General features: G+C 59.4%; 43 protein-coding genes and 1 pseudogene. 18 read left to right on the forward strand and 26 right to left on the reverse strand.

All coding sequences use genetic code 11. The features are described from left to right. Positions 1 to 76 precede the first annotated feature (76 nt). From EJA71_RS19180 to minC, 6 genes are all read right to left on the reverse strand, one after another. A complete protein-coding gene (locus EJA71_RS19180; RefSeq protein WP_122594945.1) occupies positions 77 to 1366 on the reverse strand; it encodes a M18 family aminopeptidase in 1290 nt (429 codons plus the stop codon). A 167-nt stretch (positions 1367 to 1533) separates the two neighbouring features. Beyond that, complete coding sequence (locus EJA71_RS19185; protein WP_158959208.1) at positions 1534 to 2634, reverse strand: hypothetical protein; 1101 nt, start codon at positions 2632 to 2634, stop codon at positions 1534 to 1536. 47 nt (positions 2635 to 2681) lie between these two features. Then, positions 2682 to 3317 carry an RluA family pseudouridine synthase gene (locus EJA71_RS19190; protein ID WP_007960625.1) on the reverse strand — a complete coding sequence of 212 codons (636 nt, stop codon included), beginning with the start codon at positions 3315 to 3317 and terminating at the stop codon, positions 2682 to 2684. Positions 3318 to 3487: 170 nt separating this feature from the next. After that, positions 3488 to 3742, reverse strand: coding sequence for a cell division topological specificity factor MinE (minE, locus tag EJA71_RS19195; protein ID WP_003223146.1), 255 nt, complete (start codon positions 3740 to 3742; stop codon positions 3488 to 3490). Beyond that, complete coding sequence (minD, locus tag EJA71_RS19200; protein WP_007913953.1) at positions 3742 to 4554, reverse strand: septum site-determining protein MinD; 813 nt, start codon at positions 4552 to 4554, stop codon at positions 3742 to 3744. Before minD ends, minE begins: the two co-directional genes overlap by 1 nt. Positions 4555 to 4723: 169 nt before the next feature. Then, on the reverse strand, positions 4724 to 5461 hold the full coding sequence (gene minC, locus EJA71_RS19205; RefSeq protein WP_064391243.1) for a septum site-determining protein MinC: 738 nt from the start codon (positions 5459 to 5461) through the stop codon (positions 4724 to 4726). Between the two features lie 117 nt (positions 5462 to 5578). Between minC and EJA71_RS19210 the strand changes: the two genes are divergently transcribed. Continuing rightward, the gene (locus EJA71_RS19210) at positions 5579 to 6511 is read left to right on the forward strand and encodes a lipid A biosynthesis lauroyl acyltransferase (RefSeq protein ID WP_158959209.1); all 933 of its coding nucleotides are present in this window, start codon (positions 5579 to 5581) and stop codon (positions 6509 to 6511) included. 35 nt (positions 6512 to 6546) lie between these two features. Continuing rightward, positions 6547 to 7719, forward strand: a complete 1173-nt coding sequence (locus EJA71_RS19215; protein WP_158959210.1) for a patatin-like phospholipase family protein — start codon at positions 6547 to 6549, stop codon at positions 7717 to 7719. A gap of 138 nt (positions 7720 to 7857) precedes the next feature. On the opposite strand, the gene EJA71_RS19220 is transcribed toward EJA71_RS19215, so the two are convergent. The 8 genes from EJA71_RS19220 to puuE form a co-directional block, all read right to left on the reverse strand. After that, on the reverse strand, positions 7858 to 8643 hold the full coding sequence (locus EJA71_RS19220; protein ID WP_158959211.1) for an outer membrane protein OmpK: 786 nt from the start codon (positions 8641 to 8643) through the stop codon (positions 7858 to 7860). Positions 8644 to 9016: 373 nt separating this feature from the next. Further along, on the reverse strand, positions 9017 to 9802 hold the full coding sequence (locus EJA71_RS19225) for an outer membrane protein OmpK (protein WP_064118622.1): 786 nt from the start codon (positions 9800 to 9802) through the stop codon (positions 9017 to 9019). Between the two features lie 176 nt (positions 9803 to 9978). After that, positions 9979 to 11337 (reverse strand): nucleobase:cation symporter-2 family protein, encoded by a 1359-nt coding sequence (locus tag EJA71_RS19230; RefSeq protein ID WP_158959212.1) that lies wholly within the window; start codon positions 11335 to 11337, stop codon positions 9979 to 9981. A 168-nt stretch (positions 11338 to 11505) separates the two neighbouring features. Then, entirely contained in the window at positions 11506 to 12822 is a 1317-nt protein-coding gene (locus EJA71_RS19235; RefSeq protein WP_158959213.1) for a urate hydroxylase PuuD, read from the reverse strand. Positions 12823 to 12873: 51 nt separating this feature from the next. Next, on the reverse strand, positions 12874 to 13377 hold the full coding sequence (locus EJA71_RS19240; RefSeq protein WP_024012211.1) for an ureidoglycolate lyase: 504 nt from the start codon (positions 13375 to 13377) through the stop codon (positions 12874 to 12876). A 141-nt stretch (positions 13378 to 13518) separates the two neighbouring features. Beyond that, positions 13519 to 14514 carry an allantoicase gene (gene alc / locus EJA71_RS19245; RefSeq protein ID WP_008080896.1) on the reverse strand — a complete coding sequence of 332 codons (996 nt, stop codon included), beginning with the start codon at positions 14512 to 14514 and terminating at the stop codon, positions 13519 to 13521. Positions 14515 to 14601: 87 nt separating this feature from the next. Next, positions 14602 to 15117 (reverse strand): 2-oxo-4-hydroxy-4-carboxy-5-ureidoimidazoline decarboxylase, encoded by a 516-nt coding sequence (uraD, locus tag EJA71_RS19250; RefSeq protein WP_108226900.1) that lies wholly within the window; start codon positions 15115 to 15117, stop codon positions 14602 to 14604. Next, positions 15114 to 16040, reverse strand: coding sequence for an allantoinase PuuE (gene puuE, locus EJA71_RS19255; protein WP_093441662.1), 927 nt, complete (start codon positions 16038 to 16040; stop codon positions 15114 to 15116). The genes uraD and puuE overlap by 4 nt, the downstream gene beginning before the upstream one ends. Positions 16041 to 16471: 431 nt before the next feature. Here puuE and uraH point away from each other — a divergent pair, with 431 nt between their 5' ends. Further along, positions 16472 to 16825, forward strand: coding sequence for a hydroxyisourate hydrolase (uraH, locus tag EJA71_RS19260; RefSeq protein WP_008080901.1), 354 nt, complete (start codon positions 16472 to 16474; stop codon positions 16823 to 16825). 127 nt (positions 16826 to 16952) lie between these two features. On the opposite strand, the gene EJA71_RS19265 is transcribed toward uraH, so the two are convergent. From EJA71_RS19265 to EJA71_RS19280, 4 genes are all read right to left on the reverse strand, one after another. Beyond that, positions 16953 to 19919, reverse strand: a complete 2967-nt coding sequence (locus EJA71_RS19265; RefSeq protein ID WP_158959214.1) for a hypothetical protein — start codon at positions 19917 to 19919, stop codon at positions 16953 to 16955. A gap of 185 nt (positions 19920 to 20104) precedes the next feature. Then, positions 20105 to 20734: a LysE family translocator gene (locus EJA71_RS19270; RefSeq protein WP_122594933.1), complete on the reverse strand. Its 630-nt coding sequence runs from the start codon at positions 20732 to 20734 to the stop codon at positions 20105 to 20107. An 88-nt stretch (positions 20735 to 20822) separates the two neighbouring features. Continuing rightward, complete coding sequence (locus EJA71_RS19275; RefSeq protein ID WP_008080905.1) at positions 20823 to 22172, reverse strand: NCS2 family permease; 1350 nt, start codon at positions 22170 to 22172, stop codon at positions 20823 to 20825. A gap of 313 nt (positions 22173 to 22485) precedes the next feature. Next, positions 22486 to 22917, reverse strand: coding sequence for a MarR family winged helix-turn-helix transcriptional regulator (locus tag EJA71_RS19280; protein ID WP_158959215.1), 432 nt, complete (start codon positions 22915 to 22917; stop codon positions 22486 to 22488). Positions 22918 to 22999: 82 nt separating this feature from the next. Between EJA71_RS19280 and EJA71_RS19285 the strand changes: the two genes are divergently transcribed. After that, positions 23000 to 24166 (forward strand): PLP-dependent aminotransferase family protein, encoded by a 1167-nt coding sequence (locus tag EJA71_RS19285; protein WP_158959216.1) that lies wholly within the window; start codon positions 23000 to 23002, stop codon positions 24164 to 24166. 166 nt (positions 24167 to 24332) lie between these two features. Here EJA71_RS19285 and EJA71_RS19290 read toward each other — a convergent pair whose 3' ends face one another. From EJA71_RS19290 to EJA71_RS19310, 5 genes are all read right to left on the reverse strand, one after another. After that, positions 24333 to 24704 (reverse strand): glutathione S-transferase N-terminal domain-containing protein, encoded by a 372-nt coding sequence (locus EJA71_RS19290; RefSeq protein WP_158959217.1) that lies wholly within the window; start codon positions 24702 to 24704, stop codon positions 24333 to 24335. A 104-nt stretch (positions 24705 to 24808) separates the two neighbouring features. After that, complete coding sequence (gene folE, locus EJA71_RS19295; protein ID WP_003442011.1) at positions 24809 to 25354, reverse strand: GTP cyclohydrolase I FolE; 546 nt, start codon at positions 25352 to 25354, stop codon at positions 24809 to 24811. 77 nt (positions 25355 to 25431) lie between these two features. Next, positions 25432 to 25989, reverse strand: a complete 558-nt coding sequence (locus EJA71_RS19300) for a Smr/MutS family protein (RefSeq protein ID WP_158959218.1) — start codon at positions 25987 to 25989, stop codon at positions 25432 to 25434. Positions 25990 to 26063: 74 nt separating this feature from the next. Then, positions 26064 to 26384 (reverse strand): hypothetical protein, encoded by a 321-nt coding sequence (locus EJA71_RS19305; RefSeq protein WP_007914024.1) that lies wholly within the window; start codon positions 26382 to 26384, stop codon positions 26064 to 26066. A gap of 130 nt (positions 26385 to 26514) precedes the next feature. Next, positions 26515 to 27105: a cysteine hydrolase family protein gene (locus tag EJA71_RS19310; protein ID WP_122594927.1), complete on the reverse strand. Its 591-nt coding sequence runs from the start codon at positions 27103 to 27105 to the stop codon at positions 26515 to 26517. A 239-nt stretch (positions 27106 to 27344) separates the two neighbouring features. Here EJA71_RS19310 and prmB point away from each other — a divergent pair, with 239 nt between their 5' ends. Continuing rightward, positions 27345 to 28253 carry a 50S ribosomal protein L3 N(5)-glutamine methyltransferase gene (gene prmB / locus EJA71_RS19315; RefSeq protein ID WP_158959219.1) on the forward strand — a complete coding sequence of 303 codons (909 nt, stop codon included), beginning with the start codon at positions 27345 to 27347 and terminating at the stop codon, positions 28251 to 28253. Between the two features lie 171 nt (positions 28254 to 28424). On the opposite strand, the gene EJA71_RS19320 is transcribed toward prmB, so the two are convergent. Together EJA71_RS19320 and EJA71_RS19325 are read right to left on the reverse strand one after the other, a co-directional pair. Further along, positions 28425 to 29216, reverse strand: a complete 792-nt coding sequence (locus EJA71_RS19320; protein WP_158959220.1) for a hypothetical protein — start codon at positions 29214 to 29216, stop codon at positions 28425 to 28427. A gap of 102 nt (positions 29217 to 29318) precedes the next feature. Continuing rightward, positions 29319 to 30269, reverse strand: coding sequence for an alpha/beta hydrolase (locus EJA71_RS19325; protein ID WP_158959221.1), 951 nt, complete (start codon positions 30267 to 30269; stop codon positions 29319 to 29321). Between the two features lie 130 nt (positions 30270 to 30399). Between EJA71_RS19325 and aroC the strand changes: the two genes are divergently transcribed. The 4 genes and pseudogenes from aroC to EJA71_RS19345 all read left to right on the forward strand — a co-directional run bounded on the left by aroC (position 30400) and on the right by EJA71_RS19345 (position 33508). Continuing rightward, complete coding sequence (gene aroC / locus EJA71_RS19330) at positions 30400 to 31491, forward strand: chorismate synthase (protein ID WP_158959222.1); 1092 nt, start codon at positions 30400 to 30402, stop codon at positions 31489 to 31491. Positions 31492 to 31525: 34 nt separating this feature from the next. Further along, positions 31526 to 32671 (forward strand): MFS transporter, encoded by a 1146-nt coding sequence (locus EJA71_RS19335; RefSeq protein WP_158959223.1) that lies wholly within the window; start codon positions 31526 to 31528, stop codon positions 32669 to 32671. After that, positions 32668 to 32760: pseudogene (locus EJA71_RS19340) on the forward strand (methylthioribulose-1-phosphate dehydratase); the annotation flags it as partial. The gene EJA71_RS19335 and the pseudogene EJA71_RS19340, both read left to right, overlap by 4 nt. A 202-nt stretch (positions 32761 to 32962) precedes the next feature. Continuing rightward, positions 32963 to 33508: an acireductone dioxygenase gene (locus EJA71_RS19345; protein WP_158959224.1), complete on the forward strand. Its 546-nt coding sequence runs from the start codon at positions 32963 to 32965 to the stop codon at positions 33506 to 33508. Positions 33509 to 33612: 104 nt separating this feature from the next. Here EJA71_RS19345 and EJA71_RS19350 read toward each other — a convergent pair whose 3' ends face one another. After that, the gene (locus EJA71_RS19350) at positions 33613 to 33891 is read right to left on the reverse strand and encodes a DUF3509 domain-containing protein (protein WP_053118700.1); all 279 of its coding nucleotides are present in this window, start codon (positions 33889 to 33891) and stop codon (positions 33613 to 33615) included. Positions 33892 to 34281: 390 nt separating this feature from the next. On the opposite strand from EJA71_RS19350, the gene EJA71_RS19355 reads away from it, so the two are divergent. The 9 genes from EJA71_RS19355 (at position 34282) to EJA71_RS19395 (ending at position 42388) form a co-directional block, all read left to right on the forward strand. Continuing rightward, complete coding sequence (locus tag EJA71_RS19355) at positions 34282 to 36120, forward strand: long-chain-acyl-CoA synthetase (RefSeq protein WP_158959225.1); 1839 nt, start codon at positions 34282 to 34284, stop codon at positions 36118 to 36120. 97 nt (positions 36121 to 36217) lie between these two features. Continuing rightward, complete coding sequence (locus tag EJA71_RS19360; RefSeq protein WP_158959226.1) at positions 36218 to 36736, forward strand: ankyrin repeat domain-containing protein; 519 nt, start codon at positions 36218 to 36220, stop codon at positions 36734 to 36736. Between the two features lie 165 nt (positions 36737 to 36901). Next, a complete protein-coding gene (locus EJA71_RS19365; RefSeq protein WP_158959227.1) occupies positions 36902 to 37432 on the forward strand; it encodes a hypothetical protein in 531 nt (176 codons plus the stop codon). 71 nt (positions 37433 to 37503) lie between these two features. Further along, positions 37504 to 37695, forward strand: coding sequence for a PLDc N-terminal domain-containing protein (locus EJA71_RS19370; protein ID WP_095139977.1), 192 nt, complete (start codon positions 37504 to 37506; stop codon positions 37693 to 37695). Between the two features lie 228 nt (positions 37696 to 37923). Further along, entirely contained in the window at positions 37924 to 38157 is a 234-nt protein-coding gene (locus tag EJA71_RS19375) for a hypothetical protein (protein WP_007914057.1), read from the forward strand. Between the two features lie 209 nt (positions 38158 to 38366). Beyond that, a complete protein-coding gene (locus EJA71_RS19380; RefSeq protein ID WP_007960698.1) occupies positions 38367 to 38714 on the forward strand; it encodes a ribonuclease E inhibitor RraB in 348 nt (115 codons plus the stop codon). A gap of 501 nt (positions 38715 to 39215) precedes the next feature. Beyond that, entirely contained in the window at positions 39216 to 40625 is a 1410-nt protein-coding gene (locus tag EJA71_RS19385) for a circularly permuted type 2 ATP-grasp protein (protein WP_158959228.1), read from the forward strand. Between the two features lie 12 nt (positions 40626 to 40637). After that, positions 40638 to 41588, forward strand: coding sequence for an alpha-E domain-containing protein (locus tag EJA71_RS19390; protein ID WP_016982907.1), 951 nt, complete (start codon positions 40638 to 40640; stop codon positions 41586 to 41588). Continuing rightward, positions 41585 to 42388 carry a transglutaminase family protein gene (locus EJA71_RS19395; RefSeq protein ID WP_158959229.1) on the forward strand — a complete coding sequence of 268 codons (804 nt, stop codon included), beginning with the start codon at positions 41585 to 41587 and terminating at the stop codon, positions 42386 to 42388. The genes EJA71_RS19390 and EJA71_RS19395 overlap by 4 nt, the downstream gene beginning before the upstream one ends. Positions 42389 to 42470 lie beyond the last annotated feature (82 nt).

A 42470-nucleotide genomic window follows, 5' to 3' on the forward strand; every position in this document is an offset into this window, starting at 1 on the left:
GGCTGCGATCTTTTGATCTTAAAAACAGGATCAAAAGATCGCAGCCTGCGGCAGCTCCAGGGTTACGGCAAAAGGGCTACGGCAATTCGCGGCAGGCGTAGAACGCGCTCAGCACTTTGACCAGGTGCGCCAGGTCGTGGCTACCGCACAGTTCGCGGATCGAGTGCATGGCGAAGGTCGGCAGACCGATATCCACCGTGCGCACGCCGAGGTGGCTGGCGGTGATCGGGCCGATGGTCGAGCCGCAACCCATGTCGCTGCGCACCACGAAGCTTTGCACCGGCACTTCTTCGGCCATGCACAGGTGACGGAAGAAGCCGGCGGTTTCGCTGTTGGTGGCGTAGCGCTGGTTGCTGTTGACCTTGATCACCGGGCCGGCGTTGAGTTTCGGGCCGTGGTTGGCGTCGTGCTTCTCGGCGTAGTTCGGGTGCACGCCGTGGGCGTTGTCGGCCGAGACCAGCAGGGATTTCTGGATGGTGCGAACGAACTCGTCACCTTCCGGCAGCAGGCGGCGCAGGGTCTGTTCGAGCATCGGGCCATCGGCACCACACGCCGAGCAGGAGCCGACTTCTTCGTGATCGTTGCAGACCAGCACGCAGGTTTCGTCGGTTTCGGCGGTGAGCAGCGCTTGCAGGCCGGCATAGCACGACAATAGGTTGTCGAGGCGCGCGCCGGCAATGAAGTCGCCGTTGAGGCCAATCACCGCAGCACTTTGCGTGTCGTAGAAACTCAGCTCGTAATCGAGCACGACGTCGGCGTTCAGGCCGTGTTCGCGGGCCAGTTGATCGGTGAGCACGGCGCGGAAATCGACGCGCTCGTCACCGGCGAATTGCGCGAGGATTGGCGGCAATTCGGTCTGCGCATTGATCGCCCAGCCCTGATTGGCTTCACGGTTGAGGTGAATGGCCAGGTTGGGAATGATCGCGATTGGCGCCTTGAAGTCGATCAACTGGCTCTCGACCTTGCCATCGCGGCGGAAGGTCACGCGACCGGCCAGCGACAGATCCCGGTCGAACCACGGCGCCAGCAGCGCGCCGCCGTAGACTTCGACGCCCAGTTGCCAGAAGCCTTGGCGCTGCAGTTCCGGCTGCGGCTTGACTCGCAGGCACGGGCTGTCGGTGTGGGCGCCGACCAAGCGAATGCCGTCGTGCAACGGCGAGTTGCGGCCCATTTTGATCGCGACGATGGAAGAGTCGTTACGGGTAACGTAATAGCGGCCGTTGGCCTCGGTGTGCCAGGGCTCACGCTCGTCGAGGCGCACGAAACCGGCAGCCTCCAGACGCTGAACGAGGCTGGCAGTGGCGTGGAACGGGGTAGGGGAGGCCTTGAGGAAGTCGATCAGGCCTTGGTTCAACTCTTCGCGCATAAGAAGCTCCAGACAGCAATGGGCGGGAGTTTAACGCATCGGTCGGGGAATTGAATCCGAACCGAAACCCTGTAGGCGCTGCGGCACGCTGCGATCTTTTGATTTTGATTGCAAAAAGCAGAATCAGAAGATCGCAGCGTGGCGCAGCTCCTACCGGGTACGGATTCTCAGCGAGTCGTCAGAACGCGTTTTTTCAGGTAGTTCATGATGATTTTTTCATCTTCGGGCTTGTCCGGGCGCGGCAGTTGTTTTGGCCAACGGCTCTGGTTGAGCAGCTTTTTCTGTCGGCTCTCGTCCCAGCGCAGAATTTCCCGCGAGGCGCATTCCCACCATTCGTGGCGGCAAGCGCTGTAGTACGGGCCTTCCGGCGCGGCACTGCCATACAGCAGATCGCGCCCGACCTTGCGCATCGCGCCGTTCTGGTTGCGCAGCTTCCATTTGATTTTCAGGCGTTGCCAGGCCGAGGGAAACGGTTTCACTCGCGGCACATTGCTGCACAGGTCGACCAGGCGTTGGCTGAAGACTTCGCCATGTTGCGAAAAGAAGTACGTCTGCATCGCATGGAAAAAGCGTTTTTCGGCGAAGTAGTGATAAACGTATCTACGCGCTTCAGCCACCGGCCGGTGGCGCATGGCGTACGACAGGGCAATCTGTTCGATGGTGTGGATCTCGAAACCGCCCATGGTCCATTCATCGATCAGGCGGATCGACTCCTCGAACAGCGCCGCGTCATTTTCGGTGACACCACACAAACCGCTGTTGTAGAGCTTGAAACCGTTGTCCGGCGTCACGCCATGGACGCTGAGGTCACGGCCGAGTTTCAGATAATCGCTGCGCTCGTGGACGTCCTTCCATTCGTACTCGAAGCGGTCCATCACCGAGCGGTTCGGCTCGATGAGGTCGAACAGACGATTCGGGTGGCTGGTGAACAGCGTGTCGGTGTCGACGAACAGGGTTTTTTCCGCCAGTTGCATGCCGGCGGCGATGGCGCAGGCTTTGCGCCGATGGTGATAGCCGTGCTTGCCTTGCCAGCGCGTCAGGGTCGCTTCGTCCAGCAGCACGGTGTCGACTGGCCAGCCAGCGTAATCCTGCGGGCGATCGGTGAGAATCCGGATCGCCGGGCGTTGGCCGTTTTGCGCCTGGGACAGCACCGTGAGGATGCTGAACTTGGCTTCGCGGCGGTAGACGTCCTGGTTGCCGTAAATCAGGTACAGCAACTGGTGACGGACTTTCTTGAGGGGTGTCGCCAGGGAATCGATACAACTCATCCGAAACAAAATCCTTTCCAACAACAGGACGGCCGCTCAGGCAATCCTTAAAACGGTGCCGGGCATTCGAAGCGCAAGCGTTCGCCTGTCTGCGGGTGGGTGAAGCTCAGCATGCTCGCGTGCAGGCACAGGCGAGGCCAGGCAGCGAGGGCTTGTTCGTGGGCATAAAGCCCGTCACCCAATAGCGGGTGACCGATCGACAGCATATGCACGCGTAACTGGTGCGAACGCCCGGTAATCGGTGTCAGTTCAACCCGGCACCAGTCGCCGCAACGTTCCAGCACGCGCCAGAAGGTCAGCGCATGTTTGCCGAATTCGTGATCGACCACGTGACGCGGTTTGGTCGGCGGATCGTAGCGCAGGGGCAGGTCGATGCTGCCGCTGTCCAGTTCCGGTTGACCCCAGGCCAGGGCAGTGTAGGCCTTCTCTGTTTCACGGTCGTGAAACTGGCGTGACAGTTCGCGGTGCGTGTCAGCGTCACGCGCGAGCAGAATGATGCCGGAGGTTTCCCAGTCCAGACGATGGACGATGCGCGCCTCCGGGTAGCCGTTTTCCTGCAGGCGGGTAATCAGGCAATCCTTGTTGTCGTCGGCGCGACCGGGCACCGAGAGCAGCAACGTCGGTTTGTCGACCACCAATACGGCGGCGTCCTGATGGATGATGCGGATGTTGGACAACGGCATTAAAACAGCCTCGTAACAAATGCCAACGGCGGCTCGGGACTGCTGATAACCCCTGTAGGAGCTGCCGAAGGCTGCGAACTTTTGACTTTGAGGATCAAAAGATCGCAGCCTTCGGCAGCTCCTACACGAGCATCAACAGCCCGAGCCGCCGTAGCGACTACCCAATCGACTCAGCGATCGGGCAGGGTGATGTTGAGTTCCAGAATCGAGCAACTGCCCTGGCTTTCCAGTGCAACATGTACGTCGTCGTTGCCGATGTTGACGTACTTGCGGATCACGTCGACCAGTTCCTTCTGCAAGGCTGGCAAGTAATCCGGCGTGCTGCGCTGGCCGCGCTCATGCGCCACGATGATCTGTAGACGCTCTTTCGCTACCGAGGCGGTACTTGGCTTTTTGTTGGCACGAAAGAAGTCAAAAAGGTTCATTACCTACCTCCAAACAGGCGCTCGAAGAATCCCTTCTTCTCGACATCGAGGAAACGGTGGGCTTTTTCTTTGCCCAGCAAGCGGTCGACGGTATCGCTGTAAGCCTGACCGGCATCGCTCTGGTCGTCGAGAATCACTGGTACGCCCTGGTTGGATGCCTTGAGCACCGCCTGGGATTCCGGGATCACGCCGAGCAGGGTTACCGAGAGGATTTCCTTGACGTCTTCAACGCCAAGCATCTCGCCTTTTTCCACACGCTCTGGATGGTAGCGAGTGATCAGCAGGTGTTCCTTGATCGGGTCTTCGCCACGTTCGGCGCGACGCGATTTGCTCGCCAGCAGGCCGAGCATGCGGTCCGAATCTCGTACCGAGGAGACTTCCGGGTTGGTCACGACGATCGCTTCGTCAGCGAAGTACATGGCCAGGTGTGCACCTTTCTCGATGCCTGCCGGGGAGTCGCAGACGACGAACTCGAATTGTTCCTTGAGCTCCATCAGGACTTTTTCCACGCCTTCGACAGTCAGCGCGTCTTTGTCGCGGGTCTGACTGGCGGCCAGTACGTAGAGGTTTTCCAGGCGCTTGTCTTTGATCAGTGCCTGTTGCAGGTTGGCTTCGCCGTTGACCACGTTGACGAAGTCATACACCACGCGGCGCTCGCAACCCATGATCAGGTCAAGGTTACGCAAGCCCACGTCGAAGTCGACGATCACTGTTTTGTGGCCGCGCAGAGCGAGGCCGGTACCGATAGCGGCGCTGGTGGTGGTCTTACCCACACCACCCTTGCCGGATGTAACCACGAGAATCTTGGCCAAGGTGTTTCACCCCTAAGGAAGAAGGACTTTTTAGCCCCTGAAAAACATCTCTTGAAAACTACTGCAGTCGGACAGCCTTGGCTGGAATTTGGCTTTGGGCCTTTTTCCTACTTCGTTTGAGCCGTTTTCGCTACGTTTTAGAGATGCTTGGAAAATGCGGCAGTATCCGTTAAAGCCGAATGATGTTCAACACGTCGCCCGACAGGCTGACCTGTACGCCCGAGCCCCACATTGGGTCGCGGCGCAAATCTTCGGAAACCTTGTAATGACCGGCGATGGAGATCAGTTCAGCGCTCAATTGCTGACAGAAAATCCGTGCCTTGGTATCACCCTTCACGCCGGCCAGCGCCCGACCACGCATCGGGCCGTATACATGGATGTTGCCATCGGCAAGAAGTTCCGCCCCCGGACTGACCGAGGACACCACCACCAAATCGCCACCCTGCGCGTATATCTGTTGGCCACCACGTACTGGCGTGGTGATGACGCGGGTCTGTTTGACGGTCGGCTCAGGCGGCTTTTCCGGCTTCTTCTTAACTTCGGCTTCGGCCATTTCCAGCGGTCGTTCGCGGGCGCCGGAGGGCGGCAACACGGGGATGTCGATAGCGATGGCGGCGGCGATGTCTTCGATGCGGCTGGCGCGAATCGCCAGGGTGCGCAGGCCATGTTGGCGGCACACGCGCATCAGGCCCGGCAGATCGACGGCGCCTTCGCCCGGCGGCAGTTTGTCCAGCGCCAGAACCAGCGGCGCGTTGCTGAAGAAATTCGGCGCCTGCGCAACTTTGGCGGCCAATTGCCGATCGAGGCTGTCGAGGTCGTTACGGGCCAGTTCCAGCACGGTAATGGCCAGCATGCTGCCCTTCAACTGGAACACGGGATCTTGGTCTAACGGTTCGGTTTTGCTCATGTCGGCATACAACGGCTTGTCACTAAAAGTGCCGAGACTTATAACGAGAACGCCCGCAGGCCGCAAGCCGGGTCGAACGATGTAGAATGCGCGGCCACTGTATTTACGGAAGCTTTAATGGATCGCCCGCGTTTTCGAAAAGCATTTCTTGCTCCACGCTTCTGGCCGCTCTGGTGCGGCTTGGGGCTTTTGTGGCTGATCGTGCAGCTGCCGTATCCGGCGTTGCTGACCATCGGTCGAGTTTTGGGTGCGTTGATGTATCGCTTCGCCGGCGACCGACGGCGCATCGCCAAGCGCAATCTGGAATTGTGCTTCCCGGAAAAATCCGCCGCCGAGCGTAAGCGCCTGCTCAAGGAAAATTTTGCCTCCACCGGCATCGCATTTTTTGAAATGGCGATGAGTTGGTGGTGGTCGCGCAAACGCCTGGCGAAACTGGCCCACGTCGAAGGTCTGGAGCATTTGCAAAAAGCCCGGCGTGAAGGCAAGGGTGTGATTTTGATGGCGGTGCATTTCACCACCCTGGAAATCGGCGCGGCGTTGCTCGGTCAGCAGCACACCATCGATGGCATGTACCGCGAACACAAAAATCCGTTGTTCGACTACATCCAGCGTCAGGGCCGTGAGCGACATAATCTTGATTCGCTGGCCGTGGAGCGTGACGACGTGCGCGGCATGCTCAAGTTGCTGCGTTCGGGACGGGCGATCTGGTATGCGCCAGATCAGGACTACGGCGCCAAGCAGAGTATCTTCGTGCCGCTGTTCGGCATTCAGGCCGCGACCGTGACCGCGACCACCAAATTTGCCCGCCTGGGTAAGGCGTTGGTGGTGCCGTTCACACAGGAGCGTCTGGCCGATGGCAGTGGTTATCGTCTGGTCGTACATCCGCCGCTGGAAGATTTCCCGGGCGAGACCGAGGAAGCCGACTGCATCCGCATCAATCAATGGGTCGAAGGCGTTTTGCGCGATTGCCCGGAGCAATACCTGTGGGCGCATCGGCGCTTCAAGAGCCGGCCACCGGGCGAGCCGAAGCTGTACGCCAAACGCAGTTGATTGATCCATCCCCTTAAGCACCATGGAGTGTTGCGATGAGCCCTGCTGAACCGGTCACAGGTTTGATTCTTTCCGGCGGCGGGGCTCGGGCGGCGTATCAGGTGGGCGTGCTGGCAGCGATTGCCGAGTTGCTGCCGTTGGGGGCGGACAATCCGTTCCCGGTGATCGTCGGCACTTCCGCTGGCGCGATCAATGCGGTCAGCCTCGCCAGCGGCGCCACGGATTTTCGCGCGGCCATCGAACGCCTCACATTATTCTGGCAAGGCTTTCGCAGCCACCGCGTGCTGCGCAGTGACTGGCCCGGCGTGATCCGTCAGGCCAGCCGTTTTGTCAGCCACAGCTTGCTCGGCCTCGGTCGGCATCTGCCGGTGGCACTGCTCAACAGTTCGCCGCTGCGCGAACTGCTCAATGAAAAACTGCACATGCCCGGCATCGCCGAGTCCATCGCGCGCAAGCAGTTGCACGCGGTGGCGGTGACCGCGTTCGGCTATGAGTCGGGGCAGGCGGTGACGTTCTATCAGGGCGGCGGCAGGATCGATTCGTGGCTGCGCCATCGGCGCATTGGTGTGCCGACAGCGTTGTCGGTGGATCACTTGCTGGCCAGTTCGGCGATTCCGCTGTTGTTCGCGCCGGTGAAAATCGGTGATGAATATTTCGGCGACGGCGCGGTGCGGCAATCGGCGCCAATCAGTCCGGCGCTGCATCTTGGCGCCAGCCGCGTGCTGGTGATCGGCGTCAGCGGCAACCCGCGCGGTTTCGATCCACAACAACCGCTGGAACGCACCTACACGGGGCAACAGCCGACGTTGGCGCAGATCGGCGGGCACATGCTCAACAGTACGTTCATTGACAGTCTGGAGAGCGACATCGAGTTGTTGCAGCGTCTCAACCAATTCAGCCATTTGATGCCCGCCGGTACGCCAACACGAGAACTGGGCGTGGCGCCGGTGGAGGTGCTGGTGATTTCGCCGAGTCAGCCGATCGATGAGATTGCGGCGCGGCATCGTCAGGAATTGCCGGCGGCGTTGCGCTTGTTCTTGCGTGGGCCGGGGGCGACCAAAACGAGCGGGGCAGGGGTGCTGAGTTACCTGTTGTTCGAGGCGGGGTATTGCAGCGAGTTGATCGATTTGGGGCGACGGGATGCATTGGCCAAGCGTGAAGAGTTGTGCCGGTTTTTGGGGATAACCGAGGCGGTGGCTCCCGCCTGAAATTGGCGGTGCGGCTAATCGCTGGCAAGCCAGCTCCCACAGGTTTTTGGGTGAACAAAATAATTGTGTGCGACACAAAACCCTGTGGGAGCTGGCTTGCCAGCGATGGCGTCTTCGCAGACGCCACTTACACCTGCATCAGAAGTGGAACTTCACCAGGAAGTTGGTCACGCTCTGATTGGTCTTGAAGGCACCGGTGTCGTCGATGCCGTACTTGTCTTTCCAGTAGTCGTATTCAACACCGACATACAACTGCTTCTCGCCGAAATTCAGCGCCTTGCCCAAGTCGTATTTGACCTGTGGGTTGAAGTGCAGGTTGGCGTGGTAATCGCCTTTGGAGTTGGAATCGTTGTCGGTCACCCAGTCCATGTAGCCGTCGATCAGGATGTTCGACTTGCCGACGGGGATGGTGTAGGACCAGACCGGGGTGATCTGCCAGACGTTGTCACCAGCACGCGGCCCTTCGGTGTGGCGCTGATAGAAGTTCAACTGGAAGTAGTCGAAGCCCGGGATGGCCAGGTCGAAGCCTGGGCCGATCAGATAGGACTCGGTGTCACCTTCGCCGAACTCGTAGGTCATCGCCAGCAGGACGTCTTTGATCGGGCCGAACTCGATCTTCTGGTCGAGCACCTTGCCCAGCGAGATGCGCGGGCTGAACTCACCGTAGTAGGTGTTCGGACCGTTGCTGAAGTCCTTGCCACCGTTGTAGAAGATCTTGTCGAAGAAGAAGAAGTTGTCGCCGTACGTCCACGCATCGGCGTGTTCGAAGGTGACGGTCTGCTGGATGCGCGGGTTGACCTGGAAGTCCTTGCCGTACAGATAGGTCAGGCTGTTGTTCTGCCATTGCAGCAGGCCATCGGCCATGGCCTGGCCCCCGGCCAACATCGATCCCGCAAGCATCAGGCTGGTGCACATACGTTTCATTCGGTTGCTCCCAAAGTAGGTGTTCCACGTTTATTTTTTTAAGATCGGCGCTCTGGTGTGGCGCCTTTTTTCATTGCTGCAAAAGTCATCCGATTGGTCAGCTTTCATGCTGTTAGCAAGAGCTGGGCCAAGGCTTTCGAAAAGCAAAAAAACGCCCGTTCGGCTGCTGAAAAACAGTCGATTGAGCGTGTTTTCGGGATGCCTCGGTACTGACCGGGGCCGGGATAAGTTGGCCCGTCGGTCAGGAATTAAATCCGGGCTTTTTTTTAGACCGAATTCAAGAGGCCGCGGAGAATACTGACTCCTCGGCCAGCTCTCAAGTGCCCCGCAACAGAGCACCGACGACAGGTATGGGGCACGGTTGCGGGCCATCTTAAAAGTGCACCTTCACCAGCAGGCTGGCGGTGTTCTGATTGGTGTCGAAGTTGTGCGTGTTTTCGACGCCGTATTTGTTTTTCCAGTAGCTGTATTCGGTGCCGACGTACAGCTGCTTCTGGCTCCAGCCCAAGGCTTTGCCCAGGTCGTATTTGATCTGAGGATTGATGTGCAGGTTGGCGTGATAGGTGCCACGCGAGTTCTCGTCATTGTCGACCACCCAGTCGAGGTAGCCGTCGATCAGCACATCGGAATTGCCGAGGGGAAAACTGTACGACCAGCCGGGGGTGATCTGCCAGACGCCGTCGCCGGGGCGCGGGCCTTCGGTCTGGCGGCGGAAGATGTTCAGGGTCACATAGTTGAAGCCGGGCACCTTGAGGTCGAAGCCAGGGCCGATCAGGTAGGCCTCACTGTCGCCTTCGCCGTACTCGTAGGTCATGGCGAGCAAGACGTCTTTGATCGGGCCGAATTCGAGTTTCTGGTCGAAGATCTTGCCGAACGAAAAACGCGGGGTGAATTCGCCGTAGAAGGCGTGCGGACCTTTGTTCGCATCTTCCTTGCCGTTGTAGAAAATCTTGTCGACGAACAGGAAGTTGTCGCCGTATTTCCACTTGTCGGCGTGCTCGAAGGTGAGCGTTTGCTGGATCGATGGGTTGATGGCGAAATTCTTGCCGTACAGATAGCTGAGGCTGTTGGTCTGCCACAGCAGGAGATCGCCGGCCATGGCCTGACTCGCGGCCAGCAGGCCACCGCTTAACAGCACATTTGTCTGTGTACGAATCATCTGTTGCTCCCTCTTGTTTTTATTGTTTGAGGCGCAGAGCTTTTTTTGCCCTTTGTAGGAGTGAGCCTGCTCGCGATCGCGGTGTGACATTCAACACATCTGTTGACTGAAAAAACGCTATCGTCGGAACGCCGCCCGGAGCAGGCTCACTCCTACAGGGGGATACCGGTGTTGCTTTAGTGCTGGTGTGCGTGGCAGTCGTTGATCGCCGCGCGCTCTTTGCCGCCGAGAATGTTGAACAGCAGGTTCAGCGTCAGCGCGCTGAGCGTTGCCATCGCGATGCCGCTGTGGGTAATCGGGCTCATCCACAGCGGCAAATGCGCGAAGAACTCAGGGCGCACCACCGGGATCAGGCCCATGCCGATGCTCACCGCGACCAGCAACTGGTTGCGACGGTCACCGATGTCGGCTTCTTGCAGAATCTTGATGCCGGTGGCCGCGACCATGCCGAACATCGCAATGGCTGCACCGCCCAAAACCGCTGGCGGAATCGAGGCAACGAGGAATGCGGCTTTCGGCAGCAGACTCAGGACGATCAGCAAACCACCGGCAACGATGGTCACCGAGCGGCAGCGCACGCCGGTCATCTGCACCAGGCCGATGTTCTGGGCGAACGAGGAATGGGTGAAGGTGTTGAAGAAACCGGCGACAAACGAGGCGCCGGCATCACACAGCAAGCCGCGACGCAGCATGCGCGGGCAGACTTCCTGGCCGGTGATTTTGCCCAGCGCGAGGAACATGCCGGTGGACTCAACGAAGATGATCACCACCACCAGGCACATCGACAGGATCGGCGCGAGCTCGAATTTCGGCATGCCGAAATGCAGCGGGGTAACGAATTGAATCCATGGCGCGTTGGCCATGCCACTCAGGTCGACCATGCCGATCGCGCCGCACAGGATGTAGCCGAAGCACATGCCGATCAGTACGGAAATGTTGACCCAGAAACCGCGCATGAAGCGGTGGATCAGCAGAATGGTGCCCAACACCAGCGCGGCGATGGCCAGATAAATCGGTGAGCCGAATTGTGCGGCGGCGGCACCGCCACCGGCCCAATTCACGGCCACGGGGAACAGCGACAAACCGATCGAGGTGATGACCGTGCCGGTCACCAGGGGCGGGAAGAAGCGTACGACCTTGGACATGAACGGCGCGATGATCATGCCGAAGAAACCGGCGGCGATCGTGGCACCGAAGATGCCTTGCAGGCCGATGCCGGGCATACCGGCCATGGCGACCATGCTGCCGACTGCGGCAAAACTGGCGCCCATCATCACCGGCATGCGAATGCCCATCGGACCAATGCCCATGGACTGCACGATGGTGGCGACACCGGCGACCAGCAGGTCGGCGTTGATCAGGAAGGCAATTTCTTCACGACTCAGGCCAGCGGCCTGTCCAATGATCAGCGGCACCGCGATGGCACCACCGTACATCAGCAGAACATGTTGCAAACCGACCAGGATCAGTTGCAAAAGGGGCAATCGCTGAATGGCGGGTGCGTCGGGGATGCGCGCTTTGGACAGCTCGGACATGCAACACCTCGGATCTTTTTATTCTTGTGATTAACAGCTGCCGGGTTGCTCACAGCTGTTTCTTTGCATCAGGTAAAAGCGTATTGCGGCGATTCGCAGGCAAGCCCGCTCCCACAGGTCAGGCAGTGACCTTTTTGGGAGCGGGCTTGCCCGCGAAGCGTTTGTTGCTTAGTTGGTCTGTGCTCCCTGGGCAATCCATGCACCGATCAGGTCACGTTCCTGCTGGGTCATCTGAGTGATGTTGCCCAGTGGCATGATCTGCGTGGTGATGGCTTGCGCCTGGATGCGCGCCGCGTTCTGGCGGATTTGCTCAGGAGTGTCGAACATCACACCCGCTGGTGCAGCGCTGAACAACGGGCTGGTCGGCTTGGCCGAGTGGCAAACTGCGCAGCGTTCTTGAATCACGGTATGCACTTTGTCAAAGCCGGGACCGGCGTTGGAGGCTTGTGCCGGCGCTGCTGCCGGTGCGTCTGCGGGTGCAGCAGGTGCCGCCGCTTCAGCCGGTTTCGCGCCGCCACCCAGTGCCGTCTCCGGCAGCGGTTGGTACTCGATTTTGGCTGGCGCCTTAGCCACTTCCGGAGCGGTCGACATCGGCGTTGGGCCGGTGACGTACGCCAGCGTGATCATGCCTACCGCTGCCACTGGCAGAGTCCAGGCAAACTTGTGGCTGTCGTGACGGGTGTTGAAGTAGTGACGCACCAACACCGCCAACACTGCAATCCCGGCCAGGATCAACCAGTTGTACTGGCTGCCATAGGTGCTCGGGAAGTGGTTGCTGATCATGATGAACAGCACCGGCAGGGTGAAGTAGTTGTTGTGACGCGAACGCAGCAAGCCTTTGGCCGGCAGCGCGGGATCCGGCGTGCGGTTCTCGGCAATCGCCGCGACCAGTGCCCGTTGTGCCGGCATGATGATGCGGAACACGTTACCGACCATGATCGTGCCGATGATCGCGCCAACGTGCAGGTACGCACCACGACCGCTGAACACTTTGCTGAAGCCATACGCCGCGCCGATGATCAGCACGAACAGAATGAAGCCGAGCAGAGCAGGGCGTTTGCCCAAGGCCGAGTCGCACAGGAAGGAGTAGATGAACCAGCCGAGGAACAGCGAGCCGATACCGATGGCCACGCCTTCAGGGCCGCTCAGGGTGCTGCCCGGAGCCAGCAGGTAGAGCGTTGGGTTGGAGTAGAACACCACGCACAGCAGCGCGATACCCGACATCCAGGTGAAGTAGGCTTCCCACTTGAACCAGTGCAGGTTGTCCGGCATCGCCGGCGGGGCCAGTTTGTATTTTTCGAGGTGATAGATACCGCCACCGTGGATCGCCCACAGGTCACCGGCCAGACCGGTTTTCGGGTTGACGCGGTTGAGGTTGTTCTCCAGCCAGACGAAGTAGAACGACGCGCCGATCCAGGCCACGCCAGTAATCATGTGAACCCAGCGCACGCTCAGGTTCAGCCATTCCAACAGATGTGCTTCCACAGTCTTTACCTCTCGCCTGTCACTCTTGTTGTCGAGTGATCAGACCTTCTCTTATTGGTGGGGGGCGAGGATCAAACGCTCATCCTCTTTGAAAAAATGCTCATCGCAGTTATTGCCTGTGCCACTGCGATCAACCACCAGGAAGTCATCCCGCTTTTCGATCGTCAGCACCGGATGGTGCCAAACGCCGCGATGGTAATTAATGCCCTGCCTGCCGTTGGTGACGAAGGCGCGGACCAAGCCTGATACAGGTTCATCGCCAACTGGCGCGACCACGATCAGAAAGGGGTTGCCGAGCAGCGGTATGAAAGCCTGGCTGCCCAGCGGATGGCGTTCCAGCATGCAAACGGTCAGCGGCATGTCCTGCGCGTCGGCGCGGAAGATGCTGATGATCGCGTTGTCCTCAGGCTGAGCGGTTTCGACCGTCGCCAGTTTATGGAAGCGCATGGTCGAACCGTTGTTGATCATGAAGTGATCGCTGCCGTCGGTTTCGATCACGTCACCGAAAGGGGCGAAGGCTTCTTTGGTCAGCGGTTCAATCGTTAGTGTGCGCATGCTGTTCTTCTTTTCGTTGAGTGATCGTTCCCACGCTCCGCGTGGGAATGCAGCCCGTGACGCTCCGCGTCACATCCAAAGCGGACGCAGAGCGTCCAGTGATGCGTTCCCACGCAGAGCGTGGGAACGATCATTGCGGTGTTATTTAGCGACCTTGCCCAGTACGCGCAGGCGGCTCACACCACCATCCGGGAACACGTTCAGGCGGATGTGGGTGATCGGGCCCAGCGCTTTGATCTGCTCGACGAAGGTGTGCTCGGCGTGCATTTCCAGCTTCTGGCTCGGCAGCAGATCGCGCCAGAACAGCGACTGGGTTTCGATCTGGCTGTCAGTGCCGCCCTTGACGAACGCGCCCTGGATCGAGCAAGTGTCCGGGTAGTTGCCTTTGAAGTGCAGGGTGTCGACGACGATCTTCTCGATCTCGCCCGGGTGACCCAGCGCGACGATGACCCAATCATTGCCTGGCGTGCGACGACGTGCAGTTTCCCAGCCGTCGCCCATGTTGATGCCACGGCCCGGGTTGAGAATGTTGCTCATGCGGCCGAAGTGTTCGTCGGAGCAGGCGAGGGCGCGGCCACCGTTGAGGGCTGCTGCCAGATCGACTTGCTCGTTGTCGCCAACCGCGGACCAGTCGCGGTGCGGCACACCGTACACACGCAGACGGGCAACACCGCCGTCCGGGTAGATGTTGAAACGCAGGTGGCTGAACGCTTGGTCGTTGCTGATTTCGTGGTAGTGGTGGCTGTTGCCCTGCAGCTCGACGGCCGACAGCACTTCAGTCCACTGGGTGTTTTCGTCCGGCTCGCCCGAGGCCAGGAAGCACGCTTCCAGAGAGGCCGATGGCGGGAAGTTGCCGGTGAAGAATGAAGTGTCGATGTCGACGCCTTTGATCGAGCCCGGTACGCCCAGACGGATCACTGCGCTGTCGAAACCTTCGAAGCGCTTGCGGCGCGATTCCCAGCCGTCCATCCACTTGCCGTTGTCATCGAACACGCCCTCCTTCCATACGGCCGGGGTCGGTTGGAACAGACGATTGGCGTCTGCGAACCAGTCATCGGTGACCGAGATGATTTTGGTGCCCAGACGGGCGTCGGCCAGGTTGACGAACTTCTCGAAAGGTACGGCGTAAGCTTTCATTCTTCTTGTCTGCCTTTAATAAGTTGGCTGGGGATGCTTGCAAGACCCTGGGTACTCTCCGCGTTTGATGTACTCGGGTCAGGCTTGCTAAAGAGTCAGTAAACGGAACAGGGCAATCTTGTTGATCTCCGCCAGCGCGCATTTGAACTCGGTATCTTCCGAGTTGTGAATGCGCGTTTCGAACGCCGCGAGGATCTGATGCCGGTTGCTGCCTTTTACCGCCATGATGAAGGGAAACTTGAACTTGGCTTTATAGGCGTCGTTCAGCTCGGTGAAGCGCTGGAACTCTTCGGCCGTGCATTGGTGAATACCGGCGCCAGCCTGCTCATTGGTGCTGGCTTCGGTCAATTGGCCCTGGACGGCAGCTTTGCCGGCCAGGTCCGGGTGAGCGTTGATCAGTGCCAGTTGACTGGCGTGATCGGCGCTCAACAGGATGTCGCTCATGCGCTGGTGCAGTGTTTCGATCTCGTCGATCGAAGCGTCCGCGCCCAGGTCGTAGGCCTTCTCGGCCACCCATGGCGAATGTTCGTAGATGTCGGCGAAGGCTTTGACGAAAGCGTCGCGGCTCAGGGTCGATGGTTGCAGTGTTTGAAAGCGGCTCATTTGGCGGCCTCTTGGTACGGGTGGGTTTCGTGCCAGTGACGCGCGATGTCGACGCGACGGCTGAACCACACCTGTTCATGACTTTTGGCGTATTCGATAAAGCGTTTGAGCGAAGCGAGGCGACCCGGACGGCCGATCAGGCGGCAGTGCAGACCAATCGAGAGCATCTTCGGCGCTTCGGCACCTTCGGCGTAGAGCACGTCGAACGCGTCTTTGAGGTATTCGAAGAAGTCGTCACCCTTGTTGAAACCCTGCACTTGGGTGAAGCGCATGTCGTTGGTGTCGAGGGTGTACGGGATCACCAGATGCGGCTTGCCGGTCGGGTTGTTCGGTTCCCAGTAGGGCAGGTCGTCGTCGTAGGTGTCGCAGTCGTAGAGGAAACCACCTTCTTCCATGACCAGGCGACGGGTGTTCGGGCCGGTGCGGCCGGTGTACCAGCCCAGTGGGCGCTCGCCGGTGATTTCGGTGAGGACGCGGATCGCTTCGAGCATGTGCTCGCGTTCCTGCGCTTCGTCCATGTACTGATAGTCGATCCAGCGGTAGCCGTGGCTGCAGATCTCGTGGCCGGCATCGACCATCGCGCGGATCACATCCGGGTGGCGCTGAGCGGCCATGGCGACGGCGAAGATGGTCAGCGGAATGTCGAATTCCTTGAACAGCTTCAGGATCCGCCAGACGCCGGCACGGCTGCCATACTCGTAAAGCGATTCCATGCTCATGTTGCGCGCGCCTTGCAGCGGCTGAGCGGCAACCATCTCGGACAGGAAGGCTTCGGATTCTTTGTCGCCGTGCAGAATGTTGCGCTCGCCGCCTTCTTCGTAATTGAGTACGAAGGACAGGGCGATGCGGGCATTGCCCGGCCAGTGTGGGTGAGGAGGGTTACTGCCGTAACCGATCAGGTCGCGTGGGTAGTCAGCGCTCACTGCAGTCTTCCTTCTTATTCGTTGACAGATTTTGTGGCGGCCTGACGGTGAGGTTGCAGGCTGGTGTCACAGCGATGGGCTGATTGTATACAACTTCAATCGCAATTTGTAAGCCTGAATTTTCGCATTTTTCACCGGCTGTCATCTTTTACGGGTATTGGCTTCAGCCTGCAAGAAACCTGCCTGACCAGTCAGCTAATGGATTGAAGGTTCACTGATCAGGCGCTTTGCTGGCTGATCGGCAGTAAAGGCCCGGATGGCGGGGGTGACGTAAAAAATGTCGTTTTTATTGTGTACAATTTTTTTGAAAAGTGTCTTAATCAATCGCTCGCCGCAGCTTTTCGTGCTCCGAATCGGTGCGGTCTCCTTTTTATCTGACTTCGGGAGGCGCGAGGTCTGACTGCTTCCACGCAGGCAGGCGCGCAGAATCAATGGGACGTTTGACAACACACGTTTTGGACGCTGCACACGGTTGCCCGGGCAGTTCGATCAAGGTCGAGCTGTACCGCGTTGAAGGTTCGCAACTGGAATTGGTCGCCAGTGCCGTCACCAACAGCGATGGCCGGGTCGATGCACCCCTGCTGCAAGGCGATGATTATCGAACCGGCGTTTATCAGGTTCAGTTCCACGCAGGCGATTACTACCGCGCCCGTGGCGTGCAGTTGCCGGAACCGGCATTTCTGGACGTGGTTGTGCTGCGCTTCGGCATCTCTGCCGAACAGGATCACTACCACGTGCCATTGCTGATTTCGCCGTACAGCTATTCCACGTACCGGGGCAGCTGACCCCCAAGCAGCTGCCCCCACCGGGAAGCGACTGCGCATATAGCTTCTTTGGTCTTTCGCCCGCTCACACTGCGGGCTTTTTTTTGTGCGCAGTTTCGCTGTTGTGGTGAGGCTCAGACTGCGTTGATCAGATCATGGGAATGTCGTCCCTGACTATAAACACCGTTTCCATGCCTGCCGTTTGCTGGATCCCGCCTTTTAGCCAGACCACTTTGCCACCGGCATCGGCCTCCAGCAGCACTTGCGAGGCCTGCGTGCCAATCCGGTCAATCAGTGTGCTCGCCGTTCGCGGATCAGGCGTCAGGGGCAGGGGAATGAAATTATCGCGGGTGCGATACAGGCTCAGAAAAAATACCCGGTCGTGTCCGTCGCGCGTGAACACCAGCGCCGGCCAGGCGTTCCCCCCGTTGGGTAGCAACACGCGGTAACCCGTGCGTCTGAGCATGTCCGCCATGTACACCTTAAGGTTCAGACCGCCCGGGTGAGCGAGGAAATAGTCGTAATCGTCGCGGTAATAATTCACCTCCAGATCGATACGCATCAGATCACCGCTCGCCGGCTCCGGCACTACCAGTTTGCGCAGGGTCTGGCCGCTGGCCGGGGTAATGGGAAGGGTGGGCAGCATCAACAGCGGTTCGGCCAGTTCCGCTCGTGGCGCCGGGTTGCCGACCCGCCAGTCGTTGAAAGTTTGCCGCAGCGCGGTCAATCCGGCACCCGTGGTGGTGGTGGAGCCGTTGGCCAGTTTGAACTGATGTTTCGCCACATTGTGCAAGGTGAGCGAGGAAAACGTCGGGAAATATTCGGCGACCGAGGCTTTCATGGGTTTTTCGAATGCCATGAAGGGGTCGATCTTCCAGACGTTCTCCGGCGGAACACGGATCGCACCGCGCGGTTGATGCTGCTTGTCGATGTGCAGCAATGTTTCCAGTGAGTCGAAACTGCGTGCCGGATGGGCCGGATCGTCGATGTAGACAATCATGTCGTCAGTGGCCCGCGGCAGCAGCGTGTGTCGTTCGCCGTCGATGGAAACAGCCAGCGGTGGTGCCGCCTCCACCGGGATGTCCCGATTGGCCAGGCTGGCTTGCGTTGGCCGGGCGGCTTGCGAGGGATACGAACGAGTGTGCGGTAGAGGTGGTTGGCCAGTGCTGCCCGGCGTTCTTGCTGCCTTGAGCTCAGGGGCGGAAACCCGGTAGATGAAAAAGTCCGTATGCCTGGCTTCGGTGAGGTGAACGCCACCGACGAGCCAGCTCAGAGTGTTGCTTTCATGGGCCGAGATCACTACCTGACAGGTTTCCTCGCCGAGGTAGCTGCGCATGCCGGACGAATAGAGGTCGTTGGGAAAGTCGTAGGCCAACGTGCGCGAAGAGGTGTCGCGCAGCGCCATGAAATAGGTTTGGCCCGCGCGTTTCAGCACCAGTGTGGCCCCGGCGCTCTGGAACGAAGGAAGGAAGACCTCGTAACCGCTGCGGATGAGCAGCGTTCGATAAAGCTGGCGGATACGCATTCGATTGGTGCGGTCGTGGAAGGTGTTCCAGTCCTCCTGACGCAATTTGAAATCAACCCGGTGCGCTGGCTGCCCATGGTCGATGAGCGGCAAGTACAGCTTGTACCATCCCGACACTTCACGCACTTCAAAAACCGGTAGCAGTTGCAGAGGATCGCTAAATCCGTGGAGCGAGGAGTCTGCGGCGGTGTCCGCAGTGCTTGCACCGCGCCATCGGGCCAATGTGTTCGATATGCGCAGCAAGCCCGGACTGGTCATGACATTGTCTGGGAGGGCCTGTGCGAACAGACCCCGGGCCAGCGTCCGTGCGGTGACTTCGCTAAAACTTTTGAAGGTGTCGGCGATGGATTGCGAGAGCGGTTTATTGAACAGTGGGCCGCTGACGGTCCATTGCGTGGTCGGCACATCCGTGGAGTTCGAGGCGGGGCTTGTCACATGCGACACGGCGCGAACCGGCTGCCGCCAGGGTTGGGCAATGAGCATGCCTTCAAAAGCATCGAAGCCTTCTGGAAAGGAGAAGGGCCGGATCACGGCCTCGGTCAGCGATGCGCCCGGCAGGGTTCGGTAGTGCAGGTCGCCAATGCGCACTGACCCGGAGGTGACGGGTTCGGATTCTCCCCAGGTGCGCCACAGATCCGGGTTGTGTCGAGGCCTTTTGCCGGTGGGTTTCGGGGTCGTAGCCGAACGGCCGGGCTGCTCAAGGCGTACGCGTTTGCTCGCACTGGACTCCGTGGCGGTGGGGGCGGGTCTTTTTCCGGATGCGGTCGGAGCGAATTTTTGCTGCCAGAGCGAAGTCGTTCCGATTCGTTCGAGCATGGGGCCATTGACCTTCGGGTTCTGCGCGCTGACGGCTTGAACGTCGCCATTTTTGTGGCGCGTCACCATCACGGCGCCGCCGTCCTTGATGCGTACATATTTTCTGTTGGCGCTACCCCGGACATTCCACGAGGTGCCTCTGGCGTCAGGTTCGGTGAGGAAGGATTGCTGGAATACAGAAATCTCGAGCTTCTTCAGTGGCACAGTCGTGGCGGCCGAAACGGGGACGTTCCAGTCATCACCGACCGGCGGTGTGGGATCGGAGCGCGTCTGCCACTGTGACGTGCCTTCGATGCGTGCCAGCACCAGCCGATCCTGATGGGGCGATTGGCTCGCCAGGACAAACTGACCTTGACTGTCGGTGCTGATTCCCGTCATGCCGAGGCCTTGCACATCAGCGTAAAGGCTCCCGCCGGAATCGATGAAAAGACCGGAGTCACCGATAGGCATGCGATCACTGGCACCGTCTGGGCTGACGATCACCAGATCGGGTGGGAGATTCGGCGAATCAAGGCTCTGCAGGTCGACGACAATCACTTCCCCGGGGTTGGCCGGCTGAGTGTCGAGCGTTGGTGCTCCGGCCTGGACAGGTTCGAGGGGGCGCTGGGCGTCGGGTGGATGAGCACCGGGTAAATCCGTGCGCGGCATGATGGGCGCGGTTTCCGGTGCAAGCCTGGGTGGCACGATATTGACGGTATCCGGGGTCGCGGGCGCGCCGCTGCCAGACGTCGTAGTGGAGTGGGTGCCAGGCACCGCCTTCGGGGGTTTGTACACAGTAACTCTCCGATCGTTGATCGCTTGATGGGGCGTTCGGCGAGTGGATCGCCGGTTGATGGCCCGAAATGCTAGCGACGTGTCAGCGGCGGAGAGGCATACATATATATTGCGTGGTTACAGGGTGTTGCGAGGGACTTCGGGGGGGTGCCATCGCCAGGATCAGTGGCGATGGCAACGGCGTATCAGTGGCTGCTCAATAGCGAAACACCGCCAGCGGTGCCGAACAGTGCGGCGCTGATGCGGTTGAACCAGCTCTGGCCCTTGCCGCTGCGCAGATAACGCGCGGCACCATGGGCGCCGAGGCCATAGGTCAATTTGCACAGCAGGTCGAGCACGGTCCAGGTCGCAATCATGATCAGTAGCTGGGGCAGGAACGGCTGCTCGGCGCTGAGGAACTGCGGCAAAAACGCGGCGAAGAACAGAATGTCTTTCGGATTGCTCGCGCCCAATACGAACGCTCGGCCAAACAGGGCACGGAAGCGTGGTACCGCGGCCGCCTGAGGCACTTCGGCGCCGGTCGATGGCTGGCGCGATTGCTGCCAGCTCTGCCAGGCGAGGTAGAACAAGTACAGGGCGCCGACGATTTTCAACGCGCTGAACAATTGCTCCGAGGCCAGCAGCAAGGCACCCAACCCCAAGGCTGAGGCACTGAGCAGACAGATCGAGGCGGTCACGCCACCAAGAAATGCCGGGTAAGAGCGGCGCAAACCGTAATTCAGACTGTTGCTGATCATCAGCAACGACAGTGGCCCCGGAATCAGGATCACCACCAGTGCAGCACCGCTGAACAGCAGCCAGGTTTCCAGACTCATCACTTTCCTCCTTTTTGTTGTATTGAAAAATGCACAAAAGCCCCACCCGTGAGGGTGAGGCTGTTTTGAAGCCTGAACCGCGTAGCGCTTACAAGAAGATGAACTTGGCGATAAAGATCGCGCAGAGCACCCACAGGCTGACGGAAATTTCTTTGTACTTGCCAGTGCCGGCCTTCAGCGCCACGTAAGTGATGAAGCCCAGTGCGATGCCGTCGGCGACCGAAAAGGTCAGTGGCATCATGATGGCGGTGACGATGGCCGGGATCGCATCAGTGGCTTCGTCCCATTCGATGTGGGCCATGCCGCCCATCATCAGCATCGCAACGTAGATCAGCGCACCGGCGGTGGCGTAAGCCGGAATCATGCCGGCCAGCGGTGCGAAAAACATTGCCGCTATAAATAGCACACCTACGGTCACTGCGGTAAGACCAGTCCGACCACCAGCGGCCACGCCGGCAGCACTTTCTACATAGCTTGTGACGGGCGGAACACCGACCACAGCGCCGAAGACACTGGACGCGCTATCCGCTTTCATCGCGCGGGAGAGGTTTTCGATACGGCCGTCAGCGTTGACCAGATTGGCGCGTTGAGCGACACCCATCAGGGTGCCGGCGGTGTCGAACATGTGCACGAAGAGGAACGCCAGGACCACGCTGATCATGCTGACGTTGAACACGCCGGCAACGTTCATCGCCATGAAGGTCGGGGCCAGGCTCGGCGGCGTCGACATGATCCCTTCGTAATGCACGATGCCCAGGCCCCAACCGGCCAGGGTTACGGTGATGATGCTGATGAGGATCGCGCCGAACACGCGGTGGTAGCTGAGGATCGCAATCATCAGGAAGCAGATGGCGGCGAGCAGTGGACCGGGTTCACGCAGCGAGCCGAGTTTGATCAGCGTCGCCGGGCTGTCGACAACGATGCCGGCGGTTTTCAGACCGATCAGGCCGAGGAACAAGCCGACACCGGCGCCCATCGCAAAGCGCAGACTGACCGGAATACTGTTGAGCAGCCACTCACGAATGCGCGAGAAGGTCAGGATCATGAACAACACACCGGAAACAAACACCGCACCGAGCGCGGTTTCCCAGTTGTAGCCCATGGTGCCAACTACGGTGTAGGTGAAGAACGCGTTGAGGCCCATGCCCGGTGCCAGACCCACCGGCCAGTTGGCGTACAGGCCCATCAACAGGCAGCCCAGCGCGGCGGCGATACAAGTGGCGACGAAGGCTGCACCGTGATCAATCCCGGCATCGGCCATGATGTTCGGGTTGACGAAGATGATGTAAGCCATGGTGATGAAGGTTGTCAGACCGGCAATCAGCTCGGTCTTCACCGTGGTGCCATGCAAGCTGAGTTTAAACAAGCGCTCCAGCAGGCCAGTGCGTAATGGCGGCGAGAGATCCAGCGTCGATGCTTCGGATTTGCGGCTTTCCACAGCGAGTACTCCTCAAGAGTTTTATTGTTATTTCCAGGGCCGGACCCATGAGGGGTGGCAGCGGCCCTTTGAGGCACTTGCGAATTTGTTGACCATGCGGTCAGGAACTCGCACGCTGTGGATTATGCTTTTGTGTACAAATAAAGCAAATATTGTTTTTGATTTTGTTTACGAAAGTTCCGTCGATAGGGATATATCGCCCTTCAGGGCCCCATCGCTGGCAAGCCAGCTCCCACATTGATCTGTGGCGTACACAAACCATGTGGGAGCTGGCTTGCCAGCGATGAGGCCTGAACGGTCAATCGAGAGCTGCCTAGCTATTCCCCAACGCCAGATTCACCGCCAACCAGCCATTCACCGCCGCCTCTCCAGCCTCGGCAAACACCCGCTCGAGCAGTTTCACCTGCTCACGCCGCAGCGCCTGCTCAAACTTCGCGCCTTCTGCCGTCAATTCCAGCAGGCGCTTCCGCTTGTCAGCCTCCGATGCCACGCTGTCGACCAAGTGCATTTCCTGCAACTGCCGCAACGGCATGTTCAACGCCTGCTTGCTCACCCCGAGCAACCCCAGCAATTCCTTCACACTCAAATTCGGATACCGCGCGATGAAAAACACAATGCGTTGATGCACCCGCGAGAGGCCGCGGCGTTCGAGCATTTCGTCAGCCTTGGCGGTGAACGCCTGATAGCCGAAGAAAAACGCTTCCATCGCCTGTTGCTGACTGGATGGGTTTTTAAGGTCAAGCATGTTGACGTACTCGCTCAAGCTGTCGTAATTTCAGTCAACCAGTTTGACTCATTTTTCATACGCCTCGCTACCGGTGACCACCATGGCTTTTTCCGAACGTGTCTCGCGCCTTAAAAGTTCTCTGATCCGTGAAATCCTTGCTGCCGCCCAGCGGCCAGAGGTGATGTCGTTCGCCGGCGGCTTGCCCGCCGAAGCCATGCTGCCGAAAGTCGAGTGGGCAGATATGCCGCTGTCGCTCGGTCAATACGGCATGAGTGAAGGCGAACCGGCGTTGCGTGAAGCGTTGGCGGCACAGGCGAGGGCGCTTGGCCTGGACTGTCAGGCGAGTCAGGTGCTGGTGGTCAGCGGCTCCCAGCAAACCCTCGATCTGGCGGCCAAGCTGTACATCGACAAAGGCACGGAAATCCTGCTCGAAGCGCCGACCTATCTCGCCGCCCTGCAAATCTTCCAGCTGTTTGGCGCCGATTGCCTGACCGTAGCGCAGGAGTCCGATGGCCCGAACCTGGCGCAGTTGCGCAATCGTCTGGAACAGCATCGCCCGGCGTTCATCTACCTGATCCCGACGTTCCAGAACCCGTCAGCCGTGCGCTACAGCGAAGCCAAGCGTGCCGCCGTAGCCGCGTTGCTTGACGAGTTTGGCGTGACCCTGATCGAAGACGAGCCCTACCGCGAACTGACTTTCGATGGCGGCAGCGCCAAACCGATTGCCGGGCGCCTGAAGAAATCCAGCTGGATCTACACCGGCACGGTGTCGAAAACCCTGCTGCCGGGTTTGCGCGTCGGTTACTTGATAGCCAGCCCAGACCTGTTTCCGCATCTGCTCAAACTCAAGCAATCAGCGGATCTGCACACCAACCGCATCGGCCAGTGGCAGGCGCTGCAATGGATCGGTACGGAGAAATATCAGCAGCACTTGAGTGAGTTACGTGGATTTTATCGGCAGCGGCGCGATGCGTTTCAGGCCGCACTGGAAACTCACTTTGCTGATCTGGCGGATTGGAACATGCCACAGGGCGGGCTGTTTTTCTGGCTGACGTTGAAGCAGCCGCTGGATACGCGAACGTTGCTCAACGAGGCGTTGGCCAATGACGTGGCGTTTATGCCGGGCGAACCGTTCTTTCCAGAGCCGGATAACCATCACGGGCATTTGCGCCTGAATTTCAGCCACATCGACCCGGCGCGACTGGATGAAGGGTTGAAGCGATTGGCGGCGGTGATGCGGCAGGCGCAGATAGATAAAGCGGCCTGAAAACAAATAAACCGGCTCATGGGCCGGTTTATTTTTGTCTGGAATTTGCTGTGTCTGTGCGGGCCTCATCGCTGGCAAGCCAGCTCCCACAGGTTTTGTGAACGCCACAGATCACTGTGGGAGCTGGCTTGCCAGCGATGGGGCCATCAGCAACTCCGCCCAACCATCAGACTGCAGCAAAGCGCTTATCCAGATAATCAATAATCACCTTGGACTCATACATCCAGGTCGTCTGCCCATTCTCTTCAATGCGCAGGCAAGGCACCTTGATCCGGCCGCCCTGTTCCAGCAACGCCTGACGATCCTGCTCGTTGTTCTTCGCATCCTTCAGCGCCACCGGCACGTTCAAACGACGCAAGGTGCGGCGGGTTTTCACGCAGAACGGGCAGGCGTTGAACTGATACAACGTCAGATCCTTCGCTGCCGCATCCACTTGGGCCTGAGCAGCGGCGGGGCGTTTTTTCTTGCCCGGACGGGTGATGAAGTCGATGAAGATAACCAGTTGGCCGAGGCCGACACGAAGCGCTTTGACGAACACGTTGAAAGCCTCACGGTGCAGATTGAGAAAGGCGCGCAGCTTACCCGATTTTTCACGGACGAAAAAAAACCGGCGATGAATGCCGGTTTTCTTCGTGCTGCAAATTACTTGATCAGGCTGAGAAACTCGCTGCGGGTCGCGGCGTTTTCACGGAACTCGCCGAGCATCACCGAGGTGATCATCGACGAATTCTGCTTCTCGACACCGCGCATCATCATGCACATGTGCTTGGCCTCGATCACCACGGCAACGCCCAGCGCGCCGGTGACTTGCATCACTGCATCGGCGATCTGACGGCTGAGGTTTTCCTGAATTTGCAGGCGGCGGGCATACATGTCGACGATCCGCGCGACCTTCGACAGGCCCAGCACTTTGCCGCTCGGGATGTACGCAACGTGCGCCTTGCCGATGAACGGCAGCAGGTGGTGTTCGCACAACGAGTACAACTCGATGTCCTTGACCAGCACCATTTCGCTGTTGTCGGAGCTGAACAGGGCACCGTTGGTGACCTCTTCGAGCGTCTGTTCATAACCGCGGCAGAGGTACTGCATGGCTTTGGCGGCACGCTTTGGCGTGTCGAGCAGGCCCTCGCGGGAGACGTCCTCGCCCAGTTGGCCGAGAATCGCGGTGTAATTCTGTTCCAGGGACATGAAACTACCTGTGGGGATTTTCGCAAAGGGCAAGGGTACGGTGGCGGACACGACCCTGCAAGTTTGGTGTAACGCGATTATTCGTCGCGGCCTTCCATCATGGTGCGTTTGAGCATTACGTAAACCGCGCCGGCACCGCCGTGTTTGGCTTGGCACGAGCAGAAACCGAGTACCTGCGCATGCTGACGCAGCCAGGTGTTGACGTGGCTTTTGATCATCGGCCGTTTGCCGTCCAGACGCACGGCCTTGCCGTGGGTGACGCGCACGCAGCGGATTTCGAATTTGGTCGCCTCAGCGAGAAACGCCCAAAGGGTTTCGCGGGCCTTCTCGACACTCATGCCGTGCAGGTCGAGGCTGCCTTCGAACGGAATCTGACCGACCTTGAGCTTGCGCATCTGACTTTCCTGCACGCCGTCACGCGACCACATCAACTCGTCTTCCGGGCCGACGTCGATCACGAACTGATCGGACAGACCGTCAACGGTGGTGGCATTTGTGCGCACGGTGGCGGACTGGCGCAGCTTGGCGATCTGTGCGCGGTCAGCCTTGGGTTTGCCGGTGTCGGCGCGGTCGTGCTTGATCGGCTTGACGCCTTGGATCGCACTTTTGAACAGGGAAAAATCGTCGTCTTGCATGTCAGCCTCCGCGAAGGGCGGCCAGTTTACCCAAGTCGAAACAAAACGGCCCGGCAAAAAGCCAGGCCGGTGATTCAGTCGTGTTTTTTCATCAGGTGCGGGGACATGTTGAGTTCCCGCGATTGCCGTGCGCGACGGCGGCAGCGGCGCCACAGGGCAACACCGAAATACAGAAACAGCAAACCGACCGCCAGAATGATCGCCGAGCCCATCGGCGTGGCGTTCAAGTCACCGAGCGCTGGTGGGCGCCCGAGCAGGCTGGCCGCCCCGGCCATCGCCAGCAGCACACCGAACGTCGCCAGAATGGCGGCGATCGCTGCGCCAAATCGAAAACGCCAGTTGCTTTGGCCTTTGGGCCGCAAGCGGCGTGCGTCAAATCCATCGGATAACTTCATTCCGACCTTCCTCAATGGGTATCGGCCCTTCGACCGGGAGTTGACCGGGTTGTTCCTGAGGCTATGGCATTTGCGGCAAATGAAAGGATTTTGCGGATGAGCGGCGCGCTGAGCCGCTCATCAGAGCGGATCAGATCAGGTCTTGCGTCAAGGCGAGGGTGGCGAAGTTGTCGGCCATGATCGCCATTTCCGCTTCCTGCACGACTTCGGCGCTGAGCACGCGGCCCTTGAATGGCAAGTCGCGGGTGGCGCAGGCGTCTTCCACCAGAGTACAACGGAAACCGAGGTTCTTCGCCGCGCGCACCGTGGTGCTGACGCTGGAGTGGCTCATGAAACCGCAGACGATCAAATCCAGCGAGCCAAGGTTTTGGAGACGATCGAGCAACTCGGTGCCATGAAAGGCACTCGGCAGCAATTTGCCGATGATGGTTTCGTCACCCTGCGGCTCGAGCCCCGGGATGAATTCGCCGCGCTCGCCCTGCGGGTCGAACAGGCCACCGACGGTGCCGAGATGACGCACGTGCACGATCGGCCGACCGGCTGCACGGGCTGCGGCAACCACTTGTTTGATGTTCGCGACGGCCGCGTCCATGCCGCTCAGGGCCAGCGGGCCACTGAGATATTCTTTCTGGGCATCGATGATGACCACGGTGGCATGGCTCAGTGTGGCCGCTGCGTAACCGCGACCGCTGAGTTGAAACATCGTTTTTGGAACGGACATTCTGGGGCTCCTTGGGGTGGGGCTTTTGCGACATTGTCCTCTGGCTGAGCGGTTCTGTGAATCGCTACCATCGTAGGCACCGTCGTTACTGGCCTGCAGCCTTGTCAAGTTACACGTTCTGTTCAATGGCTGGGGCAAAAAACAGAAAACTCCTACCGTCGCCCGGATAATTTTCCTGCGTCGTCGTCGCGCGTTTTGGCTGGTAGAATCGCCAGTCGTTTTTTCAGGAGTTCTGCCCCGTGATCACTTCCCGACTTCGTACCCTGCGCGACCACATCCGTTGGGCCGTCAGCCGCTTCCATGGGGAGGATCTGTTTTTCGGCCATGGCACCGACAATGCCTGGGATGAAGCGCGGCAGCTCGTGCTGGGAGCGTTGCACCTGCCATGGGAAATCGCCGACAGCTATCTCGACTGCGCGCTGGAAGATGACGAACTGGTCAACCTGCAACGCCTGCTCAAGCGCCGTATCGAAGAACGCATTCCCACCGCTTACCTGTTGGGCGAGGCGTGGTTTTGCGGGATGTCGTTCATCGTCGATGATCGCGTGCTGATCCCGCGTTCGCCGATTGGTGAACTGATCGAAAACCACTTCGCGCCGTGGATCGGCACTGAGCCTGCACGCATCCTCGACCTCTGCACCGGTTCCGGTTGCATCGGTATTGCCTGCGCCTACGAGTTCGAGAACGCTGAAGTGGTGCTGGCCGACTTGTCGTTCGAAGCGCTGGAAGTGGCCAATCAGAACATCGAGCGCCATGGCGTCGATGAGCGTGTGTACACCGTGCAGGGCGACGGTTTCGATGGCTTACCGGGTCAGCGTTTCGACCTGATCGTGTCGAACCCGCCTTATGTGGATGCAGAAGATTTCGCTGACATGCCGGACGAATATCAGCACGAACCGGAGCTGGGTCTGGCCTGTGGCGATGATGGTTTGAACCTGGTGCGACGCATGCTCGCCGAAGCGGCGGATCATCTGACCGAGAAGGGCTTGCTGATCGTCGAGGTGGGCAACAGCCAGGTGCACGTTGAAGCGCTGTACCCGGAAGTCGATTTCGCCTGGCTCGACTTCGAGCGTGGCGGGCATGGCGTGTTCATGCTGACGGCGGAGCAGTGCCGCGATCATCAGGCCTTGTTCGCTTCCCGCGTCTAATCGGCCGATCGTTCCCACGCTCTGCGTGGGAACGCCTCAATGGACGCTCCGCGTCCGCTGTTGGGACGCGGAGCGTCCCGGGCTGCGTTCCCACGCGGAGCGTGGGGAACGATCAAACAGGGTGTACACCAATCCCAATGTAGGAGCTGCCGAAGGCTGCGATCTTTCGATCTACCGGTGCGTAGCAATCCAGATCAACAACCCCGCCTGAAACACCGCAAACGCCACCAGACAAGTAATGGTAAAGCGCAGCCCCGCGTCCTCACGCTTGAACTTGCTGACCTTGTCTTCCTGCTTCTTCAGCTTCACTTCCTGCTCAGCCAGATTCTGCTCAGCCTGCTGCAGCATCTGCGCCGCTTCGAGAATCTCGACGATTTGCAGCTTTTCGCTGTTCCAGTCGCCCAGCAAATCCCCGACCTGTACCGCTTTCACGCTGCCCTTCAAATGCTGCGCATCGGCGTACACCACATCAAACCCGTGCACGCGCAAAAAGTGATCACGACGCAGACGGGTGTCTTCGTTCAACGCGTCCTTGTTGTTCAAGTCCATGCCGTCGACGGTGTAGGTCGGCCAACGCTTTTTCGCCCAATTGATGCCTTGCGCGGCCATGTAGCGGCCGATGCCACGGTTCATCGGTTCGATCTGCAAGCCGCTGTCGGGGCCGAAGTGCACACGCTTGGTTGCGTGATCAACCCACACATCCAACTGATTCTGCTCTTTGCGTACGCGCTGGCCCGGCAGTTTGATCGCCATGCGCATCAGGCTTTTTTCTTTGCTGTTGCGCTCGGCGTAACCGAATTCAACGAAGCGCAATGGCCGCCCACCGGTGTTGCGGTCGGTTTGCAGCGGGGCCAGGCGGAGCATCTTGTGGTGCTCGACGTGGACATCCGCCCACGGCAGCTCGACCGCTGGCGGTGCGTCTTTTTCAGCGGTGGTGTCGGGTGAAGTCTGGGTATCAGTCATAACGGCGAGATCCTGTCCAAGCCCTGCTTGTCGCCAGCCATTGCGCTGGCGACAAAGGCTTATCGGCCGTTTCTTTCAGGACTAGAGGGTAAACGGCGCTTATCAGGTGCGAAGTCCGTCAATAAACTCGATGATTTTCGCGCCGAGCTCTGCGGCCAGTGGCAAATTCGGATCCTTATAGGAAGCCAATTGCCGCTTCATGTCGTTGTGCACGATGCGCATGACGTGGTTCATGCCTTCGATCACCACCAGTTCGGCGTCCGGCTTGGCGGCTTTGAGCAGCTTCGCGTCCTCGGTGCCGACCTGAATGTCGTTGCTGCCCTGAACAATCAGCGCTGGCATCTTCAGTTGCGCGAACGCCTTGGCCGGATCCTGACGGAACAGCGAAATCAGATACGGCTGCACGCTCGGGCGGAAAATCACCTGCAACGGCTGCGGCACGTTGTCATCGGTGTGGCCGGCCTTGAGGCTGTCGAGCAGTTCGTTGCTGCGCAGCATCAGCGGCGGCGGCAGGCTGCGCGCCAGTTGTTCACGCAAGACCTGATCGATTGGCCGGGCCGTGCCGGACAGGGAAATCACCGCCGCCGCATCGACCTGTGGCGCGGCTAGCGTGGCAATCATCGCGCCTTCGCTGTGGCCCAGCAGAATCAACTTGCCGAAACGCGGATCAGCCTTGAGCTTGCGTGCCCAGGCCTGCGCATCGGCGACATAGGCTTCGACCGACAGATTGCGCTCATCCGGCGTCGCCGCCAGGCTCGCGGCCACGCCGCGCTTGTCGTAGCGCACGCTGGCGATGTTGTGTTTGGCCAGCACCCATGCCAGCCGTTTCAAGCTGTCGTTGCGCCCACCGTCGGGGTTGTTTCCGTCACGATCCGTAGGACCCGAGCCAGAAATGATCAGGACAACCGGCACAGGACTGTCAGACTTTGGCAGCAACAGCGAGCCGAAAAGCTCACCGGTGCCGGTATCCAAAGTGATCGGACGTTGTAGGACCGTCGCTTGGGCAAAGCCCGTAAACAGGGTAAGACTCAAGATCAAAACTCGCAGCATCATCACGCCATCATTGGTCAAGGTGCCGGTTGGACTCGCCAGCACCACTAAGGTTCGAGGATGAACTACTCGGTTAGCCTGCGTATACTGGCGCGCATCACGAATTTGGGTTTGATTTCACGGAGCGTCCTGCATGTCCGGCAATACCTACGGCAAGTTGTTCACTGTCACCACCGCTGGCGAAAGCCATGGTCCGGCGTTGGTCGCCATTGTCGACGGCTGCCCGCCGGGCCTGGAGATCTCCCTCGAAGACCTGCAGCGCGACCTCGATCGCCGCAAGCCCGGCACCAGCCGCCACACCACTCAGCGTCAGGAAGCCGACGAAGTCGAAATCCTTTCCGGGGTGTTCGAAGGGCGCACCACCGGTTGCTCGATCGGCCTGCTGATTCGCAACACCGACCAGAAGTCCAAGGACTACTCGGCGATCAAGGATCTGTTTCGCCCGGCCCACGCCGACTACACCTATCACCATAAATACGGCGAGCGCGATTACCGTGGCGGTGGCCGTAGCTCGGCGCGCGAAACGGCGATGCGCGTTGCTGCCGGTGCGATTGCCAAGAAATACCTGGCCAGCCAAGGCATCGTCATCCGTGGCTACATGAGCCAGCTGGGCCCGATCGAAATCCCGTTCAAGACCTGGGATTCGGTGGAAGACAACGCCTTCTTCAGCCCGGATCCGGACAAAGTTCCGGAGCTGGAAGCCTACATGGACCAGTTGCGTCGCGACCAAGACTCGGTCGGCGCAAAAATCACCGTCGTAGCCGAGGGCGTGATGCCGGGCCTGGGCGAGCCGATTTTCGACCGTCTCGACGCCGAACTGGCCCACGCGCTGATGAGCATCAACGCGGTCAAAGGCGTGGAAATCGGCGCCGGTTTCGCCTGTGTTGCCCAACGCGGCACCGAGCACCGCGATGAACTGACCCCGGAAGGTTTCCTCAGCAACAATGCGGGCGGCATTCTCGGCGGTATCTCCTCCGGTCAGCCAATCGTTGCTCATCTGGCATTGAAACCGACGTCGAGCATCACCACGCCGGGCCGTTCGATCGACGTCCATGGCAACCCTGTGGACGTGATCACCAAGGGCCGTCACGATCCGTGCGTCGGCATTCGCGCCACACCGATTGCCGAAGCGATGATGGCCATCGTGCTGATGGATCACCTGCTGCGCCACCGTGGCCAGAACGCCGATGTGCGTGTGAACACGCCGGTGCTGGGTCAGCTTTGATGGCAGGCTCTAAAGCCGTCGCGGCATAACTGGCGTGGCGGCGCTCCCTTACTGGCGGCTGTCCAGTTTCTATCTGTTCTATTTCGCCTTGCTCGGGTCGACAGCGCCGTTTCTGGCGCTGTACTTCGATCACCTCGGCTTCAGTCCTGCGCGGATCGGCGAACTGGTCGCCATCCCGATGCTGATGCGCTGCGTGGCGCCGAACATCTGGGGCTGGCTTGGCGATTACACCGGTAGGCGCCTGGCCATCGTGCGCTTTGGCGCGGTGTGCACGTTGCTGACCTTTTCGCTGATCTTCGTTAGCAAGACCTACGCCTGGCTGGCGATGGTCATGGCGCTGCACGCGTTCTTCTGGCACGCCGTTCTGCCGCAGTTCGAAGTCATCACCTTGGCGCATTTGCAGGGGCAGACCTCGCGGTACAGCCAGATCCGCCTGTGGGGCTCAATCGGTTTCATCATCACTGTGGTCGCGCTCGGCAGATTGTTCGAATGGCTAAGCCTCGATATCTACCCGGCGGCGCTGGTGCTGATCATGGCCGGCATCGTCCTCAGCAGTCTGTGGGTGCCGAACGCGCAACCGCCGCAAGGCAATCGAACGAACGGCGAGGGTTTCCTCAAGCAACTGCGCAATCCCGGCGTGCTGGCGTTTTACGGTTGCGTGGCACTGATGCAAATGAGCCACGGCCCGTATTACACCTTCCTGACCCTGCACCTTGAACGACTCGGCTACACCCGCGGCACCATCGGCATGCTTTGGGCCGTGGGCGTGGTCGCCGAAGTGTTGATGTTCATGGCAATGAGCCGGATTCTGGCGCGGTTTTCCCTGCGCCGGGTGCTGCTGGCAAGTTTTCTGCTGGCGGCGCTGCGCTGGTTGCTGCTAGGTTCGTTCGCCGAGTTTCTCTGGGTGTTGTTGTTCGCGCAGATTCTGCACGCCGCCACTTTCGGCAGCTTTCATGCCGCTGCCATCGCGTTCGTGCAACGTAGCTTCGGCGCGCGCCAGCAAGGCCAGGGCCAGGCGTTATACGCCGCACTGGCCGGCACCGGCGGTGCGCTCGGCGCGTTGTATTCCGGTTACAGCTGGAATGCCCTCGGCGCGACATTGACCTTTAGTATTGCCAGTCTCGCGGCGGTCGCTGCTGCCGTTATCATTGCCACACGTATGCAAGAGGACACGCCATGAGCCTTACGCGTGAACAACTCGTCCAGCCAATCGTCGACGCCGGGCATTTTCTTTACGGTCGCGGCTGGTCGCCGGCCACCAGCAGTAACTAATCGACGCGCCTGTCGCCGAGCGAAGCGCTGCGGCAGATCGAGGCTTTTGAATTTCTGTTTGAATGCGAGTTGAAAAGCCGCAGCGTCATGAACCGTCAAGGCTGACTTCACCAGAACCAGCCCATTCGCCTGATCAAATGCTGTGCCTGACCGGTCTGCAAGAACCGGACGGCAAGGCCGATACCGAGGAATAGCCCCAATGAGCAGCTTGTCCGTCTATCACGTTTCCACCCCCGACATTCCGAACAAGGTGCTGACCCATTTCGAAGACATCGCCTCGACTCTGGCCGAGCAGGGCGTGCGTTTCGACCGCTGGCAGGCCGCAGCGAAGATCCAGCCGGGCGCGCCACAGGAAGAAGTGATCAGTGCCTATAAAGAGCAGATCGACAAACTGAAGACCGAGCGCGGTTACATCACCGTCGACGTCATCAGTGTGAACAGCGAACACCCGCAAAAAACCGAATTGCGCGCCAGGTTCCTCGAAGAACATCGCCATGGCGAAGACGAAGTACGGTTTTTCGTCGCCGGTCGTGGGCTATTTACCCTGCACATCGACGATTACGTCTACGCGGTACTGTGCGAGAAGAACGACCTTATCTCCGTACCGGCTGGCACCAAGCATTGGTTCGACATGGGTGAACACCCGCATTTCATTGCGATTCGTCTATTCAACAATTCGGAAGGCTGGGTTGCCAACTTCACCGGCGAAGACATCGCAGGTCGCTTCCCGCGTCTGGAGGACTGAGGCGGAGTGAGCAACCTTTCTCCCACAGGGATTGGCGTCAGGCACAAAAAAACAGGCCGTGAAGCGGAAGCTCCACGGCCTGTTTTGTTTAAAGCGGTTTAGCGTTACAGCGAATGATACGTCGGCAGGGCAAAACGTTGCTGGCTTTGCAGCATGCCGATCTGCGGCAATTCACTGGCTTGTTCAGCCAGGTCACGGCGGATTGCACTGATCGCCCACGACAGTTGGTCGCCAGCATGCAGTTGTTGATAAGTCAGTGCGCGTTTAAACACTTTGCCGTCGCTGCTGCGCAGAGTCAGCAGGATCCCGCCATCGGGACGTGGCGCAGTGGTGACGTCGAAGTTGGAGAACAGGGAGGTAAATTTTTCTTGGATCAGGCTCATGTCTTTCAGCTCCGTATGCACTTGAATGGCAAGCATGCAGAGGAGGTTGCAGCGATTGTGCCAGCATTTCGAAATAAAAATATCCTTATAAATCAATGAGTTGAAAGCTACGGAAATTTAAGGTGTCGTGCAATCTGCATGAATGGCCATCGTGCATCCTGCATTTTGAGGGATCGTGATCGATCCTGCGGAACCAATCGATCTGTTGAGGATCGCTGCGAGCGCCTTCAGGTCGGCGGATACAAAACATTGCAAAAACCGCGTGTACAGCCCGAGAAGCGCTGACGTATTTTCGATCTCGACCTGCGCTCGGATGTGTCGGTTGCTTCAAGCCAAAGCCCGAAAAATAAAAACATCGACCTGCACGCCAAGGTCGAACGGGGAGCTTCCATGCGTCACGCGCCAAGCGACACGATTACCTGGAGCATGATGCTCCGCAAACTGCCGATGATTGCCAAAGCCATCCCTCGGGTGGTCAGGGGCATGAAGGTGGCCAATGTCACGGATCCGACTCAAAGCTGTGGCCTTGGCTTTACATTCGAGCAAGCGACGCTGCGCAATCCCGACGGGCCGGCGTTATTGCACGGTGACGTGGCGCTGACCTATTCGCAGGTCAACCAATGGGCGAACCGCATCGCCCACTATCTGAACGGGCAGGGCATCGGCAAGGGCGATGTGGTCGCCGTGTTCATCGAAAACCGCCCGGAATTGCTGGTGACCATTCTGGCGCTGGCCAAGGTCGGTGCGGTCAGCGCGCTGCTCAATACCTCACAGACCCGCGACACATTGATCCACAGTGTGAATCTGGTGGCGCCGGTGGCGATTGTCGTTGGCGAAGAGCTGGTTCCGGCTTATGCGGCGATTCGCGACCAAGTGGCGATCACGGCACCGCGCACCTGGTTTGTCGCCGACCAGGATACCTACAGCTATCCGGGCATTGCGCCCGACGGCTACGTCAATCTGATCAGCGCCAGTGCCGACGCTGCCAGTGACAATCCGCCGAGCAGTCAGCAGGTGTTTTTCGACGATCCGTGTTTCTACATCTACACCTCGGGCACCACCGGTCTGCCTAAAGCCGGGGTATTCAAGCACGGCCGCTGGATGCGCAGTTCCGCCAGTTTCGGCATGATCGCCCTCAACATGGGCCCCGATGACATCGTCTACTGCACCTTGCCGCTGTACCACGCCACCGGACTGTGCGTGTGTTGGGGCTCGGCGGTTAACGGCGCTTCGGGCTTCGCGATCCGGCGCAAGTTCAGCGCCAGCCAGTTCTGGAACGACGTGCGCCGCTATCGCGCGACCACCATCGGCTACGTCGGCGAGTTGTGCCGGTATCTGGTCGATCAACCGTCCAGCGCCGACGACAACCGCCATGACGTGCGCAAAATGATTGGCAATGGCTTGCGCCCCGGTGCCTGGGCGCAGTTCAAGACGCGCTTTGCGGTGGATCACATCTGTGAGCTGTACGCGGCGAGCGACGGCAATATCGGCTTCACCAACATTCTCAACTTCGATAACACCATCGGCTTCTCGCTGATGGCCTGGGAACTGGTCGCTTACGATCACGCCAGTGGCGAACCGCTGCGCAGTGAAGACGGCTTCATGCGCAAGGTTTGCAAGGGCGAGCAGGGACTGTTGCTGGCGCGGATCGACGAGAAAGCGCCGCTGGATGGCTACACCGATCCGCAGAAAACCGCCAAGGTTGTCCTTCACGACGTGTTTAGCAAAGGCGACCGTTTCTTCAACACCGGTGATCTGTTGCGCAACATCGGTTTCGGTCATGCGCAATTTGTTGATCGCCTGGGCGATACCTACCGCTGGAAAGGCGAGAACGTCTCCACCACGGAAGTGGAAAACCTGCTGCTGCAACACCCGCTCATTTCCGAGGCCGTGGCGTACGGTGTAGAAGTGCGCAACACCAACGGGCGCGCCGGCATGGCGGCAATCACGCCGGCGGAATCGCTGGCCACCCTGGATTTTGCCGAGTTATTGAGTTTCGCTCGTCAGCGCATGCCGGCTTACGCGGTACCGCTGTTCTTGCGGGTCAAGGTGAAGATGGAAACCACCGGCACCTTCAAATATCAGAAAATCCGCCTGAAAAACGAAGGCTTCGACCCCGGCCAGACAGGGGGAGATCCGATCTTCGCTTGGCTGCCGGGCAGCGAAACCTACGTGCAGGTTACCGATGAAGTCCTGGCCGACATTCATCAAGGCAAATACCGCTATTGATTCAGGCTATGGCTCGGCTTGAGAAAAAGGGGGTGACAGCGTCCGTTGCGCTCGGGAAACTGTCGGCTTTCCGATTGACCGAAAGTGGAGTTGCCCCATGTCCGACCAAAGCCGCCAGATGACCCCTGAAGAAGCTGCCGAATTCGCCGAGCAGGTTTTCAACAAGGCTCGCGACGGTGATGCCGAGATGCTTGATCGCTTGGTCACGGCCGGTTTGCCGGTCAACCTGAAAAACAGCAAGGGCGACACGTTGCTGATGCTGGCCAGCTACTACGGCCACGTCGATGCGGTGAACGTGCTGCTTAAACACAAGGCTGACCCGGAAATGCGCAACGGCAACGGCCAGAGCCCCATTGCCGGCGCGGCGTTCAAGGGCGATCTGGCGGTGGTCAAGGCGCTGGTCGAGGCGGGCGCCGAGATCGAAGGTTCGTCGTTTGATGGCCGGACTGCGCTGATGATGGCGGCGATGTTTAACCGTGTTGAAATCGTTGATTACCTGATCAGCAAAGGCGCCAACGCGCAAGCCAAGGACGCCAATGGCGTGACCGCACTGGATGCGGCGCGGACCATGGGTGCGGTCGATACCACCGCTCAACTGGAAAAGCTGTTGGGTTGATTAAGATCAAAAGATCGCAGCCTGCGGCAGCTCCTACAGGTAAAGCGTTCGTCCGCGATATGGGCGGCAAACGCAATCATTGTAGGAGCTGCCGCAGGCTGCGATCTTTTGCTTTGTGCGCTATCCTCCGCGCCCTCAAAATTCAACTCCACAGGATCCGCCCTCATGAAAGCCGCACTCGTCGAACTCATCAGCAAAATCAGCTCGGGCTGCATGGGCGAGGACGAGATCCTGAAAGTGGCCGACGAAGCGGCGCAGGCCTACGCCGATGCCGGCGCCTTTCTGGCAGCCAACCCGGATATCAACTACGACGACACCTTCCCGATCCCACTGGGCGAGTGGGTGGTGGTCGGCAGCTTGCCGGAAACCGTGCTGTTCCAGGCCGACACCTACGTTGACCTGTTCGCCCAGATCGTGGCCTCGTTCGGTCCGACCGTCGACTTCAACCTCAAGCCCAAGCAATTGGCCAAGACCGAAGCGCTGACTGCGCTCAATCGCATCCAGGTGCAGATGAGCAGCCTGAACAAGGAAAACGGCGGCTACACGCTGATGAACTTCAGCCAGTTGCTCGACGACGAGCTGCAGATGGTGCTGGTTTACGGCAACGACGTTCCTCGCGTGCTGGAACTGTGCGCCGAAGTCGGCATCGCCGCCGCGCCGTCTCTGGAAGCCTTGAAGATCGCCGTTCACGTCTGAACGCAATAAAAGGGAACCCTGCGCGCGACCGTCTATCCTAAAAGTGCATGCCACTATTCTGGAGCGACACCATGGGTTCCACGTTCAACGGTCTGATCGGTCTGATCATCCTCGCCCTCGACATCTGGGCCATCATCAATGTGTTGAAAAGCGGCGCGACCACCGGGATGAAAATCGTCTGGGTGCTGCTGATCATCCTTCTGCCAGTGCTGGGCCTGATTATTTGGGCAATCGCCGGACCGCGAGGCAATGTGCGGGTCTGAACCCAGTCTTCAACGCCAACACAATGTGTGGGAGCTGGCTTGCCAGCGATAGGATCAGCGCGGTGGCTCTAACCAGCCGAGTAGACCCTATCGCTGGCAGCCAGCGCCCACGTGCAGAAGATGTCGTTTTTTTCATGTTCGCCCGCTGTAATCCTTTTGAACCAACTTTCGGCGTGCACAGTCGAGATAGTGGTAAGCCCATTTGCGGGTTTGATCGAGGAGGCACCGATGCAAAAGTGGAAAGTCACTTTCGTGGACGATCATGGTGAAATTGTCGATGAGGTGTTCGAGCGCGCGGAATGCCCCAGCGACGATGAGGCCGCTCGATTGATCAAGGCACGGCTTCTGCCCGTCGCCGCCGAACTGGACCTGAACGATCTGGAAGGGCGCACCGCCGATGCCGGGGTGAAAAGCCTGAAAACCCAGAACAGCATCGAAATCCGCAGCATCACTCCAATCTGACATTCTTCTTGTCACCTTCCGCACCAGGCCTTGGCAGCAGCTCTATCTTGGGGCTACTCTGCAAGTGAGATCAGCGAATGGATCGCTAAGGTCTGGTCTTGTCAGCTACATGCTTGTTCCCGCGTGCAACCACGTTGCCGTAGTACTTAGGCCTGAGGCCCGGGGCGGGAATACGGAAAGTCTATCCATCTATGCGAGGGGGACGATTCATGAGCACAGCCTATCAAGAAGACATCAGCAGCAATGTTCTGCGCCGCATGAAAGAAGGCGGTTTCGATTTTTCCCGATTCCATCCCATCGAGTTCTACGCCATTTTCCCGGACGAGGAGCGGGCGCGCAGGGCGGCAGGCAAATTTCGCGGTGAATCCATCAATGCCCAGGTCAGTGCGCGCGACGACGGCGCCTGGTCGCTGGAATTGAGCAAAGTGATGTACGCGACCTATGACGATATTGGCGACTTCGAGCAGGGCTTTTCCGCCGTGGTCGAACCGCTGGGCGGCATCATCGAAGGCTGGGGCGTCAAGCAGGAGGTGCGTAACCGCCACCGTTTGAACTGATCTCCGGTTTTTTCAGAGTCTAAAGATCGCAGCCTTCGGCAGCTCCTACAGGTGATCGGTGTAGGAGCTGCCGGAGGCTGCGATCTTTTGCTTTTGCTTTCAAAACATTTCAAACAGGCAAAAAAAAGCCACCGGAGAGGGTGGCTAAAAGGGAAGACTGATAAGGACAGGAAACCAGTCAAGGTTACGGCTGGGCGGGCTGCGCAGGCAGTCCAGGTCAGTTGAGCTGAACGCTTGCCGGCGCTGTGGCCGAGCAAATGTTGCAGCGAATGCGCGGATTATCCGCAGCTGTCGACGGGCAGTGAAATCAACTCTGACTATGCTGGTGATAGGCGATGCAGTGCGTCGCAATGAAGCGGGGGCAATCGGCTTGGGGCATTTGCCGCACAGGAATGGTGCGGTGTCTGCGGCGTCAATATCCAACCGATTGAAATCAAAGCGTTTATGCCGATGGCACGGGCCTTGCGAAGGCCTGTATGTCCGGGTGACAAGGAGTACGGCATGATCCGCACCTATTTTGATGAGATGTACGATGCCGGCGGCCAGGTTCGCCCGCATTATCGGGAGTTTGCCCGTTGGCTGGCCGAGACGCCTGACGAACTTCTCGCCCAACGGCGCCGCGAGGCCGATCTGCTGTTTCACCGAGCCGGGATCACGTTCACGCTGTACGGCGATGAGCAGGGCACCGAGCGGCTGATTCCTTTCGACACCATTCCGCGCAGCATTCCCGCCAGTGAATGGCGGATCGTCGAGCGCGGCTGCATCCAGCGGGTCAAGGCGTTGAACATGTTTCTCGCCGACCTTTATCACGAGCAGCGCATCATCAAGGCCGGGATCATTCCCGCCGAACAGGTGCTGGCCAACGAGCAATACCAGTTGGCGATGCAAGGCCTGGATTTGCACCGTGATATCTATTCGCACATCTCCGGCGTCGATCTGGTGCGCGACGGCGACGGCACCTATTACGTGCTCGAAGACAACCTGCGTACGCCGAGCGGCGTCAGTTACATGCTCGAAGACCGCAAGATGATGATGCGTCTGTTCCCGGAGCTGTTCGCCGCGCAGCGCATCGCACCGATCGACCACTATCCGAACCTGCTGCTCGACACCCTGAAAAGCTCTAGCCCGATCGACGACCCGAGCGTGGTGGTGCTGACGCCGGGGCGCTTCAACAGCGCGTTCTTCGAACATGCGTTCCTGGCCCGGGAGATGGGCGTGGAGCTGGTCGAGGGTGCGGATCTGTTCGTACGTGACGACAAAGTCTTCATGCGCACCACCGACGGCCCGAAAGCGGTGGACGTGATCTACCGTCGTCTCGACGACGCGTTCCTAGATCCTCTGGCGTTTAATCCGGACTCGATGCTCGGCGTGCCGGGGCTGTTGTCATCCTATCGTTCGGGCAACGTGGTGCTGGCCAACGCCATCGGCACCGGCGTGGCGGACGACAAATCGGTGTACCCGTTTGTCACCGACATGATCAGGTTTTACCTCGACGAAGAGCCGATTCTGAAAAACGTGCCGACCTGGCAGTGCCGCAACCCGTCTGAACTTTCCCATGTGCTGGCCAATCTTCCAGATCTGGTGGTCAAGGAAACCCAAGGCTCCGGTGGTTACGGAATGCTGGTCGGACCGGCGTCGACGAAGGCGGAAATCGACGCCTTCCGCGAGCGCATCAAAGCCAAGCCCCACGCGTACATCGCGCAGCCGACATTGTCGCTGTCAACCTGTCCGACCTTTGTCGAAAGCGGCATCGCGCCGCGCCATATCGACTTGCGCCCGTTTGTCTTGTCCGGTCGCGAAACCCGGGTGGTGCCTGGCGGTTTGACCCGTGTTGCGCTGCGCGAAGGCTCTCTGGTGGTGAATTCCTCCCAGGGCGGCGGAACCAAGGACACCTGGGTGGTCGAGGATTGAAGGAAGCTTGCCATGTTAAGTAGAACTGCCTCGGATCTGTATTGGATGTCGCGTTACCTGGAGCGTGCCGAAAACCTCGCACGGATGCTCGACATCAGTTATTCGCTGTCGCTGATGCCGCAGGACGGTCGCGGCGACGGTCTGCACGAGTTGGCCATGCCGCTGCTGATCACCGGCACCCTCGACGATTATCTGGAGCGTCACGGCGCGTTGCATGCCGAACGCTTGCTGCATTTCTTCGCCCTCGATGCAGCCAACCCGGCAAGCATCTACAGCTGCCTCGGCGCCGCGCGGGCCAGTGCCCATGCCGTACGCGGACGTATCACCGCAGACATGTGGGAGAACATCAACTCGACGTGGCTGGAGATTCGCGGGATTGCCGAGCAGGGCCTCAGTCGCTACGGCATGAGCCGATTCTGCGAGTGGATCAAGGAGCGTTCGCACCTGTTTCGTGGCGCGTCCTACGGCACGATCATGCGCAACGATGCGTTTCGGTTCATTCGCCTCGGCACCTTTATCGAACGGGCGGACAACACGTTGCGGCTACTCGATGCCCGCTACGAAATGGCCGGCGATCAGGCCGAAGCGGTCAGCGATGGCACGGCCCACGCCTATTACCAGTGGAGTGCACTGCTGCGAGCGCTGTCGTCGTTCGAGGCCTACACCGAAATCTACCGCGATGCGCCGGGCGCCCGACATGTTGCCGAGTTGCTGTTGTTGCGCGCCGATGTGCCGCGTTCGTTGCGGGCCTGTACCGAAGAGATCGACCAGATCCTCGCGCAACTGCCTGGGGCCAACGGCCGACCGGCGCAGCGACTGGCCGCAGAAATGGACGCGCGCCTGCGCTACACCGGCATCAACGAAATTCTCGAAGAAGGCCTGCATGCCTGGCTGACTGAATTCATCCCGCTGGTGCGCCAGTTGGGCAACGCCATTCACAGTTCCTACCTGGAGGCTGCATGAGACTTTCCATAAGCCACGAGACCACCTATCACTACGAAGATAAGGTGCGGGCGAGCATCCAGTATTTGCGGCTGACACCCCACGACAGCGAGCGTCAGCATGTGCTGAGCTGGCAGCTCGACCTGCCGCGCCCGGTGCGTGCGCAACTCGATCCGTTCGGCAATATCCTGCATGTGCTGACCATGGATGAGCCCCACGAAGCGATCATCATTGGCGCGCGCGGGCAGGTCGATATCGACGAATTGCGCGAGGCCGAGCATGAGAGCCAGTCGGCGCTGCCGTTCCTGCGCTTTACCCGCTTGACCGACGCCGATGAGGCACTGCGAGCGTTTGCCGAGAAATCCTGCAAGCAGCGACGTGACCGCACGGCGTTGATTGATCTGATGCACGGCTTGAATCAGCACATGACCTACACGCCGGGCTCGACCGAAGTCGACACCAGCGCCGCCGAAGCTTTCGCCGGGCGTGCCGGGGTTTGTCAGGATCACGCCCACGCGTTTCTGGCCTGCGCACGCAGTCTCGGGATTCCGTCTCGGTACGTATCGGGATATTTGTACAGCGAGGATTGCGAACACCTGGCCAGCCATGCCTGGGCTGAAGCATGGCTGGACGACGCTTGGTATAGCTTTGACGTGACCAACGAACTGGCGCGGCCGGAACGGCACCTGAAGCTGGCGGTGGGTCTGGATTATCTGGATGCCTGCCCGGTGCGCGGCATGCGCCGGGGCGGCGGGTGTGAGCAGATGCACGCGAAGGTATTCGTCTCGCCGACGCCGGTGATCTCCGTTCAGCAACAATAGAGTCGGTATACCGCTATCGCTGGCAAGCCAGCTCCCACAGGATGACCGCTGATTCGAACTCTGCGCATACCCTGTGGGAGCT

The organism is Pseudomonas sp. PB106 (assembly GCF_009764645.1).
Classification (GTDB): Bacteria; Pseudomonadota; Gammaproteobacteria; order Pseudomonadales; family Pseudomonadaceae; genus Aquipseudomonas.

Coding starts and splice junctions, on each gene's coding strand:
- minE (WP_003223146.1), bottom strand. CDS start 3,742: ATGAACCTTTTTGACTTCTTTCGTGCCAACAAAAAGCCAAGTACCGCC.
- EJA71_RS19380 (WP_007960698.1), top strand. CDS start 38,367: ATGAGCACAGCCTATCAAGAAGACATCAGCAGCAATGTTCTGCGCCGC.
- EJA71_RS19375 (WP_007914057.1), top strand. CDS start 37,924: ATGCAAAAGTGGAAAGTCACTTTCGTGGACGATCATGGTGAAATTGTC.
- minC (WP_064391243.1), bottom strand. CDS start 5,461: ATGAGCAAAACCGAACCGTTAGACCAAGATCCCGTGTTCCAGTTGAAG.
- EJA71_RS19310 (WP_122594927.1), bottom strand. CDS start 27,105: ATGTCCGTTCCAAAAACGATGTTTCAACTCAGCGGTCGCGGTTACGCA.
- EJA71_RS19220 (WP_158959211.1), bottom strand. CDS start 8,643: ATGAAACGTATGTGCACCAGCCTGATGCTTGCGGGATCGATGTTGGCC.
- EJA71_RS19300 (WP_158959218.1), bottom strand. CDS start 25,989: ATGCAAGACGACGATTTTTCCCTGTTCAAAAGTGCGATCCAAGGCGTC.
- folE (WP_003442011.1), bottom strand. CDS start 25,354: ATGTCCCTGGAACAGAATTACACCGCGATTCTCGGCCAACTGGGCGAG.
- EJA71_RS19325 (WP_158959221.1), bottom strand. CDS start 30,269: ATGATGCTGCGAGTTTTGATCTTGAGTCTTACCCTGTTTACGGGCTTT.
- EJA71_RS19385 (WP_158959228.1), top strand. CDS start 39,216: ATGATCCGCACCTATTTTGATGAGATGTACGATGCCGGCGGCCAGGTT.
- EJA71_RS19320 (WP_158959220.1), bottom strand. CDS start 29,216: ATGACTGATACCCAGACTTCACCCGACACCACCGCTGAAAAAGACGCA.
- EJA71_RS19270 (WP_122594933.1), bottom strand. CDS start 20,734: ATGAGTCTGGAAACCTGGCTGCTGTTCAGCGGTGCTGCACTGGTGGTG.
- EJA71_RS19350 (WP_053118700.1), bottom strand. CDS start 33,891: ATGAGCCTGATCCAAGAAAAATTTACCTCCCTGTTCTCCAACTTCGAC.
- alc (WP_008080896.1), bottom strand. CDS start 14,514: ATGAAAGCTTACGCCGTACCTTTCGAGAAGTTCGTCAACCTGGCCGAC.
- EJA71_RS19390 (WP_016982907.1), top strand. CDS start 40,638: ATGTTAAGTAGAACTGCCTCGGATCTGTATTGGATGTCGCGTTACCTG.
- EJA71_RS19365 (WP_158959227.1), top strand. CDS start 36,902: ATGAAAGCCGCACTCGTCGAACTCATCAGCAAAATCAGCTCGGGCTGC.
- EJA71_RS19230 (WP_158959212.1), bottom strand. CDS start 11,337: ATGTCCGAGCTGTCCAAAGCGCGCATCCCCGACGCACCCGCCATTCAG.
- EJA71_RS19355 (WP_158959225.1), top strand. CDS start 34,282: ATGCGTCACGCGCCAAGCGACACGATTACCTGGAGCATGATGCTCCGC.
- EJA71_RS19285 (WP_158959216.1), top strand. CDS start 23,000: ATGGCTTTTTCCGAACGTGTCTCGCGCCTTAAAAGTTCTCTGATCCGT.
- EJA71_RS19180 (WP_122594945.1), bottom strand. CDS start 1,366: ATGCGCGAAGAGTTGAACCAAGGCCTGATCGACTTCCTCAAGGCCTCC.
- EJA71_RS19190 (WP_007960625.1), bottom strand. CDS start 3,317: ATGCCGTTGTCCAACATCCGCATCATCCATCAGGACGCCGCCGTATTG.
- EJA71_RS19305 (WP_007914024.1), bottom strand. CDS start 26,384: ATGAAGTTATCCGATGGATTTGACGCACGCCGCTTGCGGCCCAAAGGC.
- EJA71_RS19240 (WP_024012211.1), bottom strand. CDS start 13,377: ATGCGCACACTAACGATTGAACCGCTGACCAAAGAAGCCTTCGCCCCT.
- EJA71_RS19280 (WP_158959215.1), bottom strand. CDS start 22,917: ATGCTTGACCTTAAAAACCCATCCAGTCAGCAACAGGCGATGGAAGCG.
- aroC (WP_158959222.1), top strand. CDS start 30,400: ATGTCCGGCAATACCTACGGCAAGTTGTTCACTGTCACCACCGCTGGC.
- EJA71_RS19185 (WP_158959208.1), bottom strand. CDS start 2,634: ATGAGTTGTATCGATTCCCTGGCGACACCCCTCAAGAAAGTCCGTCAC.
- EJA71_RS19345 (WP_158959224.1), top strand. CDS start 32,963: ATGAGCAGCTTGTCCGTCTATCACGTTTCCACCCCCGACATTCCGAAC.
- EJA71_RS19370 (WP_095139977.1), top strand. CDS start 37,504: ATGGGTTCCACGTTCAACGGTCTGATCGGTCTGATCATCCTCGCCCTC.
- EJA71_RS19215 (WP_158959210.1), top strand. CDS start 6,547: ATGAGCCCTGCTGAACCGGTCACAGGTTTGATTCTTTCCGGCGGCGGG.
- uraD (WP_108226900.1), bottom strand. CDS start 15,117: ATGAGCCGCTTTCAAACACTGCAACCATCGACCCTGAGCCGCGACGCT.
- uraH (WP_008080901.1), top strand. CDS start 16,472: ATGGGACGTTTGACAACACACGTTTTGGACGCTGCACACGGTTGCCCG.
- EJA71_RS19225 (WP_064118622.1), bottom strand. CDS start 9,802: ATGATTCGTACACAGACAAATGTGCTGTTAAGCGGTGGCCTGCTGGCC.
- EJA71_RS19210 (WP_158959209.1), top strand. CDS start 5,579: ATGGATCGCCCGCGTTTTCGAAAAGCATTTCTTGCTCCACGCTTCTGG.
- EJA71_RS19395 (WP_158959229.1), top strand. CDS start 41,585: ATGAGACTTTCCATAAGCCACGAGACCACCTATCACTACGAAGATAAG.
- EJA71_RS19360 (WP_158959226.1), top strand. CDS start 36,218: ATGTCCGACCAAAGCCGCCAGATGACCCCTGAAGAAGCTGCCGAATTC.